At 37.6% G+C, this 56,408-nt stretch carries 64 protein-coding genes (2 of these 64 running past the window's edge); 28 read left to right on the top strand and 36 right to left on the bottom strand.

Annotated elements, in window-relative coordinates; all coding sequences use genetic code 11:
* Nucleotides 1–367: the 3' portion of a phosphatase PAP2 family protein gene (locus AB3G38_RS22275; RefSeq protein ID WP_367865904.1), read on the top strand. It extends 197 nt beyond the left edge of the window; 367 of the gene's 564 nt are visible here — the last part of the coding sequence; the start codon falls outside the window, past its left edge; the stop codon is at nt 365–367.
* Nucleotides 367–1,092: a ZIP family metal transporter gene (locus AB3G38_RS22270; RefSeq protein ID WP_367865903.1), complete on the top strand. Its 726-nt coding sequence runs from the start codon at nt 367–369 to the stop codon at nt 1,090–1,092. Before AB3G38_RS22275 ends, AB3G38_RS22270 begins: the two co-directional genes overlap by 1 nt.
* Before the next feature lie 22 nt (nt 1,093–1,114).
* Here AB3G38_RS22270 and AB3G38_RS22265 read toward each other — a convergent pair whose 3' ends face one another.
* From AB3G38_RS22265 to AB3G38_RS22225, 9 genes are all read right to left on the bottom strand, one after another.
* A complete protein-coding gene (locus tag AB3G38_RS22265; protein ID WP_367865902.1) occupies nt 1,115–1,570 on the bottom strand; it encodes a MarR family winged helix-turn-helix transcriptional regulator in 456 nt (151 codons plus the stop codon).
* A 4-nt stretch (nt 1,571–1,574) separates the two neighbouring features.
* On the bottom strand, nt 1,575–1,748 hold the full coding sequence (locus tag AB3G38_RS22260; protein ID WP_367865901.1) for a DUF5522 domain-containing protein: 174 nt from the start codon (nt 1,746–1,748) through the stop codon (nt 1,575–1,577).
* Nucleotides 1,748–2,689: an exonuclease gene (locus tag AB3G38_RS22255; RefSeq protein ID WP_367865900.1), complete on the bottom strand. Its 942-nt coding sequence runs from the start codon at nt 2,687–2,689 to the stop codon at nt 1,748–1,750. The genes AB3G38_RS22260 and AB3G38_RS22255 overlap by 1 nt, the downstream gene beginning before the upstream one ends.
* Entirely contained in the window at nt 2,690–3,286 is a 597-nt protein-coding gene (gene coaE, locus AB3G38_RS22250) for a dephospho-CoA kinase (RefSeq protein ID WP_367865899.1), read from the bottom strand.
* Nucleotides 3,286–4,233, bottom strand: a complete 948-nt coding sequence (locus tag AB3G38_RS22245) for a YbbR-like domain-containing protein (RefSeq protein ID WP_367865898.1) — start codon at nt 4,231–4,233, stop codon at nt 3,286–3,288. The genes coaE and AB3G38_RS22245 overlap by 1 nt, the downstream gene beginning before the upstream one ends.
* Nucleotides 4,234–4,322: 89 nt before the next feature.
* Nucleotides 4,323–4,646 (bottom strand): preprotein translocase subunit YajC, encoded by a 324-nt coding sequence (gene yajC / locus AB3G38_RS22240; protein WP_041885747.1) that lies wholly within the window; start codon nt 4,644–4,646, stop codon nt 4,323–4,325.
* Nucleotides 4,647–4,667: 21 nt separating this feature from the next.
* Nucleotides 4,668–5,114: a DUF1573 domain-containing protein gene (locus AB3G38_RS22235; RefSeq protein ID WP_367865897.1), complete on the bottom strand. Its 447-nt coding sequence runs from the start codon at nt 5,112–5,114 to the stop codon at nt 4,668–4,670.
* Between the two features lie 11 nt (nt 5,115–5,125).
* Complete coding sequence (gene nusB / locus AB3G38_RS22230; RefSeq protein WP_367865896.1) at nt 5,126–6,019, bottom strand: transcription antitermination factor NusB; 894 nt, start codon at nt 6,017–6,019, stop codon at nt 5,126–5,128.
* Nucleotides 6,020–6,109: 90 nt separating this feature from the next.
* Nucleotides 6,110–7,198 (bottom strand): Glu/Leu/Phe/Val dehydrogenase, encoded by a 1,089-nt coding sequence (locus AB3G38_RS22225; RefSeq protein WP_183867453.1) that lies wholly within the window; start codon nt 7,196–7,198, stop codon nt 6,110–6,112.
* A 111-nt stretch (nt 7,199–7,309) separates the two neighbouring features.
* Here AB3G38_RS22225 and AB3G38_RS22220 point away from each other — a divergent pair, with 111 nt between their 5' ends.
* From AB3G38_RS22220 to AB3G38_RS22205, 4 genes are all read left to right on the top strand, one after another.
* The gene (locus AB3G38_RS22220; protein WP_367865895.1) at nt 7,310–9,100 is read left to right on the top strand and encodes an ABC transporter ATP-binding protein; all 1,791 of its coding nucleotides are present in this window, start codon (nt 7,310–7,312) and stop codon (nt 9,098–9,100) included.
* Between the two features lie 70 nt (nt 9,101–9,170).
* The gene (locus tag AB3G38_RS22215; protein ID WP_111632195.1) at nt 9,171–9,497 is read left to right on the top strand and encodes a DUF3276 family protein; all 327 of its coding nucleotides are present in this window, start codon (nt 9,171–9,173) and stop codon (nt 9,495–9,497) included.
* A gap of 498 nt (nt 9,498–9,995) precedes the next feature.
* Nucleotides 9,996–10,475, top strand: a complete 480-nt coding sequence (locus AB3G38_RS22210; RefSeq protein WP_367865894.1) for a hypothetical protein — start codon at nt 9,996–9,998, stop codon at nt 10,473–10,475.
* A gap of 11 nt (nt 10,476–10,486) precedes the next feature.
* Nucleotides 10,487–10,969 carry a hypothetical protein gene (locus AB3G38_RS22205; RefSeq protein ID WP_367865893.1) on the top strand — a complete coding sequence of 161 codons (483 nt, stop codon included), beginning with the start codon at nt 10,487–10,489 and terminating at the stop codon, nt 10,967–10,969.
* A 76-nt stretch (nt 10,970–11,045) separates the two neighbouring features.
* On the opposite strand, the gene AB3G38_RS22200 is transcribed toward AB3G38_RS22205, so the two are convergent.
* From AB3G38_RS22200 to AB3G38_RS22170, 7 genes are all read right to left on the bottom strand, one after another.
* Nucleotides 11,046–12,050: a hypothetical protein gene (locus tag AB3G38_RS22200; protein WP_367865892.1), complete on the bottom strand. Its 1,005-nt coding sequence runs from the start codon at nt 12,048–12,050 to the stop codon at nt 11,046–11,048.
* A gap of 36 nt (nt 12,051–12,086) precedes the next feature.
* Entirely contained in the window at nt 12,087–13,196 is a 1,110-nt protein-coding gene (locus AB3G38_RS22195) for a hypothetical protein (RefSeq protein WP_367865891.1), read from the bottom strand.
* Between the two features lie 9 nt (nt 13,197–13,205).
* Complete coding sequence (locus tag AB3G38_RS22190) at nt 13,206–13,910, bottom strand: hypothetical protein (RefSeq protein ID WP_367865890.1); 705 nt, start codon at nt 13,908–13,910, stop codon at nt 13,206–13,208.
* A 155-nt stretch (nt 13,911–14,065) separates the two neighbouring features.
* Complete coding sequence (locus AB3G38_RS22185; protein WP_367865889.1) at nt 14,066–14,482, bottom strand: hypothetical protein; 417 nt, start codon at nt 14,480–14,482, stop codon at nt 14,066–14,068.
* Nucleotides 14,483–14,877: 395 nt separating this feature from the next.
* Nucleotides 14,878–15,288, bottom strand: coding sequence for an OsmC family protein (locus AB3G38_RS22180; protein ID WP_367865888.1), 411 nt, complete (start codon nt 15,286–15,288; stop codon nt 14,878–14,880).
* A 276-nt stretch (nt 15,289–15,564) separates the two neighbouring features.
* Nucleotides 15,565–16,773 (bottom strand): MFS transporter, encoded by a 1,209-nt coding sequence (locus AB3G38_RS22175; RefSeq protein WP_367865887.1) that lies wholly within the window; start codon nt 16,771–16,773, stop codon nt 15,565–15,567.
* Between the two features lie 337 nt (nt 16,774–17,110).
* Nucleotides 17,111–17,374, bottom strand: a complete 264-nt coding sequence (locus AB3G38_RS22170; RefSeq protein ID WP_367865886.1) for a hypothetical protein — start codon at nt 17,372–17,374, stop codon at nt 17,111–17,113.
* A gap of 210 nt (nt 17,375–17,584) precedes the next feature.
* On the opposite strand from AB3G38_RS22170, the gene AB3G38_RS22165 reads away from it, so the two are divergent.
* Both AB3G38_RS22165 and AB3G38_RS22160 read left to right on the top strand, forming a co-directional pair.
* Complete coding sequence (locus tag AB3G38_RS22165) at nt 17,585–18,466, top strand: hypothetical protein (protein ID WP_367865885.1); 882 nt, start codon at nt 17,585–17,587, stop codon at nt 18,464–18,466.
* 245 nt (nt 18,467–18,711) lie between these two features.
* Nucleotides 18,712–19,191 carry a TlpA family protein disulfide reductase gene (locus AB3G38_RS22160; RefSeq protein WP_367865884.1) on the top strand — a complete coding sequence of 160 codons (480 nt, stop codon included), beginning with the start codon at nt 18,712–18,714 and terminating at the stop codon, nt 19,189–19,191.
* 4 nt (nt 19,192–19,195) lie between these two features.
* Here AB3G38_RS22160 and AB3G38_RS22155 read toward each other — a convergent pair whose 3' ends face one another.
* Nucleotides 19,196–19,378, bottom strand: coding sequence for a hypothetical protein (locus AB3G38_RS22155; RefSeq protein ID WP_367865883.1), 183 nt, complete (start codon nt 19,376–19,378; stop codon nt 19,196–19,198).
* A gap of 11 nt (nt 19,379–19,389) precedes the next feature.
* A complete protein-coding gene (locus tag AB3G38_RS22150) occupies nt 19,390–19,785 on the bottom strand; it encodes a (deoxy)nucleoside triphosphate pyrophosphohydrolase (RefSeq protein WP_367865882.1) in 396 nt (131 codons plus the stop codon).
* Between the two features lie 272 nt (nt 19,786–20,057).
* Between AB3G38_RS22150 and AB3G38_RS22145 the strand changes: the two genes are divergently transcribed.
* On the top strand, nt 20,058–20,837 hold the full coding sequence (locus AB3G38_RS22145; RefSeq protein WP_367865881.1) for an SDR family oxidoreductase: 780 nt from the start codon (nt 20,058–20,060) through the stop codon (nt 20,835–20,837).
* 1 nt (nt 20,838) lies between these two features.
* Here AB3G38_RS22145 and AB3G38_RS22140 read toward each other — a convergent pair whose 3' ends face one another.
* A complete protein-coding gene (locus tag AB3G38_RS22140; RefSeq protein ID WP_367865880.1) occupies nt 20,839–21,483 on the bottom strand; it encodes a DUF6266 family protein in 645 nt (214 codons plus the stop codon).
* Between the two features lie 711 nt (nt 21,484–22,194).
* Here AB3G38_RS22140 and AB3G38_RS22135 point away from each other — a divergent pair.
* A complete protein-coding gene (locus AB3G38_RS22135) occupies nt 22,195–22,353 on the top strand; it encodes an SDR family NAD(P)-dependent oxidoreductase (protein WP_367865879.1) in 159 nt (52 codons plus the stop codon).
* A 123-nt stretch (nt 22,354–22,476) separates the two neighbouring features.
* Here AB3G38_RS22135 and AB3G38_RS22130 read toward each other — a convergent pair whose 3' ends face one another.
* Complete coding sequence (locus tag AB3G38_RS22130; RefSeq protein WP_367865878.1) at nt 22,477–22,959, bottom strand: hypothetical protein; 483 nt, start codon at nt 22,957–22,959, stop codon at nt 22,477–22,479.
* 587 nt (nt 22,960–23,546) lie between these two features.
* Between AB3G38_RS22130 and AB3G38_RS22125 the strand changes: the two genes are divergently transcribed.
* Both AB3G38_RS22125 and AB3G38_RS22120 read left to right on the top strand, forming a co-directional pair.
* A complete protein-coding gene (locus AB3G38_RS22125; protein WP_367865877.1) occupies nt 23,547–24,188 on the top strand; it encodes a YceH family protein in 642 nt (213 codons plus the stop codon).
* A gap of 29 nt (nt 24,189–24,217) precedes the next feature.
* The gene (locus AB3G38_RS22120) at nt 24,218–25,153 is read left to right on the top strand and encodes a glycosyltransferase family 2 protein (protein WP_367865876.1); all 936 of its coding nucleotides are present in this window, start codon (nt 24,218–24,220) and stop codon (nt 25,151–25,153) included.
* A gap of 45 nt (nt 25,154–25,198) precedes the next feature.
* Here AB3G38_RS22120 and AB3G38_RS22115 read toward each other — a convergent pair whose 3' ends face one another.
* On the bottom strand, nt 25,199–26,542 hold the full coding sequence (locus AB3G38_RS22115; protein ID WP_367865875.1) for a right-handed parallel beta-helix repeat-containing protein: 1,344 nt from the start codon (nt 26,540–26,542) through the stop codon (nt 25,199–25,201).
* Between the two features lie 233 nt (nt 26,543–26,775).
* On the opposite strand from AB3G38_RS22115, the gene AB3G38_RS22110 reads away from it, so the two are divergent.
* Entirely contained in the window at nt 26,776–27,567 is a 792-nt protein-coding gene (locus AB3G38_RS22110) for a helix-turn-helix transcriptional regulator (RefSeq protein WP_367865874.1), read from the top strand.
* 92 nt (nt 27,568–27,659) lie between these two features.
* On the opposite strand, the gene AB3G38_RS22105 is transcribed toward AB3G38_RS22110, so the two are convergent.
* Nucleotides 27,660–28,037, bottom strand: coding sequence for a DUF4440 domain-containing protein (locus AB3G38_RS22105; protein WP_367865873.1), 378 nt, complete (start codon nt 28,035–28,037; stop codon nt 27,660–27,662).
* A gap of 251 nt (nt 28,038–28,288) precedes the next feature.
* Here AB3G38_RS22105 and AB3G38_RS22100 point away from each other — a divergent pair, with 251 nt between their 5' ends.
* The 9 genes from AB3G38_RS22100 to AB3G38_RS22060 all read left to right on the top strand — a co-directional run bounded on the left by AB3G38_RS22100 (nt 28,289) and on the right by AB3G38_RS22060 (nt 38,277).
* Nucleotides 28,289–29,551 carry an NAD(P)-binding domain-containing protein gene (locus tag AB3G38_RS22100; RefSeq protein ID WP_367865872.1) on the top strand — a complete coding sequence of 421 codons (1,263 nt, stop codon included), beginning with the start codon at nt 28,289–28,291 and terminating at the stop codon, nt 29,549–29,551.
* 10 nt (nt 29,552–29,561) lie between these two features.
* Nucleotides 29,562–30,779 carry a GAF domain-containing sensor histidine kinase gene (locus AB3G38_RS22095; RefSeq protein WP_367865871.1) on the top strand — a complete coding sequence of 406 codons (1,218 nt, stop codon included), beginning with the start codon at nt 29,562–29,564 and terminating at the stop codon, nt 30,777–30,779.
* Nucleotides 30,780–30,879: 100 nt separating this feature from the next.
* On the top strand, nt 30,880–31,680 hold the full coding sequence (locus AB3G38_RS22090; RefSeq protein ID WP_367865870.1) for a methyltransferase, TIGR04325 family: 801 nt from the start codon (nt 30,880–30,882) through the stop codon (nt 31,678–31,680).
* The gene (locus AB3G38_RS22085) at nt 31,673–32,701 is read left to right on the top strand and encodes a glycosyl transferase (RefSeq protein ID WP_367865869.1); all 1,029 of its coding nucleotides are present in this window, start codon (nt 31,673–31,675) and stop codon (nt 32,699–32,701) included. The genes AB3G38_RS22090 and AB3G38_RS22085 overlap by 8 nt, the downstream gene beginning before the upstream one ends.
* A 49-nt stretch (nt 32,702–32,750) precedes the next feature.
* Nucleotides 32,751–33,233 carry a CHRD domain-containing protein gene (locus AB3G38_RS22080; protein WP_367865868.1) on the top strand — a complete coding sequence of 161 codons (483 nt, stop codon included), beginning with the start codon at nt 32,751–32,753 and terminating at the stop codon, nt 33,231–33,233.
* Between the two features lie 7 nt (nt 33,234–33,240).
* Nucleotides 33,241–33,846 carry an RNA polymerase sigma factor gene (locus AB3G38_RS22075; RefSeq protein ID WP_367865867.1) on the top strand — a complete coding sequence of 202 codons (606 nt, stop codon included), beginning with the start codon at nt 33,241–33,243 and terminating at the stop codon, nt 33,844–33,846.
* 19 nt (nt 33,847–33,865) lie between these two features.
* A complete protein-coding gene (locus AB3G38_RS22070) occupies nt 33,866–34,861 on the top strand; it encodes a FecR family protein (protein WP_367865866.1) in 996 nt (331 codons plus the stop codon).
* Nucleotides 34,862–34,901: 40 nt separating this feature from the next.
* A complete protein-coding gene (locus tag AB3G38_RS22065; RefSeq protein WP_367865865.1) occupies nt 34,902–37,442 on the top strand; it encodes a TonB-dependent receptor in 2,541 nt (846 codons plus the stop codon).
* A gap of 1 nt (nt 37,443) precedes the next feature.
* Nucleotides 37,444–38,277 carry a hypothetical protein gene (locus tag AB3G38_RS22060; RefSeq protein ID WP_367865864.1) on the top strand — a complete coding sequence of 278 codons (834 nt, stop codon included), beginning with the start codon at nt 37,444–37,446 and terminating at the stop codon, nt 38,275–38,277.
* A gap of 41 nt (nt 38,278–38,318) precedes the next feature.
* Here AB3G38_RS22060 and trxA read toward each other — a convergent pair whose 3' ends face one another.
* From trxA to AB3G38_RS22045, 3 genes are all read right to left on the bottom strand, one after another.
* Nucleotides 38,319–38,615 carry a thioredoxin gene (trxA, locus tag AB3G38_RS22055; protein ID WP_367865863.1) on the bottom strand — a complete coding sequence of 99 codons (297 nt, stop codon included), beginning with the start codon at nt 38,613–38,615 and terminating at the stop codon, nt 38,319–38,321.
* A gap of 159 nt (nt 38,616–38,774) precedes the next feature.
* Complete coding sequence (locus tag AB3G38_RS22050) at nt 38,775–39,947, bottom strand: MFS transporter (protein WP_367865862.1); 1,173 nt, start codon at nt 39,945–39,947, stop codon at nt 38,775–38,777.
* A 54-nt stretch (nt 39,948–40,001) separates the two neighbouring features.
* Nucleotides 40,002–40,514: a DNA-deoxyinosine glycosylase gene (locus AB3G38_RS22045; protein WP_367865861.1), complete on the bottom strand. Its 513-nt coding sequence runs from the start codon at nt 40,512–40,514 to the stop codon at nt 40,002–40,004.
* Between the two features lie 119 nt (nt 40,515–40,633).
* Between AB3G38_RS22045 and AB3G38_RS22040 the strand changes: the two genes are divergently transcribed.
* The gene (locus AB3G38_RS22040) at nt 40,634–41,467 is read left to right on the top strand and encodes a S1 RNA-binding domain-containing protein (RefSeq protein ID WP_367865860.1); all 834 of its coding nucleotides are present in this window, start codon (nt 40,634–40,636) and stop codon (nt 41,465–41,467) included.
* Between the two features lie 40 nt (nt 41,468–41,507).
* On the opposite strand, the gene AB3G38_RS22035 is transcribed toward AB3G38_RS22040, so the two are convergent.
* The 6 genes from AB3G38_RS22035 to AB3G38_RS22010 form a co-directional block, all read right to left on the bottom strand.
* Nucleotides 41,508–42,356: an IS3 family transposase gene (locus AB3G38_RS22035; RefSeq protein WP_367864487.1), complete on the bottom strand. Its 849-nt coding sequence runs from the start codon at nt 42,354–42,356 to the stop codon at nt 41,508–41,510.
* Nucleotides 42,356–42,835, bottom strand: coding sequence for a helix-turn-helix domain-containing protein (locus AB3G38_RS22030; protein WP_367864486.1), 480 nt, complete (start codon nt 42,833–42,835; stop codon nt 42,356–42,358). Before AB3G38_RS22030 ends, AB3G38_RS22035 begins: the two co-directional genes overlap by 1 nt.
* Nucleotides 42,836–42,953: 118 nt before the next feature.
* Nucleotides 42,954–43,967: a YXWGXW repeat-containing protein gene (locus tag AB3G38_RS22025; protein ID WP_367865859.1), complete on the bottom strand. Its 1,014-nt coding sequence runs from the start codon at nt 43,965–43,967 to the stop codon at nt 42,954–42,956.
* A gap of 341 nt (nt 43,968–44,308) precedes the next feature.
* A complete protein-coding gene (locus tag AB3G38_RS22020) occupies nt 44,309–44,860 on the bottom strand; it encodes a hypothetical protein (protein WP_367865858.1) in 552 nt (183 codons plus the stop codon).
* A gap of 176 nt (nt 44,861–45,036) precedes the next feature.
* A complete protein-coding gene (locus AB3G38_RS22015; RefSeq protein WP_367865857.1) occupies nt 45,037–45,654 on the bottom strand; it encodes an RNA polymerase sigma factor in 618 nt (205 codons plus the stop codon).
* A 274-nt stretch (nt 45,655–45,928) separates the two neighbouring features.
* Nucleotides 45,929–46,420: a GNAT family N-acetyltransferase gene (locus AB3G38_RS22010; RefSeq protein ID WP_367865856.1), complete on the bottom strand. Its 492-nt coding sequence runs from the start codon at nt 46,418–46,420 to the stop codon at nt 45,929–45,931.
* Nucleotides 46,421–46,535: 115 nt separating this feature from the next.
* Between AB3G38_RS22010 and AB3G38_RS22005 the strand changes: the two genes are divergently transcribed.
* The gene (locus AB3G38_RS22005; RefSeq protein ID WP_367865855.1) at nt 46,536–47,126 is read left to right on the top strand and encodes a hypothetical protein; all 591 of its coding nucleotides are present in this window, start codon (nt 46,536–46,538) and stop codon (nt 47,124–47,126) included.
* An 11-nt stretch (nt 47,127–47,137) separates the two neighbouring features.
* Here the strand turns inward: AB3G38_RS22005 and AB3G38_RS22000 are convergent, their stop codons facing one another.
* Together AB3G38_RS22000 and AB3G38_RS21995 are read right to left on the bottom strand one after the other, a co-directional pair.
* On the bottom strand, nt 47,138–48,454 hold the full coding sequence (locus AB3G38_RS22000; RefSeq protein WP_367865854.1) for an HlyD family secretion protein: 1,317 nt from the start codon (nt 48,452–48,454) through the stop codon (nt 47,138–47,140).
* A 40-nt stretch (nt 48,455–48,494) separates the two neighbouring features.
* Entirely contained in the window at nt 48,495–50,723 is a 2,229-nt protein-coding gene (locus AB3G38_RS21995; protein ID WP_367865853.1) for a peptidase domain-containing ABC transporter, read from the bottom strand.
* 118 nt (nt 50,724–50,841) lie between these two features.
* Here AB3G38_RS21995 and AB3G38_RS21990 point away from each other — a divergent pair, with 118 nt between their 5' ends.
* The 4 genes from AB3G38_RS21990 (at nt 50,842) to AB3G38_RS21975 (ending at nt 54,332) form a co-directional block, all read left to right on the top strand.
* Complete coding sequence (locus AB3G38_RS21990) at nt 50,842–51,636, top strand: hypothetical protein (RefSeq protein ID WP_367865852.1); 795 nt, start codon at nt 50,842–50,844, stop codon at nt 51,634–51,636.
* Nucleotides 51,637–51,643: 7 nt separating this feature from the next.
* Nucleotides 51,644–52,273, top strand: a complete 630-nt coding sequence (locus tag AB3G38_RS21985) for a tetratricopeptide repeat protein (RefSeq protein ID WP_367865851.1) — start codon at nt 51,644–51,646, stop codon at nt 52,271–52,273.
* 713 nt (nt 52,274–52,986) lie between these two features.
* Entirely contained in the window at nt 52,987–53,700 is a 714-nt protein-coding gene (locus AB3G38_RS21980) for a hypothetical protein (protein WP_367865850.1), read from the top strand.
* Nucleotides 53,701–53,804: 104 nt separating this feature from the next.
* The gene (locus AB3G38_RS21975) at nt 53,805–54,332 is read left to right on the top strand and encodes a hypothetical protein (protein WP_367865849.1); all 528 of its coding nucleotides are present in this window, start codon (nt 53,805–53,807) and stop codon (nt 54,330–54,332) included.
* Nucleotides 54,333–54,535: 203 nt separating this feature from the next.
* Here the strand turns inward: AB3G38_RS21975 and AB3G38_RS21970 are convergent, their stop codons facing one another.
* From AB3G38_RS21970 to AB3G38_RS21960, 3 genes are all read right to left on the bottom strand, one after another.
* A complete protein-coding gene (locus tag AB3G38_RS21970; RefSeq protein ID WP_367865848.1) occupies nt 54,536–55,312 on the bottom strand; it encodes a DUF3050 domain-containing protein in 777 nt (258 codons plus the stop codon).
* Between the two features lie 122 nt (nt 55,313–55,434).
* A complete protein-coding gene (locus tag AB3G38_RS21965; RefSeq protein ID WP_367865847.1) occupies nt 55,435–56,403 on the bottom strand; it encodes an NAD(P)H-quinone oxidoreductase in 969 nt (322 codons plus the stop codon).
* Nucleotides 56,391–56,408, bottom strand: the 3' end of a protein-coding gene (locus AB3G38_RS21960; RefSeq protein ID WP_367865846.1) for an AcvB/VirJ family lysyl-phosphatidylglycerol hydrolase. Its footprint extends 744 nt past the window's final position; 18 of the gene's 762 nt are visible here — the last part of the coding sequence; its start codon lies beyond the right edge, outside the window — the gene reads right to left on this strand; the stop codon is at nt 56,391–56,393. Before AB3G38_RS21960 ends, AB3G38_RS21965 begins: the two co-directional genes overlap by 13 nt.

The raw sequence follows: 56,408 nt of genomic DNA, 5'->3' as shown, positions 1-56,408 counted from the left end.
TACGTTTGCCCTGGGCGATATGATCTCTTCCAGATTCATCAAACCATTTGTTGCCAGGCTGAGACCCTGTAACGACCCGGCACTGATTCATGATATTATTCACCGTGTGCCCTGCGGCAGCGGTTATAGTTTCCCATCCGCACATGCAACAAACCATTTCGGTATAGCCGTGTTTTTAATTATGGTTTTCTATCCAAGATGGAAGCCGATCCTGCCTGTTGGCCTGGCCTGGGCATTTATTATTTCTTTTGCACAAATATATGTTGGCGTACACTACCCGATTGATACTATAGCAGGTGCTGCTTTAGGCTCAACCATCGGATTTTCAGTGTCCCTGATCTATAAAAAACTACAACCAGCAGTTTAATGGAAGTTTGGAAAATTTTAATCCTGTTCTTTTGCGCCTTCTTTGGAGGGCTGTCTATATTTTTAGTCAAAAGTGATAAGTCACAACTGCTAAAACTTATACTCTCTTTCAGTGGAGCTTATTTATTTGCGATCACCGTATTACACCTGATTCCCGACGCTTACAGCGGGCCGGACCATGCAGAAATAGGTATTTACATCTTAATTGGATTTCTTTTACAAATCTTATTAGAGCAGTTTTCTGAAGGTGTAGAACACGGGCATATCCACAAACATAACGACACCCGGATCTTTCCCTATGGAATCATGATCAGTTTATGTTTACATGCCTTTTTAGAAGGAATGCCGCTGGCTGCAGATCAGCATAATGCCTTAATTTTCGGTATTTCCCTTCACCATATCCCTGCCGCTTTCGCATTGGCCAGTATATTAATGCAAAACAAATTCAAACCTGCCGGAATCATCTTCTACCTCGCTGTTTTTGCCATCATGGCACCTTTAGGATTCTGGGTGAGCAATGGGATCAGCACTGGCAGTATTGGAGGGATAGAAGTTTATTTCCACAAAATGATGGGAATTGTGATTGGTATATTTTTACATATCTCTACCACTATCTTATTTGAATCCAGCGTAGATCATAAAGTATCCAAAAGAAAAATGGTTGCTGTTTTATTGGGTATTGCAATTGCCCTGATCGGATTTTATACCTCAGGGCATAGTCACTAAATAGAAATTGACAGGCAGCGTATTAAGCGCTGCCTCTTGCTTTTTCCAGTAAAGAGGTCAGTTGCTCCGCCTCCTGGTGGGTTAAATTAGCAGAAAGAATAGTAGATAAATTCATTTCCTTATCCATTTTCTTTAACAATGCCAACCCCTTTTCACTGATCAGTATATCCACCGCGCGCTTATCATAAGTATTGGTCTTTTTACAAATCAAGTCCTTCTGTACCAGGCGGTCAACAATCCGGGAAGCATCACACATTTTATCAAGCATTCTGGATTTCAGCAAATTGATAGTCGAAGGATCAGGATGCTGGCCACGCAGTATCCTGAGCACATTAAACTGCTGATTTGTAATATCGTAGGATGAAACCGCCTGTTTTACCTGATCATTACACCAATTCTGCGTAAATGCCACGTTGACCATTGCCTCGTGGAATACGCTTTCATAGCGGGGAGTTTTTATTTCTTTCTGCAACTGCATCACGTTATCTTTTTTCTGAGGTTAGTTCATTATCATTACCATTGTTCTTCTTCCTGCCGTACTTCCATGGACAATGCTTGCAACCATTTTTACAGCAATAACCACGTTTAAGGTGGTACGCTTCCGTAAAAACCATCAAGCCCTCCTCATTGAAATAATAATCGGCAATCTGTTCCATTAGTTAAGCAATTTAACAGTAATAATGTTTGAATAATAACTTTTTAGTTGAATTCCACTCCCATGTGTAGTCCAGATCTCTTTTGGCTTAACTTTTTCTATCGTATAAATGATATCATCCCAGTCCACATGGTCAGAAATGAACAATTGAAGCTCATTATTGTGCTGTAAATGTTTCCATCCCGTTGCAAACACCCTGATTACATTCACCGCTTTGATATAACTTCTGTAAACCAGTGGCGGTACCAGGTAAATCATATCCGTTTTGGTGTTTTTCATCACTTTCCGATCATAGACTTCATATTTCCCCATATCAATTCCCATCTGTTCATAAATTTTCACAAAAGGAAGAATACTATGGTGTACCAGGATTCTCCGCTGCGGACAAAGGTCACTGATCAATTTAATCAACCGCTGACTTTTACCTAAAGCATAAGCACCCAGCATAATATTGCTCGTTGTTGCATTTAATTTTTTGATCTCCAGTTCCACATCCGGATGCTTAGTATCAGGATTCGCAAAAGTTGTTTCTGTAATCAGTACATCAGCCTCCGCAAATTCGATAGGCTCACAAGTTGTATCCGGCTGAAGCTTGTAATCTCCCGTATACAGATACTTAACGCCATTATACTCCATCATCACCAGGGCCGAACCTAAAATATGGCCCGCAGGAATAAAACTGATCTTCACCCCATTCAATACAAACCCGGCATGAAAATCATACAGATGAAATTCACCCGCCGCAAATTTCTTATACCGCTGTATCATGAACAATGAGGTTGCCTTTGTACAATACACATTAAAATTACCACTAATCGCATGGTCCCCATGTGCATGTGAAATTACTGCATCCTTTACCATTTCTTTTGGGTCCAGGTAAAAATTGCCATAGGCGCAATACAGTCCAATTTTAGTTGGCACTAAAAAATCCGCTAATATCATTTATTTTGTAAGGTTTATAAATTGATGGTGCAGCTCCAATACCTGGAGTATTACCGATTGGCTTTCATCATTTGTAATCAAAAAATCAGCCATTTTTTTCTTTTCTTCATCACTCAGCTGCTTATCCATGCGCGCCTCCACCTGTTCGCTGGTTACGCTGTCCCGCTCCATCACCCGCTTTATTTTGACCGCTTTAGATGCAGTGACCAGAATACTATGGTCACACATCTGATAAGAACCACTCTCAAATAACAGGGCAGCTTCTTTCAAATTATAAGGTACATCTGCCGGTATCGTTTGCTGCCAGCTTTCAAATGCCCGGAATACAGCCGGATGAACCAATGCATTCAGTTTCTCCAGTTCTGTTTTATTATTAAATACAATTTGAGCGATATGTTTATTATTCAGCTTCCCGGACAGTTCATAACTTTCAATGCCGAAGGTATTCATCATCCCTTCCCTTAATACCGGATCAGTCACCATAATTTCCTTAGCTACGGTATCTGCATAAAATACAGGGATCCCCAGCTGCTCGAATATGTGACAAACCGTGGTTTTCCCACTTCCTATACCACCAGTAATCCCAATCTTAATCATTATTTTTCTATAATAAAATCAACTTTCTCCGGGTCTACCCTGACCTTTCTGCAATAATCAGGAAAGCGGGTCAACTTTACAGTCAGCTGGCCATGATGCTTTAACTTCCACTCATTCAAATCTACTACTGCCTCAATGAAATCCTCATTTACCTGCTGATAACTGGATAAGGCAACCATAAAAGTTATCTTCACCTTTTTCGGATAAAGCTTAACATTATAATATTCACCATTATTGATAATTTTCAGTGGCACCTCCAGTGTTTTCTCCGTAAACTCATCTACCGGTAATTTAACCTCGACACTCGCTGGAAATATGTTCACATTTTTAAACAGGTTCTGCTTCATCCCCACTCTGGTCACTGCCTGGTTCTGAATATTATGCAATACTAAAGTATCAGTTTTCCATTCACTAATCTTTTCCAGCTCTTCCTGCGGGCCTGAAACTGTTACGTAATTGGGTGTACACTGAATCACATCAGAAATACCAAACTGCTTGGCAAAAGATAAATTGGAGACTAACCTGACCGGAACCCTTTTCACCGTCCTTTTAGAAAAATCAAAGTATAGTGTATCCGGGCGTACAGATATAATTTTCTGTGAAGTTTCCAGCTGGTTGTTCACACTATATAGCTGTTCTGAAAAAAGGATAAAATTCCTGTTATTCAACTTTTCAAGGTTGATGCTGATAAACTGCGGGTTCACCCTTAAACGTGCAAATAACAATTGCCAGCCCGTTCCTTCTACCTGCAGATCTACCGTATCAGACTGTAAAGGATGAAAAGCCTTTTTCTGCGGAAAATTCTTATAAATCAGGACAGTCTTGGCCGTATAAACATATTTATTGTTCAACGCCAGAAATAACCATCCTGCAATAGCCAGAAGCACGCAAGTGATCAATACTAAAAAGCGCTTTCGCTCTATTTTTGTAAGTTTAATGAATGGCATACGGCTGTAATTAATCAAATTTAAGGTTTTATCACTAAACAAAAAAGCCGCGCCAATAATGGAGCGGCTTTTTAATGTCTATCAGCGAATTAAGCCTTAGGCAATTCCGTAGATGCTTTAGTTGCATCCAGAGAAATCGCTGACTTGTCAAAACGGATTTTAGTACCGCCTTCAACTTCGATTAGAAAAGTAAGTTCATTCATATCAACGATTCTGCCATGAATACCAGCAGTAGTAACTATTTTGTCACCTTTTTTCAGGTCTGCAACTAATTTCTTGTGGTCTTTAGCTTTTTTAACTTGTGGTCTGATCATGAAGAAATAGAAAACTACCATGATTAATACCATTGGAACCAGGGTACTTAACATACTGCTTCCGCCGGCAGCAGCATCTAAAATTACTGTTAATGTCATATTGATTGTATTATTATAAAATTATGTTCTTTCTTTAACCTCACCAATCAGATGTACTTCTGTGGTAGAAGGATTACCGTTTGAAGTGATCGTAACAACTTTATCCTGCATTCCTATTTTGCCAGCACTATTAAAAACTACTTTAATAACGCCGTCAGCTCCTGGTTTAATAGGCTCTTTCGGAATTTCAGGAATAGTACAGCCACAAGTTGCAGTCGCATTGGTAATAATCAACGGGCTTTTTCCTGTGTTTGTAAATTTGAATTCATAATGTACCGACTCCCCCTGTACGATTTTACCGAAATTGTACATTCCCTGTTTGAAACTGATTACAGGTGCGTCAGGTGAAGCTACTGTTTTAGTTTCAGTAGTTTTAACTACACTGTCAGTAGCAACTGCTGCAGGTTTTGTTTGTTGGCAGGCAGCTAATGCTGCTGCTGCAAATGCAAGTAAAAAGATCTTCTTCATTAATATATTTTTTATTCTTCTATTAATCCGCGGCCAATTTTCTTGATACTGTTTGTACGTTTTAAATCGCCTAAAATTTTGTCCAATATACCGTTAATAAATGAATTACTTTTCGGAGTACTGTAATCTTTTGATAAGTCAAGATACTCGTTAATGGTAACTTTTACCGGAATTGAAGGGAAATTCATCAGCTCACAAATAGCCATTTTCATTAAGATAGTATCCATTAATGCAATACGTTCCGATTCCCAGTTTTTAGTACGCTCAGCGATTAAATTCTGATATTCTGTATTATTTTTCAGTGTATAAGTGAAAAGATCTTCCACAAATTTGCTGTCCTCTTTCCAATCCACACTGATTGGGGTAAGTTTATTTTTAAACGGATCTTCTGACGTAAAATTCTTCAGGGTTTTTGCAACCATCCCCTGCATTACTTCTTTATCTACCGGCCAGTTGATAAACTTATCTTCAAAAGCCTGGATGATATTCTGGCTTTTCAGAATGATTTTTCTAAAGATAAATTTGATAATCTCTTTTGATCCTTCCAGGCTATCATCAGTATCTGCCAGATAAGCAATATACTCAGGAGTAGCCTTCAGCTTATTGTAGATTGTTCTGATGAATTCAGGATCCGCATGCCAGTTAATCTGGTATTTGTTTACAGCCGATTTAAATTCAGGATTTTCCTGCAGCAAAACAATGAAGTTGTTGCGCAGTAACTTTTTGTTAGGATTCAGATCTTCCGCAGTAGGAAAATGCTTGTTAGCTCTTTCAATCGCGTCAACTGCAGTGTATTCCGTAATCTCAGAAAGTAATGCCAGCATTCTGACATACATTTCATAAACCTGGTCAATACTGTGCATCAATTCTTTCTTTGCAGAAAGTAGATCCTTTTTGTCTGTCATTTGCCACGCAAAAATGTTTTGCAGGACTTTAATTCGTAGGTGCCTTCTATTTAACATGAATGTAAGAACGAGTTGGTAATATACCGGTTATTAAAATGATGATTTTATTTTTTTGATATCTATTATTCTTTGTTCCGCAATCCTGTTTGCTGCCAGGATTGTTGGGATATTTTCTGCCTTGGACAGCTTAATTACATTACGCGTTGCCTGGTAGATATTTTCTGTCAGCTGCATCGTGCGTTTTCTTCCGAAACCTGTTAATTCCGAATAACAATTAATCAGTCCGCCGGCATTAATCAGGTAATCTGGTGCAAAAAGTATATTCTTTTCCAAAAGTAATTTACCATGTACCTGCTCATCCGCCAGCTGATTGTTCGCTGAACCTGCGATAATCGCAAACTTCATTCTTGGAATAGTCACATCATTGACCGTCGCCCCCAGCGCACACGGCGCATAGATATCAACGTCAAGACCGAATACTTTATTGGCCTCTACAGGTTTTGCTTTATATTTTCTTGCAATATGGTGTAAACGTTCCTCATTGATATCACTGATAAAAACTTCAACGTTTTCATTTCTCAGTAATTCTACCAGCTGTTCCCCTACATTTCCGATTCCCTGGACCACAACAGAACGGCCTGCCAGCATATCGGTACCAAAAACTTCTTTCACACAAGCTTTTATTCCCAGGAAAACCCCTTTAGCAGTAGTAGGTGAAGGATCACCCATTCCGCCAATAGACTCAGGAACTCCCGTCACATATTTGGTTTCCATGCTGATATACTCCATGTCTTTAGTCGTTGTACCCACATCCTCAGCAGTAATAAACTCACCATTCAGATTTTGGATAAAACGGCCGAAACTACGCATCATCGCTTCAGATTTTCCTTTGCGGGAATCGCCAATGATGACCGCTTTACCACCACCCAGGTTTAAACCTGTAATTGCAGCTTTATAAGTCATACTTCTTGATAACCGCAGCACATCTTCCAGTGCTTCAGTTTCGGTAGCATAGCTTAACATCCTTGTACCACCTAAAGCAGGCCCCAGTGTTGTATCATGAATAGCAATAATGGCTTTTAAACCGGTATCGGGATCATTACAAAAAACAACTTTTTTGTGTCCTAAAGCACTTAGTTGATCTAAAATTGAGGTTACCGCAGAACTATTACCAGACATAAGATTTCGTTTATCAGACAGCCCGCAAAACTAAGGATAAAAAACATTATTTACATTGTTTTAACCAAACAGTTTTCAAAAATCATGTGCAATTGGCTAACTTTACGCCACATGAAGCACCTTCGTTTTTTAAATAAATATTTCTATAAATATAAATGGTGGATTGTACCCGGGGTGTTTTTCGTTATTATCTCTAATATTTTCGGTGTAATTCCAGCTCAGGTTATTGGCCATGCCTTTAACCTTATTACCGAGAACATCCAGATTTACGGCCTTTTCAGCGGCTTCGAAAGACAGCAGATCATTTATGATATCTTCAGTTACAGTTTGCTGTATTTTGGCTTGCTCGTGTTGATCCTCTATCTGATCAGGGGCTTATTTCTATTCTTTATGCGCCAGACCCTCATTCTGATGTCCAGACATATTGAATTTGATATGAAGAACGAGATTTACGCACACTATCAAAAACTGAGTCTGGGCTTTTATCGCCGCAATAATACCGGCGATTTAATGAACAGGGCTACAGAAGATGTAAACCGGGTAAGAATGTATGTTGGCCCTGCAATTATGTATACCATCAATACCCTTGTTTTATTTCTGCTGATTATTACTTCCATGTATGCCGTGAACGCTAAGCTCGCTACTTTTTCTTTACTGCCGCTGCCGGTACTGGTTGTTATTATCTATTTTGTCAACACACAAATCAATAACAAAAGCGAGCAGATCCAGGAACAGCTTTCCCGTTTATCAAGTTTCGTACAGGAAAGATTTTCAGGTATCCGGGTGATCAAATCCTATGTCAGAGAAGATTATACCAGGGAAATTTTCGCCAATGAAAGCAGCGACTATAAAAACAGTGCTATGGGACTGGTACGGGTACAAGCACTCTTTTACCCGACCATGCTTCTTTTAGTTGGCCTGAGTACTATTCTTACCATATATATAGGCGGAGAGCAAGTACTCGACGGCTCTATTACAGCAGGGAACATTGCAGAATTCATTGTATATGTCAACCAGCTTACTTTCCCGGTAACGATGCTGGGCTGGGTAACCACATTAATTCAGCGCGCTTCAGCTTCTCAGAAAAGGATCAATGAATTCCTTGAATTACAATCAGATATCCAAAGCGGAGACGCACCTGCCAGAGAAGTTAGCGGAAATATCAAATTCGACCACGTTAACTTTACTTATCAGGATACAGGTATCAAAGCATTACAAGATGTAAGTTTTGATATTAAGGCAGGACAGTTTGTAGCGATCATCGGGCGTACCGGATCAGGAAAGTCCACGCTGGCCAATCTGATGATGAGGATGTACGATACCGATTCAGGTCAGATCTCGGTTGATGGTACTCCACTGAAGAAAATCAACCTCAATTCCTTCAGAGATCAGGTCGGTTTCGTTCCGCAAGAAGTTTTTCTCTTTTCTGATAACATCAAGAATAATATTGCCTTTGGACTGGATCAGGTAACTGATCTGGAAATCGAAAATGCAGCACGTAATGCCGCCGTATATCATAATATAATGGACTTTGAGCTGAAGTTTGACACCATGCTCGGGGAGCGTGGAATCACGCTTTCCGGCGGACAAAAACAACGGGTATCCATTGCCAGGGCATTGATAAAAGAGCCTAAAATATTGATTTTTGACGATTGTCTTTCCGCAGTAGATACGAAAACTGAGGAAGAAATCTTAAATAATCTGGGTAATGTCATGAAAGGAAAGACCAGCATATTAATTGCGCACAGGATTTCTACTATTAAAAAAGCAGACAGGATTCTGGTACTCGAAGAAGGGCGTATTGCAGAACAAGGTACTCATGATGAACTCATTAACCTTCATGGCATCTACGAAGAGATGTATCAGAACCAGTTATTGGAAGAAGAAAATAAATCTCTTTAATTTCTATTTTGATCTTATCTAATTAATACTTTATATTTACCCGAACCAAAAACCAACAGCGATACCAAACATGGGAGAATTTGACAACAAAGAGAGAGAAGAGGTTTTTTCTAAAAAAGTAAGGGCCGGTAAAAGAACTTATTTTTTCGACGTTAAAGCAACACGTTCAGGAGATTATTATTTAACCCTTACTGAAAGCAAGAAAAGACTGGAAGACGGTGTATTTGTAAAACATAAGATCTTTTTATACAAAGAAGATTTTGAGAAATTCGCTGAAGGATTAAATGAGACGGTTGATTATATCAAGAATCACCAGGAAGTTGTTGAAAAACGCTATGAATATTCAGAAAACCATGAAGGTGCTGCAAAAGGCCAGAATGATGATTTTTCTTTCTAGGATAGGATTAAAGAACTTTTAGAAGGCTCCGTACAGGGGCTTTTTTTATGCCCTGACTATTTAAATTCCGGATTTATAAGCAATAAAACCCCGGGTGCATCGGAGCAACCCGGGTCTGATCAGCTATTAACCATGGTGATTCTTCCAAACAGCCATATTTTAATTATGGCGAATTTGCCATAATAGCGGGATTAAAAATCGGTTTAAATGATTACTATCCTTTCATAATCTTTCCTGGTTCAAAATCAATACAATTTCCTCTACAAATAATAGCCGGAAATTCTTTTTCAGAATGCCAGCTCACCTGTATTCAACAAAAAGTCAATTGGTTACTACAAATCCCAGCATTTAACGGTAAATACCAACACACATGGCATTAATTTTGTCGCCAAATTTTGTTTGTCTGATAAAATAAATATATTTTAACAACAGCATAAATGAACCACAATAAATATACTATTGTTTAAACAACCCAATTAATCTTGAAACAGAAACAACATGGAAAACTACAAGTACTTTGAACAGGAAGGTGACAAATATCATTTGAAAGCACAATTCGTATTTATTGCCTTTATTGGTGGCTTATGTATTATAGCAGGCCTTGCCACTGCTTTTACCATAGGCGCAACTGATAAAGCCAACAGGTGGATCGGTTATGGCATTGCATTACTCGGTGCAATGGCCTTACTCCGCCTTACCGCTAAAACTACCATTGATATGGAATCCCGACAGATTCTTTTAAAAAAGAACCTGTTCTCTGCCGAGGTAGCCTATAGTCTGGATAATTTCGAAACCTTCCTCGTTGCCAGAACAGTTTCCATATTCGGGATTACAATGAATGCTACTGCCAGCATGATCTTAAACATCAGCGGTAAAGAGAAACTTTTAATGCTAAACCAGTCTGTATTTTCTACAGCACCACTCAATAATATGATTAATGAAGCCATGTACATTATGAAAATTGAAAACCACGTATAAGACTAAGAATTATGGCGCTTCATAACTTACAAATCTCAGATGGCCGGTTCAGTATTCAGCCTAATCTGAGTTATTATACCAAAATAAAAACCTTTTTAGTCGTAATTTTTTTATGCTACGGTGTCGTTCCATTGCTGACTATCGCACATGATATCAAAGTAGTACTCTATATTATTGCAGCAGGACTTTGCTGTTATGTAGTCTATGAATTTCTTTTTTTAGTAAATGTAACCATCATTTTTGATCAGGGTACCCGCAAAGTATATAAAAAGATACCTGGTATTTATACAAAAACGCTGATGGACTTTGAAGAAATCAGGCTGGTAAATGAGACGAGTTATGGTGAACTAACGTATACTATTGGTGCGAAAAGTACGCGTTTTATAAAAAGCTACCCGATCAGCGAGCCCTTTTCAAATACGAAGAAAGGACATAGAGAACAATTAGCCTACGAAACGACAATTCTCGAACCATTAATGGAGTTCGTGAAGTAAACATAATCATCCTTTTTAAACAAAGAAAGCAGCCTCGTCATTGACAAGGCTGCTTTCTTTTTGAAATGTAAAGCGTTTATTTCACTGACAATAAGAATCCTATGGTAAAGTTAGCATCCCAGTCAAAAACGAAAGTATCACAATGCGTCGCATCCTTGATCGCTTTGTAAATATTTACACCACTTTTGATTTTTACCTTATCAGTATTATACTTTTCAGGATTATTTAATACTGTAAATCTTTCCTCACCGTTACGGGTCTGTTTAGCCAGTTCAAACGGAACACCACCAATGATAAAGCAAACTTCGCGTTTAGTTGAAGGAATTTTATCTGCAATGGCTTTAACCTGATCATAAACAGCAGCATCTTTTAAATCTTTCTCATAATACTTCGCTCCCGGCGCCTCAGCAGATTTAACTATACCATCCATCCATGATATCTTAGTATTACCCGAACCAATATCAACCACAAAAGAGTTATCATAATAAGAAGCAGGCAATACACATTTTAAGGCCAGTTTACCTTCCTGCTCAGCAGTAACCAGGTTCACTACATAACCCATTTTCTTCAGCTCAGAAGTAATGGCAGCAGTTTTAGGTTCTTTTTGTGCACCAGAGCTAATTACAAAATGTATGTTTTTAGATTTTACTCCCTTATCAAACATAGCACCTATATAATCTTTTAATCCTGTACGGATATCAGCAGTCGTAGCCATACCTTCATAGACAAAAGATTTTCCAAAGTCCTTGGAAATAATTTCCCAGCGTTTTTCTTTATCAATATTAACTACAAAAGAGTTAAAACCAGAAGCACCAACCTCAACCACACCTTTGTACTCGCCATTTACAGGTTTTTCAGGAGTATAGTTAAAAGAACGTTTTTCATCACTGGTTGCTGCCGAAGCAGAACCTGAAGCACTTGCACTACGACTAATACCTGTACTATCCTGCGCTGCTTTTGTTGCTGAACCATTCAGTTTACCACTTTCAGATGCCCAGTAACCTAATGCTATAATTGGAATAGCAATAATTATTGCCTTTATCGGCCAGCGCAATCTGCCCCATGTTGATTTCTCTTCCATATTCTTTTTTTTATATTTCTATTGTTAATAATTTAATTAATCCAGCAGCGTAAAACCCTTATCCACCTTTTCTTCCGCTTTCAATTCATAAGAGGCATCCGACATCTGGCTAACATTAAGCATTTTAAGATTACGCTGATCCACTTTTTGGATAAATTCTTCCAATTCACCCTGTGTTGGTGCACCGCCCACAGTGATATTGTTATTCTGATCCAGAAAATCAAGATTAGAACGGATAGAAGCAATATTCTGACTGATTGCTCCGGTGGCTGCATTCATTGCCTCCTGAAATACCCAGCTATCTTTAATATTAAATACTTCCGCCAAACCATCAGTCGCATTTTTCATTTTCTGCGTCGCTTCCAATTTTTTGGAAATGATAGAAATACTGCTATCAAGTGTACTTACATAAATACGGGCAGCACTTTCATTGTCCTTTAAAACTTCCAGCACCTTGGCAAACTGGTTCGCATACTGCACATAACTTCTTGCATTCTGTTCTTCAGATTCCCCTTCTTTCCCTAGTAAAAATGCTTTAGTACGGGTTTCTTTTGCATCTCTGCCATAACCATTCGCTTTCTCCGTATTGTTATTAGCCGCTTCCTGTTTTCCTTTTTCATCCAGATTAGCTGCTTCAACCGTAAAACGCTTCGCATAAGTATATTTTTCTTCTGCCGTTTTCTGCGCAGTTTCTCCACTCTGGATCATATCAATGCGTACGCCGTCTACATTAGTTATCTTTTCTTTTACCCGCTTCAAAGTATCTTTAGCATCTCTTGATAACAACTGCAATGTTTCAATCGGATTGTTACGGATAATAGCCTTCTCTCCTTTAAATATAAGAATTGTTCCCAAACGGTGAAGTAAAGCAATAATTTTTGGTGCCAGTAATAATAAAACAATCAGGATAATACTAAAAATCACCAGCAGGATACTTTTAGCTGCATATTCCAGCATGATGGGCAGGAATTTAAAAAAAGCAAAAGCGCCGCCTAAAACAATTGTCCAGAAAAAGATATTAGCCATTGTTTTTTTGGCTTCTGGCGTTTGCATCTGGCTCGGTAAATGATCACCCAGTACCTGGAATATAGGTAACTGGCTTTTCAGTTCGGCCGGTATGTTTACAAATTGGGACTTATTTTCCATCTTAATTTTTTAGTTTATATTGGTTTGGATTATGTTAAGCGCATTTTTAATATCAGTGATCACTTCTGCAACCGCTGTTTTACCAACAGCAATTTTCGCATCTATATCTTTCAACTGAGGTTCATATTTATTATTGATTTCTTTAAGTTCCTTTTGTCTGGAGCTCAGCCTTTCACGCAACTCTTCCATATTTTGTTCAAGACGCTGAATCTCTGCAGTCAGGCTGGCTTTTTCTGCTACCTGATTCTGTTCAATATTTTCCTTTTGCAACTGTTTCTGACTGGTTTCCTTATCAATAACCTTTTGCAATTCAGCCGCATAATTCTCACCAGTCCTGACCAGTTTATCTTTATCCAGCGTTTTATCCACGTACTTTAAAGAAGTAAAAGCTGCTTTAATAGAGCCTGCATCCACACTGCCCATTTCGGCCGCTGCATTCCAGACTTCAAAAAAGTCCAAACCAGGTGCATTAATCCTTTCTAGTATTTCCAGCACTTTAAGCTTCATCTGCTTAACATCTGCCGGTGGCAAATCAGAAGTATTTTGTGTTAGATTGGTTTGAGGGTTGTTAGTTACAACTTCACCTGTTTTAATTGGTGCTGGCGTTACTGCCTGTTTTGATTCAGGTACAAATGGTTCAGGACTGTCCTCAAAGATTAATTTCTTTAAGCTTTTTAAAATCCCAAAGGAGTTATTAGCTGGTTCCTCACTCATAATTAATTTTATCTGTCACGAAAATAACAAAAAACAATACAATAAAAGGAATTTTAAATCCATCAGCGGGGATGACGATTAACTAAAAACAGCTTCTATAACCACTTTCAAGCCGAATGCCGGAAATGATTATAGAAGCTGGTTAGAGAAACAATTTATTTTTCTTTAACTGCGCACTCTTTAACCAATGCATGAGTTAAACTAATCCAGCTCTCCTGTTCAGATACATTAGTACCCAGCAGAATCTTCCGGTTCTTTTGCAATTGATTTTCAAGCCGCAGCAGCAAATCATCTGGTATTGCTTTATTCAGAATCCTGACTGGTTCATCCAGCGCATCTGTTTTAAGCTCCACATCATAAATCCCTGAAGCCAGTGTTTTGCAAATCACCAGCTCTACCGCCTTATCATGCGTTATATTTTTCAAAGCCGTAAAGGCATTAACCACCTGTTCCGCATGATCAGCCTTAAAGCCTAGCATCAGTATCGTACCCAATTCAGCACTTTCACTATCATTTGATACATATATTTTTTCAGTCTCCGAGAGGATTGATTCAATTACTAACCTGTCCATAATTTAATTTTTTAGAAATCTATACCCTAAAAAGGAATGAAAAGCCGTATTGTTTGGTTAAAGATTAAATATAAAAGCCCGTTTACTATAATATTCAATACATTGAAATCCACACGCATCCAATAAACGTAAACAGGAAGGTAAATCACCATCCATAAACCAAATTACAAGATGAATACCATATTATATATATTCAATAATATCAAAATTGGATTGTCAGAAATTATGATCATTCTGCTGGCATTAATTGTTATTTTTTTAGTGATGCGCAACCTTATCGCCCCGCCTAAATACTAACCGCAGCAAATTCTCACCTAAAAAAAATGCCTTCTTTACAGAAAGCATTTCTTTGAAACCGTTTCAACAGCTTCTTAAAAATTATACTAATTATGCTCTTAAACTAAACTAGCTTCCAGAGAAATAGCCACATTATAAGCTTTACTTACCGGACAGTTTTCTTTTGCACCAGCAGCAATTTCCTGAAATTGCTCTTCAGTGATACCAGGGATAATGGCTTTCAGCACCAGGTTAGAACTTGTGATCACTCCATTCTCTAAAGATACTGTTCCTTTAGTTTCCAGTGATGTTGGGTTAAAACCAGCTTCAGTTAAGTCAAGACTTAATTTCATGGTAAAACATCCTGCGTGTGCAGCTGCCATCAACTCTTCTGGATTAGTTCCTGCGCCATCTTCAAAACGGCTGCTAAATGAATATTGAGTTTGGTTCAGTACAGTGCTGTCAGTTGTTAAATGACCTTTACCTTCTTTGATTGTGCCATTCCAAACGGCTGTTGCATTACGTTTCATCTATATAGTTTTAAATTGTTTTTTTTGTTAGATGGAGCCTTTGATGAGTAAAATAATGATTGCATTGCATGCTTAATCATTATTTTACTCATGTCGGGTTCATCTATATAGTTTTAAATTGTTTTTTTTGTTAGATGGAGCCTTTGATGAATAAAATAATGATTGCATTGCATGCTTAATCATTATTTTACTCATGTCGGGTTCATCTATATAGTTTTAAATTGTTTATTTTTTGTTAGATAATATTACAAAATTGCATTCACTATTAATGACAGTTTAATCCATTTTATGTTTCAGTAATTTAAAACCTGACGCACAAACGACTAACAATAAGATCAGCATAATCCACAACCAGTTATATCCATATTTTTCAGCCAGATAAAAACCTGCTGAAGGGCCGATCACTTGTGAAACCGACCAGCTTAAAGTATATCCGGCAGCATATTGTCCGCGGTTAAACTCATTCGTTCTGCTCATCACAAAAGTATTGATAAAAGGAAGCGCAAACATTTCTCCGATTGTAAACAGCAGCACAGATAAAAGAGCGACCATAACCGGTGTGATTCCGGGTAATAATAACATGAGATATGCACCGCCAATAAACAATACACCTTTGACGATATAATGAACCGGAGAACGTTTATTCTCAATCCTGCTGATCATGATCATTTCAAAAAGTGCGATAATCAAGCCATTCATCCCCAATATCAAACCAATTTTCAGTTCATTGATATGCCATACCTCTTTATAAAACAATGGGACTACTCTGAACATCAGGTAAAAACAAGTAGTTAACATCGTAGTCAGCAATAAGAACTTAATGAACAGCATATCTTCCCAGGGCTTACGCACCTGCATTCCTTTAATTTTTTCAGCAACTGCTTTTCGTGTTCCCTTTACAGTTGCGGGCAAAAGCAATAAAATAGAAAGACCAGAAAGGGCACTTACAGAACCATCCACCACAAAGAGTAAAGGGTAGCTAAAAGAGGCAACAATCCCTCCTACCGCACTTCCTACAGCAAAGCCCATATTCGTTGCCAGCCTGTTCAACGAATAGGAACGGGTTTGAGTCCCTTCTTTCGCATAAGTTGCAATCGCAGCAAAATTTGCCGGTCTGAAAGCTTCAGAAAAGAAACTGATCACAACAGTCAGCATACATAAGGCATTAAAATGTGTAATCGTAGAATACAGGATAAAAAACAACCCGCCGACAATAGAAGAGATAATTTGTACAGCCCGGAAGCCAATCACGTCAGTCAGTTTGCCACCTGCGGTTGCCCCCAGAATAGACCCCACTCCAAAAAGAGTAATAATCAGTCCCGCATCAGACGGTGGTCTGTGCAGGTATTGGGTCATATATAAACTCATAAAAGGTACAGCCATACTACTGCTCCTGTTGATGAGCATCACTATACTTAATAACCAGGTTTCGGAGCTTAATCCAGAAAAAGAATCTTTATAGGTGGTATATACTTTTTTAATCATTATAGTTTGTATCGTTCAAAAAATTCTATGGTTCTTAACAGCTGGTCAGCACGCTGCCTGTTGCTTCCAGACCTGGTGAGCTCATGGGTGCCATTTTCCATCGGGGGAAAATTTCACATGAGCAGCTGTTTTTATCTGATACAAATCGCTCAATAAACCCCTTGGTTTGTTTTGTGCGGAAGCATCCAGGATAAATAATCATAAAACAATGAAAATGAGAGGTTTCATAGGCTCGAAAATCAGGTGAGATTCAGAAACCTAAATTAAAGACAAAACCTTAAATTCCAACTACAATTAAAATCTAAAAGCGTTTAGCAAAGTAATCATAAAGTCAATTTTAGCCCAGATGTATCTGCTCAGAAAACGTCTGGTCACGGGCGTCTAAAATCAAATCTCTGATTTCTTGAGGCAAGTCACTTTCCGGATAAAAAGATATTCCGAAAGATTGATGATCGAGTATAAAATGATCATAGATGCGCTCTGTCTGGCTTAATCTCTTTTGAATAGATTTAAGACCAAAGTATAAGTGATAATCTTTCTCCACCTGATCTATAATACTATAGAATAATTTCTGTCTCTTTTGGAGGTCAACAGCTGTCATGTTTATATTTAGTATTTAGCCAAGATACACTGAACCCATAAATTACACAATAGGCAAAAGTCCCATAAGTCTATTATGAATAAAAGGAACAACACGATACGCACTTTTGTTACGATTTTAATGCGTTAAAAAGTGTTAATTTATTTAGAATACGCAGCTGATCAGATAGCTTTGTTAAGCGAGGTTGTTTATCCCCCTTGTTTCAAAAAAATGGATTTGAAAACCATCCTGAGTTTAGTTCTCTTTAGCAGTATCACCTGCGTTTCATCCACATCTCTTTATGCGCAAAAAACAGATCCGGACGCGGACGTAAATTTATGGGTACAGCAACCCGTTAAAGTTGACGGAATCCCTGACGAATGGCATGAGCCACTCAATAATTACAACACGGACACCAGACTTGCATTTGCACTGGCTAATGACCAGCAAAACCTTTATATAATCATTGAATCACTGGATGAAGCGACGACGAGGAAATTGATGTATGCAGGGCTCACCCTGGATATCAATACCGCAGGAAAAAAGAAAGATGGTATTAAACTCAATTTTCTGGGTATGAACCAGCCTCCCGCTCCTCACGAACAAAATGACACTTTATCACATCAGGTTGCCGCAACTAATGAATTTGAACATGGTGGAGTACATAGCATACAAGTTTCAGGCTTTAAAAATATTCCTGACGGAAGTTTACCTATGCCAAATAAAGATGGTATAGCGGTCGCAGCAGCTTTCAATAAACAGAGAGATTATATCTGCGAACTGGCAATCCCATTAAATCAGCTTGGTTTAAAAGGAGATGAAACGAAGGCGGTGGCCTATAATATCAAAATAAACAGTGGTACAGAACATCATCCTAAAGAAATGCCAGCGGGCGAAGGTTCAACTGGTGGTGGCCGCGGCATGCAGGGAGGCAAAGGTGGTGGAATGGGCGGCGGCATGCGCGGTGGCGGAGGTGGAAGACATGGCGGCGGCATGTGTGGTGGTAAAGGAGCCCGTAGTGCAGCAGGTTTAAATGATCAGCGTACAGCAGCTTCCGATTTCTGGATTAAATATGAACTGGCCAGACCTGTCGCTTCCTACCGGGCAAATTAAATTTCTCAATTTTTTTTAACCGTACACAATAAATTGAAGATTTGGTCGTCTTATATACGAGAGCGTTAATTAGATAACGGGGACCGTCCGCCTGGATGGTCCCCGTTTCTTTTTCCATTAAAAATTAATTTTCTTATCATTTCCGGCAATCCTGATTATTATTATATTTGATTACCTTAATCGTATGAATGAAGCCTGCACAAATACGCCCGGCATCATGCGTATTGAAAAAAACATATGATCTTATGAAACCATATTTATTCGGCTTTTTGATAGCCTTAATTTCTTTTACGGCTTCGGCTCAAATGCCTGCTACAGCTATTCCGGATTTCCAGTTCTACAAAGCTGATGGAAAAGCATTCACGAAAGCCCAGATAGTTCCAGCTCACCAATCACTTTTTGTTTTCTTTGATGCAACCTGCGTCCACTGTCAGAAGACCATGATTGAACTGTCTAAGAAATATGAAGATTTAAAAAAATTGAATATCTACCTTGTTTCCCTTGATCAGCATATTACAATGAATGATTTCATGGGTAAATATGGTAAAAACCTGGTTGGAAAAAAGAATGTATTACTGCTGGAAGATCGTGATCACGTATTTATCCCTTTATTTCAGCCTGCAAAATACCCGTCTCTATTTTTATACTCTTCTAAAAATGCGCTTACTTTCAAAACCAGTGGTGACAAGGAGTTACCCAAGCTTTTTGCAGCTATCGCAAAATAAAGAATTACTGCCTGTTTTCTGTAGCAGGTACAGTTTTGTGCAATGCGGCCGTACGTTGAGGCGTTCTGCTGCATTGACCTAAAGCAACATAGATAAGAACAAAAATAACGATAGTAGACAGGCAGCCTCCGCCAAGTTTTTTAGCGCCCCAGCCTGCGATGATTGTTTTGAAAAATGAGTTCATCATATAGATTTTCTTTACAACATCATTTCATCCATAAAGTTTTGTACGATTGGAATATCGGCTTCTGCCCAGTCCAGTTTATTTAATCCGGCAGGCAGCAGCCATTGAAAAGCAGCATGCTCAGTAAGCCTGATCTCTCCCGCAATCAGTTTACATTGAAAAGGAAGCAGACGGATTACCTGTTTTCCCTGGTCATAAACCGAAGGTTGCATTTTTTTTGTCACCCGGATTTCCACACCAAGTTCTTCCCGGATTTCCCGGATCAGGCATTCTTCAGCAGTTTCACCAGGCTCAACTTTCCCCCCGGGAAACTCCCATTTAAGCGGCAAATGCATACTCAAACTCCTTTGAGCTACTAAAACTTGTCCGTTCTGACTAATAATCAGTGCACAGGATACATCTATCATCATGCTAAAATATTAAAAAAATCAGCTATGGGCGATAAGTATTTCCTGTTCATCGGCAAATAACCTTCGCTCATAGGTAAAGACCCTGATATACTGAATGATGATAACTAATTTGGAATATCCCTGACAGATAACCAGCCACAAAGAGGTGACAGACAAAGATAACAAGCACACCTAATTAAAATTGCCGGCCTTACACAAGGGCCGGTTTTTTTTGATATTTTTACCTGTAACTTTATAATTGCAGCCCTATTTTAATTTAAAGACCGATGACGATGAATGTATCCCTTTCAAATAAAACCGCAGTAATTTGTGGAAGCACACAAGGTATTGGATTGGCTACAGCCATTATTCTTGCCCGTTCAGGTGCAAACTGTATTTTGATCGCAAGAAATGAGGAATCATTAATCAATGCTTTAAATGAGCTGCCATTAACCGAAGGACAGCAACATTCCTATGCCGTTGCAGATTTCTCTGACCCGGCGACTGTCAGTACTGCAATCCAGAAAATCGTTGCATTGGACCAGGTAGAAATTTTGGTCAATAACAGTGGAGGCCCAAAACCAGGTCCGGTTACAACTGCATTAACCAATGAATTTGAACAAGCTTTCAGTCAGCACCTGGTTTGTAATCATCTATTGGTTCAGGCGGTTCTGCCCGGAATGAAAGCGGCAGGCTATGGGCGGATCATCAACATTATCTCCACGTCAGTAAAAACACCACTTCCAAATCTTGGTGTATCCAATACAATCAGAGCTGCTGTAGCCGGGTGGGCAAAAACCTTATCAAATGAAGTGGGAGAATATAATATTACAGTGAACAACGTATTGCCAGGTTTAACGCAGACCACGCGGTATACAAAACTACTGGATAGTCTTTCTGAGGAAGGCAACAGAAATGATGTGGAAAAACAGCTAACCAATTCCATTCCTATGAAAAGAATTGGCCAGCCAGAGGAAATCGGAAATGTAATTGCTTTCCTGGCTTCACCGGCAGCTTCCTACGTTACAGGAGTTAGTATTCCAGTAGACGGGGGAAGAACTCCAGCTATTTAGCCTATTTATCCCAGGAAACCTCTCCAAGATAAACACTGTCAGAAATACTTTTATAATCATCTGAGACAAAGGATAGATACAAATGTGCGTTGCGCATTCTAGCACTCCTGTTCAGGTTGAACTTATAAGTACCCGCTGATCTTCTGACCGAGGTGGTAAAAATACGGGTCTTCCCGTTCTCCCCCGGAAAATAGGCCAATAGCAATACCTGGTCATCCTGATGTGTTTTCCCGTTAATGACCTGAGTATCCCAGCTCACTTTAAGTCTGTCGGTCAGGAGACTGGCCTTTGCCTTCTCTACAATGGGCATCTTTCCTTTGGTGACCAGTATTTTTGCATAATCAATTGCGATGTCCGGGAATGTACCTGTAACGTGTTTTCGGTTATATTTAAGCGCGTGATTGAATGCATTAGCTGTCGTGCCTTTAGCTTCTAATTCAAAACCGACTTTGAGAAACCCCTTGATGTCCTGTAAAAAAACATTCATCTTTTTAAGCGCCATCCTTGAATTCAGCTGATTATTTGTGGGTTTTTTATAGGATTTACCTATAGTTCTGGCAACGATCTGTCCTGCAAGAGGATAAATAACCATATTTCCTATTCTTCCGGTGAATGTTCCTAAATAACTGTTTGTAACAATAGCCATAACTTTTTATTAAGGTGAAAAATGCTGTGAATATTAATCAAAGGGGTTTTACCGTATATTTTAACAATTAATAAACTATTAAATAAATACAGAACAAAAACAAGTTACATAAAAAATTCAATTAATACATATTTATTTATGTTAACTGATTAGAAAAGTAAAATAATGATGCTTATACCTGTTTAAGAACCGTTTCAGTTATAGTTAAACAGTAGTCTGCTTATCCATTCTAAAGACCTTAAAATGTCGTTGGAATGAGGTTGGAATGACTGTGGTCATTGCAAGGTCATTCCAACCTCATCCCAACCTCATCCCAAGGTCATTTCAAGGCACTATTTAACACCTTTTAAACACCTGTTATATACGACGAGGCCACGTTAATGTCTTATCCGGATTTCAATGACACATTAAGTTTAAAATTCAACCTATTTTCTGGAATTCAACTTCAATTTCACCAGATCCCAAATGTTTATACACATAAAAACAGATCTGAATATCAATTACTTAACACACTTATCAACAATTATTGTGAATAAGTACCATTCTGACAAGCAAAAAGATATTTTTCAGCTGCAAAAACTGATTTTAAATCTTATCCCCAAAACCTATCCACAATAAACATGACGTAACTAACAGCTTATCAACAGTTAATGTGGATAAACTGTCAATTGCAAAAAAAATCTTATTTACGCCCGATTACAGATTTCATTTATGAATAAATACGCTTTAATAACTGGTGCCAGTAAAGGAATAGGAAAAGCTATAGCAAATTCATTGGCCGGTTCAGGCTACTATTTACTGCTGGTTGCGCGCAATGAAACTGAGCTTCAGTTGCTTTCCCAAAGCATCGAACAAGCCTATCAGTTATAGGATACCTGATACGCTCAGGAAAACTGCCCGCCTTACAGAGATTGAAATTAAAATCTTTTACACAAAAAAGAGCCGGATAAAATCCGGCTCCCATTATGATATTAAAACGTATTGTAATATTATTTATTGAACAACTACACCATCTTTGTTAATTTTGATGAAGGCTTTTTCAGTACCTTTAGTTACATCAATCTGGTAGAATTGTGATTTATCTGCCGCTGTTACTAAAAACGCTGTTGTTGGTTTCCAGTCTTTGTAAGCATCTGCTTTTAAAGTCGTAGTTACAGGTGCCGGAAGCTCTTCTAGTTTCACAGGTACTTTTTGTGAACTATCTTGTTTTACTTTCATAGCACTATCAGTTTTCATAGTAGCTAAACTGTCCATTTTTAGAGTAGCTGCACTGTCCGTTTTCATGGTAGCTGCACTATCTGTTTTCATAGCAGCCACACTATCCATTCTCATAGTAGCTGCGCTGTCCATTTTTAGAGTAGCTGCACTGTCCATTCTCAAGGTAATTGCTAATGGAGCTTTAGTTTCTGATGCTTTTAATGTAGATATACCTGTTACTGCTAATAATGCTGCTGCTGTTAAAATGATATTTTTCATAATTTTAAGATTTGTGTTAAAGTATTCGAAATTTTCAATTCTGGTAAAATTTATATTTCGCTACTGTTTGTTAATGTATAATTCAGTTATTTAATCTGAATAGTATAGTTACATAATAATGCCAAAAACTGGCACACAAATTAAAATATTGAAAATCAATATATTAAATATTAAACTTCAGAAAACCACTGTGGAATAACGCTACAATTTGATGAAACAGGTAACAAAGAAAAATGCTGACATCCATCAGCATTTTTTTTATTAACTACCTATTTATAAGCCGAAGCCTATTTCTTTCGCAGTTATTGAACTGCATATTTTTAAAATTTATCTATTGCTGACCGAATAGAGTTCAAATGAAAAACATGAGGAATAATTCAAACATTTGAGAGCGAATTAAAACCATAGCGCGTTTTAAACCTGATTGAAAATAAAGATATAACTTTTTTATAAAAATGATAAATAATCTAAATATTTTTTGATATAAAAATGATTTAGCAATATAATCGGAGACTTATGTCTTTTTGAAATGATATATTTCGAAAGTTTTTGTGTCAAATATTAACAGCTTCATCTATATTTATTACATGGAAAATAATCAGCCTTTAATTGTATTAAATGCCGCAGAACAGCGTGTCTTAGGTGTATTACTGGAAAAAAGCAGAACTACACCAGACTATTATCCTATGACTATTTCTGCATTAACCACTGCCTGTAATCAGAAAACATCAAGGAACCCTATTGTAAATTATGAGGAAGAAACCGTTACCCTCACCTTAAATACTTTAAAAATCAAAGGTTTAAGCAGCACAGCTATGGGTGGTAGCAGCAGAAGCACAAAATACAAACATAATCTTGCTATTGTATATCCGCTGATTCCTGCAGAACTGGCAGTAATTTGTTTATTGCTCTTACGCGGGCCATTAACTCCTGGTGAGATCAATACGAATGCAGCAAGACTATATGAATTTGAAACTATTGAAGAAGTTCAGGAGATCCTGCATAAATTAGCACAGGAAGAACCTGTTTATGTAAAACAACTCCCTAAAAAACCAGGGCAAAAAGAAGCGAGATATAAACATTTGTTTGGAGGAGAAGCAGAGGAAGAAGAAATTCCTGAGCCGGAAATCAGTCAGCAATCTTCTCCTGATCTGGAAAACAGAGTCATTAAGCTGGAACAGGAACTGGAAGAAGTTAAGGAAATGCTGAACTTATTAATGAGTCAATAGTAATTTTTCTACATTCGTAAAAAAATACAATGACCACTACAGCCCCCATCATCCTTTTTGTCTACAACCGCTTATCACATACACAGCAGGTTATAGCAGCCTTAAAGGAAAATCTATTGTCAGCAGAAAGTGAATTGTATATCTATGCAGATGCTGCAAAAAATGTGGATGCTTTGCAAGCAGTCAATGAGCTCAGAAGCTTTCTGACCACCATAACCGGTTTTAAAAGTGTTCATATTTGTTTACGTGAAACTAATCTGGGAGTTGATGACAATATTATCCTGGGAGTTACTGAGGTGATCAGTATACATGGTAAAGCTATAGTACTCGAGGATGACCTGGTTACCTCGCCCTGGTTTTTAAAGTTTATGAATGAGGCACTGGATTTTTATGAAAATCAAGATGAAGTTGCTTCTATACATGGATATGTCTATCCTGTTCAGCAAAAACTAAAAGAAGTTTTCTTTATCAAAGGTGCCGATTGCTGGGGATGGGCAACCTGGAAAAGGGCTTGGGATTTATTTGAACATGACGGGGCTGAATTATTAGAAAAAATCAGCACACAGGGACTACAGAAAGAATTCGATTTCGAGGATACCTACCCTTATTTCAAAGCATTGGAACAACAGGCAATTGGCCATACTAAACATTGGGATATCAGGTGGTATGCTTCTGCTTTTCTTTCAGAGAAATTAACACTTTATCCGGGCCGGTCTTTGGTAAAAAACATTGGCCATGATGCCAGTGGAACGCATTGCGGGCACAGTAATAGTTATGATGTAACCCTATCTTTGACTCCATTATCCGTAGAAACTGAAGTTATTGCTGATCAGGAGGCTTATCATATATTTGCAGATTTCATGAGAAACTTATCGGTTAATAGTCCTGTACGTCCTAAAGGTATAGCATCAAGACTTTTTAAACAACTGAAAACATCGGTCAACCGTCGCTTTCAAAGGACATAAATAGGATCATGATTTAATAAGATCCTATTCATATCTTTTTTAAAGTTATTTGATAAAAATATTATTATTTACAACATTATGAGGGCCTTCATGGTATAAGTCAGTTACTTCAACCGCTCTGAAGATATTATTAGAAATTATATTGTTGTCCCCTTGATTTTCTGACACCCCAACTTTCATCATACTTCCATAGCCCTCTTCCAGTCCGGTTAAATTACCAATTTGATTACCAGTAATTGAAAACAGGCTTGAGCGCAGCAAAAACACCCCTGTATCTTTACTCATTTCTATTTGGTTATTTGTAATTGAACCAATTTCACAATCTGTAATTTGCAGTCCCATGTACCCACTTGTATAGATATCATTACCAGATATATCAATGCGTTTGCAATCATTTAATAAGACAGAGCTCACTCCATCAGTTCTGCCCGCTGAAAACCAATTTCCCTTAATTTTCACTGAAAAATAACTTTTTATTGCAACAGCCTGTCCGCCAATGTTGTCAATATCATTAGAATCGATAACGAGGTAGGTATAATGATAAAAGGGTTGTCCTTCTTTATAATTTGGATCTGCCGGAAGTAAAGTTTCGGCATAAATTCCCTGAGCCCCTGGCCTATCGGTATCTCCACCACCAATATAATTATGTTTTATAGTAACAGAAGCAGCGTTTATTAATTTGATAAATGAAGTGCCCCTGCATTTTTCCATTTTATTATTCTCAATGATATTATGCGTTCCATAACTAATAAATATTTGCGGCCCCACCATTCCACTGATGAAATTATTACTGATATTAACATTACTTGAGTCAGAGCAATTAATTGCATTGGTAAAGCCACCAACAATCCTCAATTTTTCGCAGGTTACATTATATCCTTCATTTAAGACCTTAATTGCACAAAAATTTATATCTGAAACATAATAGGAAGAATATAAAGTGAGTTGGCTTGCTCCACCAAAACGAGTGATTGTTAACAGCGGTTTATCAGTCTCAACAGCGTGAAGTTCAGACAAAGTACTTTGCCCATAAATAACCTGATTCCAGTTTAAAACCAGCCCGGATACACAATAAATGCCTTCTGGAACATATATATTTTTCCCTGTACTAATTGCATTCTTAAAATGTACTGAATCATTGCTCCCGTTACCTCTGGCTCCAAACCATTTTACATTGGTTTCATCACTGATTACTCTTTTCCATCTCCCTGATGTCGTAAAAACAGAACCCAGTATAGTTCCATTATTTACAACTTCTGTACAGGAACTATCCCAGCAGAAATCACCACCTCCGTTATCTCCGGGAGAATAATAGCCCAAAACATTGTTAAACTTATTTAAGGCCGGGTCGATAGTGTTGATCAAATCTGTAATTGAATTTACTTGCATATTTTTAAACCAGTTGTTTAGCCTGGCACGCAGGAAACCCCGCTTATTTCTAAGCAGGACAACCTTACAATATATTATCGCTAATTATCTCTATTATATTTCTATTCTGTAAAATCAATCATTACATTTGCAGCGCAACACTGAACACAACAGTAGCCTTTCGCCTTACAAATGTAGTGATAAACTACACATTTTAATAAAAATGTAGCGTCAAACCTTACAAAATTTAATATATGTCTGATTATCAGGGAGAAAAATTCAGGGAATTTTTAGTTTCTCATAAAATAGCCAAAACTAAGGCTGCAACATTACTAGGTATTTCCAGATCTGCTATCTATGATTATTTCGATAGCGAGAATATGTCCAGGGAAACTGTAAATAAAATAATATTAACCTTTAACACAACTGAAGCCGAAGTATTCGGTATATACAATACCCAGATTCTTAATAATTTACAGCATAATAAGCTTAATGAATCATCAGATAATCATCTGGTAAACGCTAAAATTATTGACAATTTGCCTTATCCTATCGAGCAAGGAGAAACACCATTTATAAACTTATCTGATGGACAGTATTTAATGATCATGCCATTAGTAAGTGAATATGCTTATGCTGGGTATCTTTCTGGTTTCGCCGACCCCATTTATATTGAAGAGCTACCCAAACATTCAATCATTGTTCAGAAACAGCATAAGGGAAATTACAGAGCTTTTGAAATAGTTGGTGACAGCATGGATGATAATACAAAAGAAAGCATTCCTGATGGAAGTATTGCCACCGGCCGTGAAATCGTACAGGACTATTGGCGATCAAAATTCCATACACACCGCTATAAGGATTATGTAATTGTAACTAAAAATGATGGAATAGTAATTAAAAGAATTATTGATCATGATGTGGAGAAAGGTATAATAACATGCCACTCTCTAAATCCTGATAAGGCAATCTACGCAGATTTCAAGATAGAGCTTAAAGACGTTCAACAAATATTTAATATAGTAAACGTTTCCATATCCAGATAATTCCCAATCGTAATAACAGTAAAACCATGAATTGATGGAATTAGTAAAAGCGTATTATAAACTACTAATTAAAAAAAATCACATTACTTCCTCTAATCCAGCGAAACAAAAAGTTCGGACTGCGTGAGCCACTTTCCTTTAATTTTCCGCCACATGGCCGAGTAATTACCTCTGAACTTTTCTGTTTTATAATTCCACTCTCCTGTTTCCCATGCCAGCACACCACTATCCCCGATTGTAATCAACGAAGGTATCCGTTCAAAAACAGGCCGGTCTTCCTGGAACATTTCTGTAAAAACTTTCAACAGCAGTTTTTTTCCTGCATACTGACCACCTTCACCAGAAATAACAATAATATCATCCATCCAATACTGGGCAACACCTGCTGCATCTCCTATAAGAATAGCCGCATTTGAATTTTCACGGGAAGCTTTGATGCTGTTAATTTCGTTTTGTTTTTGATCTGTCATGAATATATTCTAATCAATGTTGTCACCCCCGGCAGCAGATGCGGTGCATGGTTCCCTTTACGAATAATCCTGTCAAAGGATACTATAAAGAAATACACGCACGATTATTTTTTAAATAAAGTACAAATATAAATGATTACCTAAATAAACTACTTTACAAATAATTATTACCGTGATCGTTAGGATAAAAATGGTAATAATCACGCTATTTCCAATAGAATTTCGCTTATTTGCCATATTATAATATAGAAATGGACATAGGAATTATTGGCCTGGGAGACATGGGCAAACTTTATGCAAAACATTTTGCTAAAGCAGGGCATCAGGTTTGCGGTGCAGACCTCCCGGTTTTCAGAGAAAAGCTGGAGGAGGAATTATCTCCTTTAGGCATAGAAATATTAATCGACGGAAATGCAGTATCCCGCAAATGCGACGTGATATTTTATGCGGTGGAAGCCGAGAAAATAGCAGAAGTAGTTGCACTTTATGGCGCTTCTACCAAATATGGTGCTATTGTTGCCGGCCAGACTTCTGTAAAACATCCGGAGATCGCCGCTTTTGAGAAATATTTACCGAAGGACGTCAATATCATTACCTGCCATTCGTTACACGGTCCTGGCTTTGATCCCAAAGGACAAACTTTAATTGTGATTCCGCACCGTTGTGATGCGGATGCTTATACCCGAATGATGGATCTGCTTGCGGTTTTAGGTTCTGATATCGTAGAGATGAAAGATTACCATGAACACGATAAAATTGTAGCCGATACACAAGCAGTTACACACATGGGTTTTGAAAGTATGGGAACAGCCTGGAAAGAAGCGGGATTTTTTCCATGGGAGAATCCATCCTACCTGGGTGGAATAGATAATGTAAAGATTTTAACGATGTTGCGGATTTTCAGCTACAAATCTCACATCTATGCAGGTTTGGCGATCATGAACCCGTATGCACGTCACCAGATCAAACGTTATGCACAATCCGAATCAGAGCTTTTCAAGCTCATGATTATGGAGAAAGAGAGCGAATTCCGCCAACGGATTAAAGAAGTTAAGAATTTTCTGTTTCCTGATGACAAACAATTCCTTTTACTGGATAACCAGATCATGAAGGAATTTTCGCTGTCAGGAACCGGAGCACCACATACACCAAATTCACATTTAAGTTTACTGAGTATGGCCGATGCCTGGTACCACCTGAAAATCAATCCATATGATAATTTGATTTGTCAGACTCCCCCCTTTCGCCTGCGCCTGGGAATTGTAGAGTATCTGTTCAGAAACGAAGAGTTATTGGAAGAATCTATTGTTGCTGCCATTTATGACAAACAAATCCGGGCCGATGATCTTGAATTTCATTCTTCAGTAAGAGAATGGTCCTCAATTATTGGTTATGGAGATATCAATGGCTATAAACAACACTTCGATCAGACTAAAAACTTTTTTAATGACAGATTGGAACAAGGGAGATTACAAAGTGCAGAATTAATCGGCAGGTTAAACAGAAATTCATAAACAATATTATATGAAGGTTTTTCAGAATCCTATACCTGAAAATGAACAGGAACGTATAATAAGTCTGGCAGAATTTGACATTGATTACTCTAATATGGAGAACAATTTCAAAGACCTGGCGCACTTAGCAGCAAAGATTGCCGGAACAGAAATATCCCTGGTCAATTTAATTGATACTTTTACACAGTGGACCTATTCCAGTTATGGGCTTGATGACATCGTTCAAAATCCAAGAGATGAGACTGTCTGTCAATATACCATATCTATATCCTCCAAAGAGGAATATTTTGAAGTTCCTGATATGTCGGCTGACGATCGTTTTAAGGAATTTCCTGCGGTGAGCGGGCCACCTAATCTGCGTTATTATTTTGGTGTTCCTTTAACGACTTCTGATGGATCTCATATTGGCTCACTCTGTGTAATGGATCAAAGACTGCACGCACAAAGCCCTGAAAAGATTGAGCTTTTAAAAATTGTAGCCGATGAAGTGGTCAACAGATTAAAAGCCTTAAAAACTATCGATAGTCTTAAATCTAAATTAAATGAGGTCAAAGAGACCCAGAAAAAAGTAGCACACGATATCAGGGGGCCTATTGCCGGTATTGTCGGTCTGGCAGCAATTATTGCCGAACAGGGCAACAAAAATAAGCTGAACGAGGTGTTAGAGTTTATCAGCATGATCCATAAAAGTGGCAGATCTGTCCTTGAACTTGCCGATGAGATTCTGACTGAAGGAAAAACGTCCGCTTTAAAGAATGACGAGTTTAACCTGCTGGTATTTAAAGATAAGCTGGAACGTCTGTATTTGCCGCAGTCGAAAAATAAAAACATCAATTTTCAGATTCATATCAACGAGAAAAACGAACTTATACCTTTCATCAAAAATAAGCTGCTCCAGATTACAGGAAACCTTATTTCCAACGCGATGAAGTTTACCCGGCAAGATGGCACCGTAACGGTAAATCTTGATCTTGAAGTAGATGCTGGTCAGTATAAATTAAAGATTAAAGTTGAAGATTCGGGTGTGGGCATGGATGAAAATACAATCAACTGTATTATGGAAGGAAAAACCGCGACAACAAATGGTACTGTCGGAGAAAAAGGCTATGGCTTCGGGCTCTCACTGGTTAAACACCTGGTGAATAGCTTACATGGAAATTTCAATATCCATTCGGGGATAGGAAGCGGAACTACCTTTGAAATTACTTTGGTACAACCCCATCATTAGCACCTCCTTAAAATAAAAAAAAATAATTTTGAATTCCTTATAGGACTTTTTACATAACCGGTTGTCATGCCTATGAAAAATCGTTTATGCAAAACTTATAATGTTCAAATTATTCTCCTCTAATTCTAAAAAATCATCTTACGGCTGGTTCGGAAATTACTCCAACTGGAAAGATTTGACCGATTCTGTCGGTGGCTACAGCGAAGTAAGCATACTGGAAAAAACCAAGGATGCCTTATTACAAGTTAAAAATGGTACAGCTGTTTACGAACGCGATTCAGTTGTCTTTGATAAAGTGGAGCATCCTTTCCCTTTGTTGACCTGCATCATGCGAAGTGCCGCCATACTGCAAAGACCTCTTCATATTATTGATTTTGGAGGATCATTAGGCAGTACCTACTTTCAAACTAAAAACCTGATCGGAACAGACATCTGCGCGAGCTGGAATGTAGTGGAGCAGGAACATTATGTAACTGCTGGCAGAGCACATTTTGAAGATGAGCGTTTAAAATTCTATCCCTCTATTGATGCCTGTCTGCGCGTACAGCAGGCAGACTTGATTTTACTGTCAAGTTCTGTTCAATATCTGCCTGAACCACATCTTTTTCTTAAAGAACTGGTCGCTTATGATTTTGATTTTGTGATTTTTGACCGCACTTCTTTTCATCATGGCAGGCATGACCGGTTAACCCTGCAAATCGTACCCCCGGAAATTTACAAAGCGGCTTATCCTTCCTGGTTTTTTCAGGAAGAGCGGTTTTTGCACCATTTCAAGGCTGATTATGAGACTGTCTGTGAATTCCCTTCTTATGTAGAGGGAGAAGCAGTAATTACTATTGATCATCAACCACTAGGCTATAACAAAGGATTTTACTTCGTAAATAAATCACAGTATGCTTAAGTTCTGCACTTTATTTAATACAACTTATCTTTCCCGCGGAATTGCAATGTACAATTCACTGGAACAGCAAACGGAGGATTTCCATTTGTATATTTTCGCTTTTGATGACTATTGTTTTGATGTGCTTACAAAAATGGCACTCAAGAATGCAAGTATTATCAGCTTATTTACCTTTGAAAATGATCGGCTGTTAGCTATAAAAGCGGACCGTACCGCAGGGGAATATTGCTGGACCTGCGCATCCTCGACCATTAAGTATTGTATTGAAAAATATGCATTGGATCATTGTACTTATATTGATGCAGATCTGTTATTTTTCAGTAATCCTGCTTGTTTAATCAATGAAATGGGTGAAAAATCTGTGCTGATTACCGAACACAGATATACACCACGTTATGATCAATCCTCAACAAGCGGCATCTATTGTGTACAATTCATGACTTTTAAAAATACACAGGCAGGTATGGAAGTATTGAACTGGTGGGTAGATGCTTGTATAGATTGGTGTTTTAATCGTTTTGAAGACAACAAATTCGGTGATCAGAAATACCTTGATGACTGGACTACCCGTTTTGATACCATCCATGTATTAAAAAATACCGGAGGCGGAGTTGCTCCATGGAATGTGCAGCAATATGAATTTACGACTAAAGAGAAACAGATTAAGGGGAAAGAACTGGACACACAGGCTTCTTTTGATCTTGTCTTTTATCATTTTCACGATTTCCAGTATATTAAGGGCAACGCCTATAGTTTATCTTCATCCGCTTATTATCTGGACCGTAAGGTGGCAAAGCATATTTATAAACCTTATACCAAAGCACTTTCAGCTGCTGAAGCAGAAATTTACAAGGTTAACGCCGAAAAAACCGCACATGAGCTGTCTGAAGACAATATCTGGATTAAACTAAATACCAGAAAATATGTCTTATTTACACTACTGGGTTATTATAAGAATTTTCATAGTAAACGTTCTTTGGAATATGGATTCCTGAGCAGGAGAACATTTAGATTTAATTAACAATTCATTTAAGCTATAATTAGTAATTTAGCCTCCTGTATTAAATGCAATGAAGGTTAGAAAATCAAGATTATACAATGTTTTAGGGGTGATTTTAATTTTGGCGGTTGCATTCACGGTTTCCTGCAAGAAAGAATTATCAACTGGGGAGACTAAAATTAATCCGCCAGTAAAAAGTTATATAATCATAGCCAGAATTAATAAAAAAGGGACGAATACCAATTCCGAAGGCACTGGTATTCTAAAAGGGACATACGATGAAGGTACTAAGCAATTGACCTATACACTTAATTTTGAAAAAATTGCGCCTACAATAATTACGCTGAGAAGCGGTACCAAAGGATCAGTTGGAGAACTGGTCAGGGAAATATACAAGAGCAACGGACAAATTTCCGCATTGGAAATTACCGGCAGGGTTAATTTAAATCCGCTGCAAGAACGGAACCTGTTAAAAGGGTTATGGTTTGTGGCTATGAATACGGTGTCTGATTCACCTGACATTTCCGGATATCTGACCTTGAAGCAAAAATAATGATCGGATGAGCGAGGAACACAACTACTCTCTTCCGGACGAAGAACAGGCATTGATCGCAGCACTGAAAATGCATGATCGGAAGGCCTTTGAAAAACTGTATAAAGAACATTACAGACGACTGTTTGCATTGGCCTACCGTTACGTTGGACAAGCGCCGGTTGCAGAGGAAATTGTACATGATGTGTTTTTGACGATCTGGAAACTGGCCGGAGCGCTTAAAGTTCAGTATTCTATTAAAAGTTATTTGTCCAGAGCAGTGATTAACTCTTCTCTGAACTTTATTAAAAAAGAAAAGATTAACAATGGAAAGCAAAATGCTTACCTGATCGTGGAAAGTGATCCGGACATTGAAAGTGAACAACGTGCCAAAAAGGAATCTTTACTCAATAGCCTGGAGGATGCAATGGCTATTTTACCTCCAAAATGCAGAGAAGTAATGTATTTGAGCCGTTTTGGAAAATTAAAACAACAGGAAATCGCAACACAAATGAATATATCTGTTAAAACAGTTAAAAATCATTTGACTTACGGTTTTCAAAAATTGAGAGAACTATTGGAAAAACAACAGCAAAATTTATTATTGCTGCTGCTGATACTTTATAAATATTAGAGTCAGTATAAATTATACCATGAAAGCATTTGAAAGTAACGAACAGTTTATTTATTCACTGATTCTTGATGATCTCGAAGAGACGATCAGTCCGGCGCACAAAATCCTGCTGGAAAATTGGAGGGCTGCGAGTGACCAGAATGAAAAAACATATCAGGGATTTGTTCAGGTGGAGCAAAATATTAATGAACTATACAGTACCGAACCTTATACGATCGAATCTTCCTGGGAAAGTCTGGACTATAAAATTGATAACCTGGAATACTCCTGGAAGCAAAAAGAAAGGAATGCACATACTAAAATCTGGTATGGTATTGCAGCATCTGTTCTGCTGGTTGTTTCTTTAGGCTATTATTTCATCAACAAGAATACCTACACGGTGGTTAGCAATGAGCAGAGCGCTACTGCAAAAATGATCACGCTGCCTGATGGCACATCTGTACAGCTTAATGCTGGCGCAACCATAAAATATGCTGCCGGAAGCTTCAAAACAAACAGGAGAGTACAGCTATTAAATGGAGAAATCTTTGTTAAAGTTATCCATCAGACTAAATATCCATTCCTGGTAGACCTGGGTGATGTACATGCGTTAGATCTGGGTACAAGCTTCAACATTTCAAAACGTAACCGGGATATTGTGCTGACTGTAGAGGAAGGACAAGTTGCTTTACAACAGCCTTTAGCTTCAAAATCCATTTTGCTCACAGTCGGAAAAACAGGTCGTTACTCTTCTGCTACCGGAAAACTGACAGCCGAAAAAAATACGGACATCAATTATAAATCGTGGTTAAATAAAGAGTTTATATTCACAGAAACACCCCTTAATGAAGTTGTTAAACAACTGAGCAGAGTTTACAAGAACTCGATTACCATTGATGGAAATAAACTGGAAAACCGTAAGTTAACTGCGCATCTGCACTACCAAACACCAGATAGTGCTTTAAAAGTTATTGCTGCAACTTTACAATGTCAGGTTATTAATGAAGAAGGAAGTTATATTTTAGCGGAAAAATAACTAAATTTCCAGACGACTCCTGTTCCCTGGTAAAAGATGTATGTTAAATAAGGTTTTTGGATTGCTCCTTTTTGTATGTTTATTGCAAACGGGCAGACTTTGTGCTCAAAATAAAACAATCCTTGAACGTCCTGTAAATATTGATTTAAAGGCTGGCTCTCTGGTTAGTGTACTTGCTAAATTGCAGACAGATTATGCAGTAACTTTTTCTTATGAGTCTGATTTACTGGGGGCTTACCAGATCGCTGAAATGCATTTTGTCAATGCCAAAATGTCTTCAGTCTTAAAAAAGGTTTTTAAGGGAACACAGCTCACATTTAACCTGATCGGGAACAATATTGTAATCACCAGGTCAAAGGCCAGTATTTATACCATTCATGGACATATACGTGACGGGGAGGACGGGGAAGAATTAATCGGCGCCAGTTTATATATCCCCAAGCTTAAGGTGGGCGTAGTCACCAATCAGTATGGATTTTATTCGCTAAGTATTCCAAAGGGAACTTATGAGGTTTTGATTGCTAACCTGGGTTACGAAACAGAGCGCAAAAATATTCATCTGACTGAAAATACAGAGCTGGAAGCTGAGTTATCCGCACAAACCAGGTCACTGCCTGAAGTAGAGATTAAACAAACACTTACACCAAACCCGATTTTACAGAACCAACAGAATTACAGTCCTGCTGCCTTAGAGATGAAAACTTATTATGCTGGTGAAACTGATGTAATCAAGGCTTTACAGATGCAGAACGGTATCAAATCGATTTCTGAAGGAAGCTCAGGCTTGTTTATCCGGGGCGGCAATTCAGATCAGAACCTGATCTTACTGGATGAAGCGGTAGTTTATAACCCTTCACATTTATATGGCCTGGTTTCTGTTTTTAATCCTGATGCCATCAATAATATACAGGTATATAAAGATTACATTCCAGCCAATTTTGGTGGGAGGCTTTCCTCTGTGATCGTTAACCGCATGGCTGAGGGTAATAACAAGGAATTTCATATCAATGGAGGAATCAACCTGTTATCTGCCCGCATTTCCGCAGAGGGCCCTATCGTTAAAGATAAGGGATCATTCATTTTAGCGTTCAGGAGAAGTTTACTCGATGTTTTTAGAAATAAGTTTAAATTATTCAATCCGAATTCTATTTATTATGATCTCAATGCCAAGGCAAATTACAGGATCAATAAGAACAATAGTGTGTTCTATTCGGTTTATGCCGGTCAGGACAGGTTGCTTTCAGAAAATTCGTTCCGTAATGACTGGGGCAATATAACCTCTACTTTAAGATGGAATCATATTTTTAATTCCAGGTTGTTTATGAATGCTTCTGCAATTTACAGCAATTACAGCAATCTGCTCGATCTGAATTCAGATACCTTGTCGCAGAAAAGTCAATGGAGTACCGGAGTAAGAGATCTTACTATTAAAGCAGATTATACTTTTTACAGCAGCCCGGTCAACCTGATCAAATTCGGTGCTTCAAGTACTTACCATCAATTTACCCCCGGTCAGACCAAGAATAAAGAAAGCAATGAGTTCAATATTGCAAAAGACAAGTCTGTGGAATCTGCTTTTTATTACAATCAGGAAATTTCCTTTGCTCATTCATTTACGTTGAGTTATGGCCTGCGCCTGGGAATATTTCAAAATGCTGAAGAACGTCTTGATGTTTTTGATCCGCAGGGAAACAGGGTCAAACAAAATGATTATAAAACATTTATCAATCCGGAACCGAGAGTTAACCTGAGTTACTTATTAAATGATAAAAAGCGACTTTTCATTACTTATAACCGTAGTTTCCAATATCTGCAACTCGTACAAAACAGTACTTTGGCATTCTCTTCTCTGGAACCCTGGGTACCTGCATCTGCGACTATAGCCCCGCAACGTTCAGATCTCTTTTCAGCCGGATATAATTATTCACTGGATGGCTTCTTTTTTTCCCTGAGTGGATACTATAAAAAATTACTTAATCAGCTGGATTTAACTGGTCACGCACAGATCATTCAGAATCCTGATATCAGGAATCAGCTTAAAGCAGGTAAATCCAATGTTTACGGCGTTGAAGTGGAGCTCAATAAAACAACTGGTCAGTTTACGGGCAGCCTGGCTTATACCTATTCCAGGGCTTTCAGAACAATCGGGGGTATCAATGATGGAAATCGGTTTGTTGCGAATTATGACATCCCACATGAGGTTAAACTGAGCGCATCTTATCTTTTCAATGACCGGTTTTCTATCCAGACATTTTTTACTTATGCTACGGGCAGGCCATTAACACTACCCGTTGGTTATTATCAGCATGACGGAATCAATGTCCCTATTTATGAGGGCAGAAATACTTCCAGGTTCGCTGATTTCAGTAGAATGGATATTTCGGGACAGTATCATTTCCAGACGAAATTATCCCGTAAAAGCGCATTATCCAGTACACTTTCTGTGGGGATATATAATTTATACAATAGAAAAAATCCATTGTATTATCATTTGACTACGGACTCTTCAATTGATCAGAAAAGTTCGCTGGAATATGCATTTGGAATTTCTCCATGGGTCTCCTACAGTTTTAAATTATAAGATGGAAAAGCGGTATTATTTCTTTGTTTTGTTTTTTTGTACAGCGCTGCTCAGCGCTTGTAAAAAAGAGGATAAGATTTCATTTGATCAGCCTAAGCGTGAATATGATCTGGCTGTGGAAGGAGGAATCAATACCTTAACGAGATCCCAGTTTATTAAACTAAGCAAGCCTTCTTTAAATCCTGGTGTAATGCCGGCAGCAATTTCAACGGCAGTCGTCATCGTAAATGATAGTAAATCGGATATCATATTTAAAGAAACAGCAACGCCTGGTTTATACATGGCAACGAATAACCATAGTCCCAACTACGATAAGGCCTATACGCTGACCATCACTTATAATGAAAAGACTTATACTGCAGTCGATACCTTAAGACAAGTGATTAATATTGTAGATGACTTTTTACCATTGAAGGTGAAGATAAATAGCAGGGGTTCTTATGATGGAACTATACCTAAACATACTTTTGGCTACCTTAATCCTAATAAATGGTGGATAAATTATACAGGAATACCGGTATGGAGCCCTTCGAAGTTTGATGGGATACAGCATTACAATTATACCCATTTTCTTGGTTCCCCTAATTCTTTATATCCGCTGAACAATCTTAAACGCGATTTTAATTTACTGAGCCAGGATGTGATTACCATTTATAAATTCTCTCTGTCCAAAGGATATGCGAGATACCTTTATGATGTTTTCCTGGAAACAGACTGGAACGGTCTTTTTTCCAGTGTCCCGGTAAATGCGCAAGGTAATGTATCTGGAAATGCACAGGGCTATTTCTATGTTACAGACATCGATTTAAGAAAATACAAGGCTAAAGAATTGTAAGTGTTGTGTGTGTCTTCTTATAGTCCCATAAACTTATAGTTCTATAAATGTCTTTCTATAATTCCCTGTAATTGAGTTGCAGGAATTACCCCCGACTGACGCCATTTGATCTCTCCATTTTTAAAAAGGATTAAAGTGGGCACACCCTGGATTTGATATTTACTGGAGACGGCCTGATTTTTATCTACGTCAACTTTTAAAATAGTTGCCCGGTCGCCGAGCATGCCTTTAAGTTGTTGCAGGATTGGCGCCATCATTTTACACGGGCCACACCATTCGGCAGAAAAATCTACCAGTACTGGTTTATCTGATTTAATAATTTCTGCGAAGTTTGCCATAAGGATTTTTGTTTAAAAAAGAAGCGGGGATCCCACTCTCGCAGTATCCCCGCCATCTAAATTAACGCTCTCAAATATATAGACGCTTATAATTTGATATTATTATATATGATCTTAAATATTTTTTAAGATTAATCTTTTTTTAATTTCCGCCAGGTTTTATTCTATATGCTCAGGCATAGTTTTCATCTTCTTTTGATATTTGAAGAATAACTGTGAAATCGGTATCAGCATTAATCCGCAGAAACCAAAAATAATAAATGCGATCCTCAGCCCGAAAGCATGTGCAAGATACCCTATAATCGGAGGCCCAAGCAACATCCCTGTAATCGCATAAGTGGCAATAATGGAAATAGCCATTCCCGGTGAATATTTACTGGAAGCCCCTGCCAGTGCATAACTCATCGGAACTACTGCTGCTGTACCAAAACCAACCATTGAAAAGCCGACCATGGCCGGCCAGAACTGCGGCACAATAATAGCGAGTGAAATTCCGGAAACAACAAGCATTGCACACATCAAAAAGGTAGCTGGCATTCCAATCCTTGCAATAATCAAATCAGATAAGAATCTTGATGCAGCCATAAAAGTCATGAAGATTAAATAGCCGTAAGTAAAGATTTCTACATGCAGTACTTCCTGAAAGTAAATTCCGCTCCAGTCAAACATCCCTCCTTCGCATATCGCAGCAAAAAAGATAATAAATCCAAGGTATAGAATATAAGGGTCAGGCTTGCCTACAATAATTTTGTTGCCCTTTTCAGACCGGTCTCCTTTGAGTAGAAACTGATAAGAATAACAGGTGATCAGCAAGCATATGACCGATACGAGCAGTAAGTGCATGTGCAGTGAAACATTGTATGTCAGTAATAGTGTAGAAAAAGCAACTCCGGCAATTCCACCAGTACTCCAGAAGCCGTGGAAAGAGCCTATAATTTTCTGACTGAATTGTTTTTGCAGGGTAATGGCCTGCGTATTTACTGAAATATTGAAAATCCGGGTGGTAAAAGCAAACAGTACAACAGCTACAACCAGGCTAAAGGTATTTGGAGAAAATCCAATGATCGCCAGTGCGACTGCGTTTAAACCATAACCAACGGCAAGTGGAACACGGCTGTTATATTTAGAAACCAGCCAGCCCGAAATTGGCAAACCGATCAGAGAGCCAACAGGCATAGCCAGTAAAATTGTCCCGAGTTCAGCTTCATTAAAGCCAAAGGCCATTTTGATAGTCGGAATCCTTGATGCCCAGGTCGCAAAACTGAAGCCGGACATAAAGAAAAAGAGGCTTAGAAATATCCGGTGTTTGTTTTTGGTGATGGTCTGCTTCATTTATTGTGCAAATATAAGAAGGAGTTTATATTTAAATCGTTAAATTATTTCTTCTTATAATTTAACATGAGGCAAAAGCTCTTTCCATAATTCCAGCTTTTGTTCAAATGTTTTTGAGGCATTTGCACGGCTTGGAGAGGGTAACAAATGATAGTTTTTATCTGTACTCTTTTTCACATGTTTAAGGTAAAATTGCTCTGCTTTTTTACTATCAAAAAAGATCTCCTTAATAGCTGGATATTGTTTGTAGAAGGCAGCAAAGTCATTGACTACTTCATTTTTAATATTACTGTCCAGGCTACCCTCGCAGGTACAGGATTCCAGTACATCCCACAGGGCAATTCCATGCGCAAGCATAAATTTTTTCCTGGCTTCATAATCCGGCTCAACTGGTTTCTCAAAAAGTGTATAGATCAGTTTCCAGAAATGATTGCCTGCATGTCCGTAATATTGCTGAAGACTTAAAGACCGGTCTCCGGGCATAGTACCGAGTAACAGGACCTTACAGTTTTGATCAACGATTGGTGGAAAGGCAGTTTTCAGTGGAGGATTAATTGGGTCGTTCATTCTTTATCTACAATTGTGGTTAGCGTTTAATGATATATTTATAACACACAGGGCGGAAAGATGTTCTCATATTCTTGCTGATATTGCTACCTTTGCAGATTGAATATTAAGAAATACCAATGATACAGATAGGACAATACAACGAGTTAAGAATTATAAACAAGACAGAATCAGGACTAATACTGTCTGATGGCGATAAGGAAGCGCTATTGCCCTACAACCACGTTCCTAAGGATGCGGAAATTGGAGATAATATCAATGTTTTTATTTACATGCATAAGGATGGAAAACTTCATGCAACTACACAGAGACCTCTGGCTTGTGTAGGCGATTTTGCTTACCTGACTGTAGTTGAAGATGGTGAGAATGGTGTTTTCATGGATATCGGTATCGATAAAGATGTATATGTACCTGAAAAGGAACAAAAACGCCCGATGTTTAAGGGTGATAAACATGTAGTTTATGTTTTTCTTGATGATAGCAATGACCGTATGGTAGCTTCATCCAGATTAACGAATTATGTGGAAGAAGAAGAAATCAATTTTGAAGAAGGTGATGAAGTAAGCTTATTAATAGCAGACCGCAGTGATTTAGGTTACAATGCTATTGTGGATAATAAGTATATAGGTTTATTATATCAGAATGAATTATTTGATCAGCTTAATCCTGGAGAAGTAAGAAAAGGATGGATTAAAAAGGTTAGAGTAGAAGGAAAGATTGACCTGAGTTTACAGCCTATGGGTTATGGCCATATTCTGGATACTAAAGAAGTCCTGATCAAAATGCTGGAAGAAAACCAGGGCCTGATCGCTTTAGGTGATAAAAGTTCACCTGAAGAGGTTTATGACCTATTGAAGATCAGCAAGAAAGCTTTCAAGAAAACAACTGGTGCGCTTTACAAAGAGCGTTTGATTACCATCGGTGATCATGAAATCAGGTTATTATCTGAATAACATTAAAAAGGCCTCTTATGTTTGGACTGCCCCCAAAAGTTTAGACAAATTTAGTATTAGATTTGTTATAATGAGCCCGATATTCCATCGGGCTCATTCCGTTTAAGTTCAATTTTATTCGTTCCTTGTTGTAGTACCAGATATAGTCATTTATATCTTTTTTGAGCTGATCTGTCGATTCATATTCATTTAAGTAGAAGAGTTCCGATTTTAAGGTTCCGAAAAAGTTTTCAATTATAGCATTATCTAAGCAATTACCTTTTCTGGACATACTTTGGATAATCCCATTTGCTTTTAGCAGTTGCTGATACTTTGGCATCTGGTATTGCCATCCCTGGTCAGAATGCAAGACTAACTGAGAAGTATTCCTAGCTTGTGGTAATACTTTTTTGAGCATGTCCAATACTCCCTTGAAAACCGGCCTGTCAGTGAGTTCATAGCTGATAATCTCCTGATTGAACAGGTCTATTATTGGAGAGAGGTACAATTTCTTTCCCTTGACTTTGAATTCTGTAACATCTGTGGCCCATTTTTGCATAGGTTGGTTAGCCTTGAAATTCCTATTAAGGATATTTGGAGCTATTTTCCCTAGCTTGCCCCTATAAGACCTGTATTTTTTTATCCTGATCAGGCTCTTCAACCTCATTTCTCCCATCAATCTAAATACAGTCTTATGGTTAATAGCCATTCCGACCCGTTTCAGTTGCAAGGTAATGCGCCGATAGCCGAAGCGACCTTTATGGGCATGATAGACCTTGTTGATCTGGATCTTGACCTGTTCGTATTTATCAGGCAAACTGGCCTTCTTAGAATAATAATAAAATGTACTTCTTGCCATGCTAATACAATTCAACAGGGTATCCAGGTCGAACTGATGCCTTAGTTCCATTATGGCTTGCGCTTGTTTTCGGCTTGAACTAAGGCCTGGAGCTTTTTTAGCAGGGCATTCTCTGCACGTAAATATTCATTTTCCCGTAAAAGCTCTTCCTCACGGGTAAGTGGCCTATCCGATTTTCTCGGTTTTCGCTTGTTTGCTGGATTCTCCTTATATGCCATCGGTAGTCTTCCTTTAGGTCGCGGTTCTAGTCCAGATGATCCAAACTTCTCAAATCGTTTCTGCCATTCGATAATTCCCGCATCACTTGAAAGCCCAAAACGTAGCACCGCCGCTCTCAAAGATAACTTTTCTTCACGAATTGACTTCAGGACTGCTAGCTTAAAGGATGGACTAAAAACTCTTTTCCCCTTTCTGGGAAGTAATCCAGGAGCTCCCAGATGCTCGTATATCCTAAACCAATCTTCGAAAAGAGAATAAGTAATCCCGTATTCCTCACCCAGAGATTTTGCAGAACGATAATGTTCCGACATCTGCTTCACACAGTATAACTTCAATTCAAAACTGTGTCTGTTTTTCTTTTTCATAATAATGCCCCCAGAAAGTGTCTAACTTTTTGGGGGCATTGCAGTTTAAGAGGCCTTTTTAATGTTATCTGCGTCCCCTTTCTTCCCGGTGCGGATGAGCTTCATGTTGCGGATGCGGTTGTTGCATACGGTGTTGTTGATTAGGATGCGGCGGCTGAATACGATTTGGTTGTTGCATAGCGTTTGGATGCCTGTTAATTCCAGGATGCCACTGCTGAGGTGATTTATTCCCGCCAGCGCCAGCCAGCCTTTCACCTTTCATCCTATTATCTCCATTAACCTGCCTGTCATTTTTCATTGGATTGTCTCCATTTGCCTGGTATCTGTTCACATCTTCGTGATGGTTATTTCCATTTGCCTGATGGTTATTCTCAGCCCCATTTCCATGTATTCTCTCCATCGCCGGATTTCCTGGCTTACCATGGTTTACATTGGCAAATTGATTGTGATCCCTGCCTGCTGATTGCTGATGAGCTAATTGAGAAGCAGTTGGCTGTATATGGCTTTCGTTCATTGCCCGGCGTTCTTCTTCACGTGGCTGCACATTTACACCTCCCCGGCCATTAAAACTTGTACGGTTATTGTTTACTGTATTGTTATTCACTACGGTATTATTGATATAAGTGTTATGAACAACCGTAGTATTTACATTGGTGATGGCTGTATTATACCTGTAGGACCCTCCGTCCCATCTTCCGCCATAAAAACCTGAGCCACCATAGCCAAAACCATAATTTATACCACCATAAAATCCAATATGAGGACCCCAGTAGCCTGAGTGAAAACTATAGACTCCACCGTCAAAGCCCCAATATGCAGGCGTCCATAATACACCTGTGCGTGGTGGATGCACCCATACGCCCGGAACCCAGTAATAGCCATCAGCATCGTCATAGGCCCAGTAACCGGGAGTCCATAAATAACCATCCGCCGGACAAGGAGGTTGTGAGTAAACCGGAAGTGCTGGCGGAGCAATTCTTGCAGATATATTAATGCCTACACTAATCTGCGCGAATGCAGCTGTCCTGGCAAAAGTCATTGCTAAAAGCAAAAGACTAATTTTTGCGATCTTTTTCATAAGTATCAGTTTTAAATTTCATAGCTATAGGAGTTAAAGAATATGGGATAGTTTAAATTAGAATTTCATTAAAATTTGATTAAAAAATTTTAATGAGCGCCAGAATTGACCAATTAGGTATATATGATTATTGACGTAAACTCTAAAAATAAATAAAGCCCCTTAATGGACTGCCCCCAAAAAGTTAGACACTTTTTGGGGGCAGTCCATTAAGGGGCTTCAATGTTGCGAGGCTGTCCAGAATTTTGTCCTGCTTTTTACAGCTACCCAGAGTATTATCCTGCCTCAAATACCAACACAAATGTAACTATTTTTATTATAACAATAATAGTTTACTTTATTTATTTTAAATATTGATCCGCCATCTTAATATTGTGTCTTTCCATTTTGAATAAGGAAGAAGTACCATCTATATGAATTTCAATTTGATACTCACCATCACTAAAATGAAAATCATCTTTTCTTAGCGCAGCTATAACAGTTACCTCGTATCTATTCAAATTTAGATAATGATATTCAGCTACTATATTCAATTTTGTCTCTTCTTTAAGATTCTGTGTAATTGTAATTCTCGTTTTTCTTATCGCCAGCTCAAAATTCACAAATGAAAACCCCTTTACTTTTATTGAATAGAATAACAAATGCTTTGCAGCATCAATGATGAGTTGCTGAACTAAATCATGACTTATCCCCTCTCTTTTACCATTATCATCGCCATATCTCTCCCGATGATAATAATGCTTGTCAAACCATATATCAAATTCAATCCCTTCGGCCTTAGTCAATACCATTCTTGCATTATCTGAGCATCGATTCTTAGTAAAGGCTAACGGATCATCTTTAACTATTTCACCTATCAATTCATTTGTTCTTCTTGGTCTATTACCGCCCATTTATAAATATCTATTACTCATTTAAGAATATCTTAAACATATAACAAACACAAATAAATGAAATTAAATAAACATAAAACACATACTATTATTGTTTAATTCAAATAAAACAAACATAATAACAAAAAAGTAATTATTAAATACTGAGCAACAGAATAAACGTTGTTAAGAATTCATCAGTATAAATCAAACACCAGCGGTATAGTGAAATATTTTCTCAAGGTCAAGATCGAAATCCTTATCCTGGTTTTAACTGTACCAATTGGAATATTAAGAATCTTAGCTGTTTCAGCATGTGAATAGCCTTGAAAATAAACCAGATCCAATACTTCTTTCTGAAAAGGATTTAATGTGGTAGTCAATTGTCCGATCCCAATGGTATCGGGATTGTAATAACAAACATTATTCATTTCTACCAGATCCATAATTTCCTCTATTTTTATGTTTCTGGCACTATTAGCCGATCCGCGTGCTTTGATCTGGTCAAGTGCTTTATTTCTGGCAATTCTTGCCATCCAGGTAAATAATCTTCCTTTAGTTTCATCATACTGATTAATTCTGGATGCTACTTTCGTAAAGGTTTCCTGTAAAACATCTTCTGCTGTTTCTTTGGATTTCACAATCTTCAGGATAATGGATAACAGTGCGGATGAATATTGCTGATATAAGAAAGAGAATGCTCTCATATCCATTAATTTCAACTCCTTGATCAATTCCTTTTCCTCATTATTGGCAATACTAATTACAGACAGGGAATTTGTCTTTACAGGGAAGACTACAATGAGTAAAAGCATAGCTTATGATTAAGTAGTTATTTAAATAATCGCGTATTTTATTACACTATTAATTAAATAACCCACAAGTGTGCCATTTACTAAAGTTATTTATGTTCCATAAAATGAACAGGACTGTTTAAGCTATGCCGGTATGACTTAAACAGGCTTTTAAATCTACTTAGATGTATAAATTCATCTCCCAGACCAAAACCTTGTTCAATTCATTCATTGACCTTATATAAAAATACTTAAAAATAGTTTTATGTAATTGACTAAAATAAGGTCAATAGATTTAGCAGGAACCTATCGTATATAACATCCAAATGGAACAGGAATAATGACCTGTGTTACCAATTGGCTTATCTAATAGTTTGAAGCCTAGTTTCTCATAAGCAGAAACCGCAGCAGAGAGCTCTGGCATGGATTCGAGGTAAATATATTTATACCCTAGTTCTTCTGCCAGCGCAATACATTTCTGCATCAATATTTTGCCCAATCCCCTGCCTCTGTGTGGTGAGGCCAGGTACATCTTCACCAGTTCAACAGTATCTTCAGGAAGCCCACTTGAAGGATACAATCCTACTCCACCTAAAATTTCATTTCCTTGTTCAGCAACATAATATTTACTGCCTCCCACACGAAATGCCTCATACAGATGATTCGTACTCTCATCAAAATAAGCAGTACCTGGAATATTAAGGCCAAACTCTTCCAGACTTGTTTTTAGAATTAAGGCCATTGCAGCATTATCTTCTGGCTGAATTTCTCTTATCGTTATATTCATAATGCCCAATCTAGCTAAACTGTTCAGAAAATAAAAGCCATTCTTCAAAACATATAGTCAGCAGTGCTTGTTATAGTTGATCAGCATAAAAAGTTAAATTATATATTAATAATTAATGAAATATATCTTTATTGTCGTCCTTTTATTCTCCGCGCAAAAAATGTTCTCTCAGTCAGCTACTTATAAATTAATAAATAAGGAGAAAGGTACTTCGAGCAATATATCAGTCAGGAGAACAGACGATCAGGTAGAAGTAAACGTGCTTGCTAACTGGAATAATAAGGCCGGGACTTATGGTCAGTTTACAGGCACAGGAACATTAACAGATAATAAAACCACGATAAAGGCAGAGAAAAAGTCGTTGCTATGCAAAGTATCCCTTACATTTTTGAAAGATTCATTAGAAGCGAGTTTTCAGGATTGCAATAATTATCAGCTTACAGACCGTTTCAATGGTATTTACACCAAGATTGCTGATAATGTAACTGGCGAATATATCGTTTCTGCTGATCTCTGTTATTTCTACAGCAAACCGGATGATAAATCAAGAAAGAAAGGTTTCGCCAACACGCCCGAAGTGATTAATATTGAGGAAATTTTTGAGGGAGACTGGGGTTTTGCAACCCTGATGTCTAACGGGAAACAACTTTTTGGATACGTTAAACTGTCAGATTTAAAGTTCAAGAGGACTTATTTGTATGATTAAGGGATTAGGGACTATTTATTTAAGACATACTTCAAGTTATCAAAAAATCTTTGCACCAGGCGCCTGTCATTTGTAATGATTTCAGCTGTTCCCTTAGCTTCAGCCCTGAAATCCAATTGTTTCCCATAATTTGTTCTTAACTGATCGGGAAAATCTACCAGCACCATATAAGTATCAATATTACTATTCTCAGTTTTAGTGATATTAGTTGTCAATGAAATGGAATTTACCTGTCCCTTGATAGATCCATATTCCATATATGGAAAATTGTCCAATTTCACAATTACCTCTTGTCCGATTTTAATCTTACCTGAACCAAGAGCAGGCAATGAAACCTGTCCAAGTGCCTTTTCTTCTTTAGCAACAATTGTAAATACAGGTTCTCCACTTGTAATAAACTGATCATCAGTATAAAATTTCAAGAACTGAACTTTCCCTGAAAAAGGAGATCTAAAGATATATTTCTGTTCCCAACTTTTAATATTATCCTGAAGATCATTAAATGCCGAAATAACTGCCATGCGCAATTCAATCTGTTTTTCAGGTTTCTGAACTGAAAGTTCTTGTCTTTTACCACCGGTCTGCTGTTCCGATTGCTTCGCATTAATCATATTATTTAAAGAAAACTGATAACCATCTTTGGCCGCAATGTAGCTCAGGTTGGTTTTGTCAAACTCAGATTCACTAATGACTCTTTTGATAAAAAGTAAAGAATCACGCCGATAAGATTTGTAAACATATTCTAAATTATTGATACTCATCTCCACACGTTTCTCTGCAGATGTAATCGCATTTTTCTGTTCTGATTGCAGGATCCTTAAATTAGAATCTTGTTTATCCATCAGTTTATTTTCCCTATAGTTAATGTAGTTTTGCAGGCTATTGACAAAAGAATAGTACTTTATATTCAGGTCACCCATGGAAAAATTGTGCGGTAGTTTTGCAAAAACATTCGTAATCGTATCCGCATTGGGATTATAGTCTTTGAGGATTTGCTCGATCAAAAGAACATTTTCTAACCGCGTAGGATTTTCAATATAAGCAATTACCTGCCCCTCTTTGATCTGATCCATAGACCTAACGTTATTGAGCTTAATTTTGCCACTGCTGTTCGCGATGAGCTTTAAAGGCGCATTGTTTGCATTGATAACAATTTGTCCTGTTACTACGTCCGGATAGCGTACCAACCAGCCAAAAAGAAGCAGCATAATAAATATAAAAAGGACTATTAGGCTTACCCAGAATCCAAATCTTGTGGGCATACGTTCTATAATATCCTGTACTTGCTCTGTACGCTGATTGGAGTGATATATCTCTTCTTCGTTCATTTGTGTTTGATCAATTATTGGGAAAACCGGATACGCCTGCTTAGTTGTTTTCCGTAATTAATGGGACAAGTGGGGTATCTATAACAGTTAATTCCATTTGTGATTGTACTAGTTGAAAATACCTGCCCTTATTTTGCATCAATAGCTCATGATTGCCAATTTCAACCACCATACCAGCTTGCATGACAACAATCTGATCTGCTTTGCGTATCGTACTTAACCTGTGAGCGACAACGATAACCGTTTTTTCTTTAAAGACATCATCAAGTGCATTGACTATTTTCTGTTCATTTAAGGTATCCAGTGAATTAGTTGCCTCATCGAAAAACAAATAATCCGGATTTTTATAGAGTGCCCTGGCAATTAAAACACGCTGTTTCTGACCTCCGCTAAGTCCTCTTCCCTGCTCTCCCATCACGGTCTGATATCCCAGTGGCAATTGCTCTATCTCGGAGGCTATGTTTGCTGTCTCCAAGGCTTTTTTTAGTTTGGAGTAGTCTATTTTCTCATCATCCAGGACAATATTATTCAATATAGTATCATTAAATATTTTCCCATCCTGCATAACTGCACCGCATTTGTCCCGCCATTGTTTTAAGCTAATATTGTTCACATTCATATTGCCTATCTGTATATCACCGTATGATGGCTTGTAGAGCCTCAGCAATAATTTAAGTAAAGTAGATTTTCCACAACCGCTATCACCCACAATAGCTGTTACTTTTCCTTCGGGAATCAATAAACGTATCCCTTTGAGTATCACCGGGCCAGTAGGTGTATATTGAAAAGAAACGTTGTTAAGAATCAGGCTTTTGTTCTCTGGTAAGTCAATAGCATTTGAACCTACATTTTCATGTTCATCTTCCAATTGATGAATTTCATTCAGACGGAGAAAACTTATCTGTGCAAATTGAAATGAAATGATAAATTGTATAAACTGTACGACAGGCCCGTTGAGCATCCCAATAATAAACTGGGTTGAAATCATCACCCCAAATGTCATTTCACCTTTGATGACAGCCTTAGCACAGAAAAAAGTAATAAAAAGATTTTTCAGACTGTCTATAAACTGTGCGCCAAGGTTTTGGGTATTGGTCACATTTAGCACTCTGAGGTTTACTTTATATAATCTGGCTTGTATATCTTCCCATTTCCACCTTTTGGATTTCTCATAGTTATTGATCTTGATATCTTGTATTGCTCCGATAGTTTCTACCCAGTAACTTTGATTCTTACTCACCAGTTCGAAATATTCCCAATCCAGCTTCTTTCTTACTTTTAAAAAGGCAACAACCCACAACACATATAATACACTTCCTGCTAAGAAAATTCCAAAAATCAGGGTATTGTATATGAATAAAATAACACCAAAAACAAAAAAGGTTAAAATGGAAAAAACCATGTTAAGCGAATTATTCATGATGAAGCTTCGGATACGTTCGTGATCCTGTGCTCTTTGTAAGATATCACCGGTCTGCTTATTTTCGAAGAAGGTAATTGGCAGCAGCATAAGCTTAATCAGGTAATCAGAAATTAAGGCAATATCAATTCTGGAAGTAACATGTAACATAATCCAATCCCGCACGATGTTGGAAAGAAGGATACTGATATAAATAGCCACGTTTGCAAGAAGAACTATATTGATAAAGTCCAGGTCATGTGTCTGAATACCAACATCAATAACTGATTTGGCTATAAAAGGTAAAAATCCCTGAAGAATCGTAACGAGCAACATCACGACAAACAGATTTATAAAACTCTTTTTATAAGGTGCGAAATAGCTTAAAAAATGACTTAATGTTTTTCTCCGGTCTCTTTTCTCATTGGGTTGCCGTTGATAGAAATCAGCCTGCGGCTCAATCGCCATTAGAACTCCCTTTGCCTTTCCCTGTTCAAGCCATTTATCAGCAAATTCCTTTACTGTGTATTTCAGATGTCCCCTCCCGGGATCTGAAACATAAATATGTTTAGGAGTTACCTTATATACAATAATAAAATGGCTATTGTCCCAGTGAACGATTACTGGAAGAGGAATTTTATGCTGCAAGTCTTCGATACTGCATTTTAGAGATAAGGTGCGTAAACCTATGCTTTCAGCAGCATGACTCAAATCCAGAAAAGAAATGCCCTCTTTAGTAATCCCGCATTTATCCCGCAAGTATTGAAGGGAGTAAAACTTACCATGGAACTTGGCGATCATTTTCAAGCAGGCAGGTCCACAGTCCATCATATCCAGTTGCCTGTCTGATGGAAATTTTCTTAATGTCATAGGTAATTACTAGAGGGCACTAAAGTATAATTATTTATTTAAAAAATATCAAATGATAATAAATATTACAATACCTTTATCCATCTGATTAACCTACGTAACCCAAAAAATAAAAAGCATGAAAAACAAAATAACAAATTTGTCGTTCGATGAGTTAGAAAACGAGATGGAAGTACTTGATCGCACTTCGATAAAAAGCATATTGGGAGGTAAATTTCCGCCAAAGGCAGAGCCAATTGATCCAGATTCAGTTTATACGGGTCCATTGGGTGGTGGAGGTGGCTATGTAAGTGATGGTAGAAACAGTGGTTTCAATAGTGGATATACTTTAGGTGGATTTACTGGTGCAGGAAATACCCCTTCTATGGATCACAGTTCATCCTCTAATCCTAACAGGAATAATGGTCCAGGTCCTGTACCATCAATTGATTTTGGTCCCTTAACAGTTTCTGCAATTTCGCAAGAAATGAGTCTAAAATTTGGCGCTGTCTCCGCAGTCTCCAGCTATGTGCAAGAAAATATGGGATTCACGATTAGCTCAATGACAACTACAGGAGGAATAGAGTTAGCTAAAGATACCAGTGGAAATTGGTTTGCCGCTGCTGGATTTAATACAAATTCTCCTACAGGAGGTCAGAATATTGAAGTACACGGTAATGTTGATATATACATAAATGGAAATTATTATAATTCGTTTAGTTTAACGGATTCCAGGTATCCTATTACTGGATTAGCACTTTCCGATCCTAAAAGTATTCCCACTAACGGCGCAATGTTACTACCAAGTACATTTGATGGATCCCAAACTGTTAAATTTAGTGTTCAGGTTGGCGCAATAAGTAGAGATGACGCCGGATTATTACTAAGTAATACTAATCAGAAGGGAGAAGCTAGTTTAACATTAAATAAATAACCCATAAATGAAGTTTTTATTAACAATAATATTGCTTTTTTCTATAAATACAGTTTCGTTTAGCCAAAATATCAAGGATAAAAAAGCTGAAGCTCAGAGATTAATTAATGAGGCAGGCGATCTACTTTATAAACCTGGCAAGATTCCAGAAAGAAACAACAACGTTAAACAGAGTATTTCTTTAGCAAAAAAAGCCATTCAATTAGATACTAGCAGATTTGTAGCTTATGAACTTCTATTTGGTGCATATATGATGCTAAAGGATGCTAAAGGAAGTATAAACACTTGCTCGGAATGGTTAATTAATCATCCCAACGATTTAAATGTACGGTTAAGAAGAGGTGTTATTTATCACCGTATCCAAAAACAAAAACTTGCAGATAAGGATTTCAAATTTGTTAAAAATGGATTAGTTAAAACACATGTAAAAATTACGAATAGGCTATCAGAGAAAGAAATAGCTGGTATTGTGTCAAATGCATATACCTATCTTTTAATTGGAGATAGAAAAACCTCTTTAAATTCAATGGATAGCCTTTCTAAAGCATTTCCAGCTAATAAAAAAATTGCTCAAGCCAATAAAGAAATTCAAAATTTGGATATAGAGAAAAGCATGTACGAAACCACAGGTTTTTAATAAACTGCAGTAAGAATCTATAGAAACAAATTAGGTTCTTACTCTTATAAATTGAATTAATTCAACATTAGTCAAAAAATCAGAATCTTATTAACAGTTGCACTATTTCTCTCTATCGCAGGCATTTCGTATGGTCAAAATAGAACCCCTCAAAAAGCTGAAGCTCAAAAGTTGATTAATCAGGCCGGTGATTTGATGTATGATGTTGGGGATGGAAGCCTGGCTCAAAAAAATGGTAATCTCAGAAAAAGTATTCCTTAGCAAAGAAAGCCATTCAGTTAGATAGCAGCAGATTCGTGGCTTATCAAGTTTTAATGAGGTCTTATCAAATGTTACGTGAGCCACAGGGAATAATCAATACCTGCTCCGAATGGCTTAAAAGTCATCCCAACGATATGAATGTACGATTAAGAAGAGGTATTATCTATCCCGTACTCAAAAACAGAACCTCGCAGACAAAGATTTCAAGGTCGTTAAAGACGGGTTAGTCAAAGCACATATAAAAATTAGTAATAAGCTATCAGAAAAGAAAATAGCTGCAATAGTATCTAACGCATATACATACCTGCTAATTGGAGAGAGAAAAACATCTTTAAATACAATGGAAAGTCTTTGTAAAGCATTTCCAAATGATAAAAAATTTGCAGAAACCTACAAAAAAATTCAAACTATTGATATAGAAAAAGAATCAATTTAGTTTTATTAACTTCCTTATGCAGCTCTATCCAATTAAAAAAAATCTATTCATCTCTGTCCTGACATTTGTAATTTTCGGTTTCAGTATTTCCTTTGCCTGCGCACAGAACAAATTTAATTATAATTATAAGACATCAAATAGTGAAGTAAAGAAGATAAATAACGATGCATCTAAGATGCTTTTCCAAATAAATATTGGTAAAGTTGAGGAATCTGCACTTATCTCTGTAAAGAAGGATTTAAAACGAGCTATTCATCTTGATCCTGATTATAAAAGATCGTATTTGAATCTACTGGATTGTATAAAATCACTGAACGAAAAACCTTATTCAGCTAAAATAGGTTTTCAAAAAGAGCAAATTGATATTTGTAGTACATGGTTAGCAAGACATCCTGATGATCAGGATATGAGAATTAAAAGAGGTATCCTGTATGAAAAAAACAAGGAAATAATTTTATCAATTAAAGATTATGAAATTGTAAAAAACTATCTGGGTAAATTAAATATCAAATGTATTTCTGGCATGTCTGAGCAGGCCATACAAGACAATTCCAGTTACTCATTATTATTTTTTGTTGTTCGGGAAAGAGAAAAGGGATTAAAATTAATCAGCGATTTTAAAAAAATGTATCCTGATAATGCTGAAGTAAATTTTATGTACAAAGTCATTGCAGATAATAATAGAGAAGAATATATATTCGAATCAACAACAAGAACAATCAGTTATTAACTTTCCTGTTTACAATCATTTGACAAATCAAATTCACTATTTATTTTACCCTAAATGCTATTAATTTAACTTATTCTGCTTATCAATATGGCACCAACTAAAACATGCTTTTTTTCAATATAACCCCCGATTGCTTATTTTTTCTTGAAAATTCCGTAACAAAAATCAAGAAAAGTTTATTTGTTTTTGTACCAATAATTTTTGGTCTGCTAGGAATTGTCGTATTTATAAATTCTCTATCTACTCCGCCAGGGGGAAAAGGTTATTTAGTTGGTGCGTTTGTAGGTGTAGTGCTTATTGTGAAAATGTTTATTATTAGAGGAATAGAACTTTTGTCTATATTAAGATATACCATTACAGAAATTAAATTAACAAACGACAAAGTGATCTTTGTTTGTACTAAAGGATTAAAAGGGCAAGAGTATAATTTTGAGACTACTAAAGACAAGATTCTTATTAATGAAGAATTGAACCCTAAGAAGGCATTTAAGGATGATAAAATTTTTACTTTTAAATTCGATGGTAACAAAAGACTGTATTTTGTTCCGTCATTTTGGAACAATCAAGAAGAAATAATACAATTATTAAAACCTAAAATTCAAATGATAAAGCAGAACTATTCAAGCGTTTAGAAAGAACTGCCAATCACAAACTTAATGGTGCTGAAGCCACTCAATTGATGAGCTTTAGCCAAGGTGACAACACAGGACCAATGTTTAGAAGCATGATTGAAATTTATACCAGAGACGGCTATACTGGCGTAAATCAATCGATAGTTGCCTATAGAAATGGTTATGTCTTTACGATGACCTGTTTTTTTTATGAGTTATGTTGACTATTTAGTCCCTGTAATCTCGTTATAAACACCGTTCCACAGATTGATCCGCTGTTGCAATGAAGCTATTGTAACCTCTTCTGCAGCTCTCCAGGCTGCTTCATCATCTCCGCAAAGCTCAGCAGTCATTTCCAGCGCAAGGTGACTATGGTGATCCCCATCCACTTCAATATGTCTGTCCAGATAATATTTGATCAGGGACAACTGATCTGGGAATTTCTTATTCAAATCGCCAACAATAGAAATAAACATATGCGGAATCAGATCTTCTCTGCCAAAGGTAAAAGCAGCAGATTGCAAATGAGATTTTCCGCTATCAATAACCTGGAAAGTAAAGTCCACAAACTGACGTGCTTCTTCCGGTACTCCTGCTGCTTGATAAGCAGTGGTCAATGATCCGGTTTCTTTTAAATTCTCTGCAAATTTATGGATCGCTGTAATATCAGCACCACATTGTGCCATCGCCTCCAGATACATCTCATAATGACTTTTACGGATACCAGCTCCATCTACATCTGATTCTTCACCAGCAACGATTTCATTGATCAGATACCTTGTATTTGCATTCCCTACAGGAAACCAGGGCGTAGTTGTACAGGTTAAACCAATTTGTAAGGATTTAAGCAATGACATAAAGTCCCATACCGCATAAACATGGTATTGCATAAAAACTTTGAGATCATCCAGATTATTGATTACTGAATAAACTTTATGGTTGATAATCTCTTGTCTTAAGGGTTCGATTACCTGCTGTATTCTTGCGATATGATGATTCATTGCTGTTTTTTATAATGATCCAGTCACAAATGTAATTAGTAATTGATATGTTTTTACACCTACCAATTGTTTTTTTCAGGCCCTGCCTCATTAAATTACTTTTCTAAGAGGATAGCTACCGGTTATGCTACTTTTAATACAATTTTGCCGATATGTGTACTGCTTTCCATTAATTGCTGTGCTTCCCCGGCTTCTGTCAGTGGAAATACTTTAAAGATAACTGGTTTTATTTTTCCTGCGGTGATCAACGGCCAGATGGTTTGCTCAATTTCTGCAGCCAGCATCGCTTTATAGTCGTCTGTTCTGGGTTTTAGCATACTGCCGGTAAGCTTTAGCCGCTTACTCATCAGCTGCAAAATATCAATCTCCGATTTAGAGCCATTCATTGCATTAATGAAAGTAATCCGGCCATCAGGATTCAGAATATCCATATTTTTCAACGTATTCTCCCCTCCTGTCATATCCAGGATCACATCAATCCCGACAGGTTTAAGCAGGGTTACAAAGTCTTCCGTTTTATAATTCACAGCTATAGTTGCGCCCAGGTCTTCACAAAACTGACACTTCTCTACTGTACCAGCAGTTGCATAAGCTTTTCCACCCATAGCTACAATCATTTGTATAGCAGTTACCCCGATTCCACTGGTTCCTCCATGGATCAGAAAGTTTTCACCGGTTTTAAAAGCAGCATCTTTAAATACATTAGACCAGATGGTAAAAATGGTTTCAGGCAAAGTTGCAGCTTCTTCAAAAGATAAGCCCTCAGGTACAGGAAGACATAACCTTTCATCTACAGCTCTATATTGCGCATACCCACCGCCAGCAATTAACGCACAAACACGGTCACCTACTTTCCAGCGTTTCACTTCGGGGCCGGTAGCTTCCACCACACCAGAAATTTCCAGTCCGGGAATTTCCCTGACAGTAGCTGTTCCGTAGGGATTGCTCTTCCTGGAAATGATATCACTCCGGTTTAATCCCGCAGCATGTATTTTAATCAAAACCTCATTTCCATTGGGTTCAGGTTTAGCTATTTGTTCTAATTTAAGAACTTCAGGCCCACCTTTTTCTGTAATTACTATAGCATCCATAATCC

Origin of the sequence: Pedobacter sp. WC2423 (assembly GCF_040822065.1) — a bacterium.
Lineage (GTDB): Bacteria > Bacteroidota > Bacteroidia > Sphingobacteriales > Sphingobacteriaceae > Pedobacter.
The sequence above is the reverse complement of the archived record's forward strand: the minus strand, read 5'-3'. Positions and strand labels throughout refer to the sequence as shown.

Excerpts from the sequence above, each read along its gene's own strand:
- AB3G38_RS22270 (WP_367865903.1), top strand. The coding sequence starts at position 367 with ATGGAAGTTTGGAAAATTTTAATCCTGTTCTTTTGCGCCTTCTTTGGA.
- AB3G38_RS22265 (WP_367865902.1), bottom strand. The coding sequence starts at position 1,570 with ATGCAGTTGCAGAAAGAAATAAAAACTCCCCGCTATGAAAGCGTATTC.
- AB3G38_RS22260 (WP_367865901.1), bottom strand. The coding sequence starts at position 1,748 with ATGGAACAGATTGCCGATTATTATTTCAATGAGGAGGGCTTGATGGTT.
- AB3G38_RS22255 (WP_367865900.1), bottom strand. The coding sequence starts at position 2,689 with ATGATATTAGCGGATTTTTTAGTGCCAACTAAAATTGGACTGTATTGC.
- coaE (WP_367865899.1), bottom strand. The coding sequence starts at position 3,286 with ATGATTAAGATTGGGATTACTGGTGGTATAGGAAGTGGGAAAACCACG.
- AB3G38_RS22245 (WP_367865898.1), bottom strand. The coding sequence starts at position 4,233 with ATGCCATTCATTAAACTTACAAAAATAGAGCGAAAGCGCTTTTTAGTA.
- yajC (WP_041885747.1), bottom strand. The coding sequence starts at position 4,646 with ATGACATTAACAGTAATTTTAGATGCTGCTGCCGGCGGAAGCAGTATG.
- AB3G38_RS22235 (WP_367865897.1), bottom strand. The coding sequence starts at position 5,114 with ATGAAGAAGATCTTTTTACTTGCATTTGCAGCAGCAGCATTAGCTGCC.
- nusB (WP_367865896.1), bottom strand. The coding sequence starts at position 6,019 with ATGACAGACAAAAAGGATCTACTTTCTGCAAAGAAAGAATTGATGCAC.
- AB3G38_RS22225 (WP_183867453.1), bottom strand. The coding sequence starts at position 7,198 with ATGTCTGGTAATAGTTCTGCGGTAACCTCAATTTTAGATCAACTAAGT.
- AB3G38_RS22220 (WP_367865895.1), top strand. The coding sequence starts at position 7,310 with ATGAAGCACCTTCGTTTTTTAAATAAATATTTCTATAAATATAAATGG.
- AB3G38_RS22215 (WP_111632195.1), top strand. The coding sequence starts at position 9,171 with ATGGGAGAATTTGACAACAAAGAGAGAGAAGAGGTTTTTTCTAAAAAA.
- AB3G38_RS22210 (WP_367865894.1), top strand. The coding sequence starts at position 9,996 with ATGGAAAACTACAAGTACTTTGAACAGGAAGGTGACAAATATCATTTG.
- AB3G38_RS22205 (WP_367865893.1), top strand. The coding sequence starts at position 10,487 with ATGGCGCTTCATAACTTACAAATCTCAGATGGCCGGTTCAGTATTCAG.
- AB3G38_RS22200 (WP_367865892.1), bottom strand. The coding sequence starts at position 12,050 with ATGGAAGAGAAATCAACATGGGGCAGATTGCGCTGGCCGATAAAGGCA.
- AB3G38_RS22195 (WP_367865891.1), bottom strand. The coding sequence starts at position 13,196 with ATGGAAAATAAGTCCCAATTTGTAAACATACCGGCCGAACTGAAAAGC.
- AB3G38_RS22190 (WP_367865890.1), bottom strand. The coding sequence starts at position 13,910 with ATGAGTGAGGAACCAGCTAATAACTCCTTTGGGATTTTAAAAAGCTTA.
- AB3G38_RS22185 (WP_367865889.1), bottom strand. The coding sequence starts at position 14,482 with ATGGACAGGTTAGTAATTGAATCAATCCTCTCGGAGACTGAAAAAATA.
- AB3G38_RS22180 (WP_367865888.1), bottom strand. The coding sequence starts at position 15,288 with ATGAAACGTAATGCAACAGCCGTTTGGAATGGCACAATCAAAGAAGGT.
- AB3G38_RS22175 (WP_367865887.1), bottom strand. The coding sequence starts at position 16,773 with ATGATTAAAAAAGTATATACCACCTATAAAGATTCTTTTTCTGGATTA.
- AB3G38_RS22170 (WP_367865886.1), bottom strand. The coding sequence starts at position 17,374 with ATGACAGCTGTTGACCTCCAAAAGAGACAGAAATTATTCTATAGTATT.
- AB3G38_RS22165 (WP_367865885.1), top strand. The coding sequence starts at position 17,585 with ATGGATTTGAAAACCATCCTGAGTTTAGTTCTCTTTAGCAGTATCACC.
- AB3G38_RS22160 (WP_367865884.1), top strand. The coding sequence starts at position 18,712 with ATGAAACCATATTTATTCGGCTTTTTGATAGCCTTAATTTCTTTTACG.
- AB3G38_RS22155 (WP_367865883.1), bottom strand. The coding sequence starts at position 19,378 with ATGATGAACTCATTTTTCAAAACAATCATCGCAGGCTGGGGCGCTAAA.
- AB3G38_RS22150 (WP_367865882.1), bottom strand. The coding sequence starts at position 19,785 with ATGATGATAGATGTATCCTGTGCACTGATTATTAGTCAGAACGGACAA.
- AB3G38_RS22145 (WP_367865881.1), top strand. The coding sequence starts at position 20,058 with ATGAATGTATCCCTTTCAAATAAAACCGCAGTAATTTGTGGAAGCACA.
- AB3G38_RS22140 (WP_367865880.1), bottom strand. The coding sequence starts at position 21,483 with ATGGCTATTGTTACAAACAGTTATTTAGGAACATTCACCGGAAGAATA.
- AB3G38_RS22135 (WP_367865879.1), top strand. The coding sequence starts at position 22,195 with ATGAATAAATACGCTTTAATAACTGGTGCCAGTAAAGGAATAGGAAAA.
- AB3G38_RS22130 (WP_367865878.1), bottom strand. The coding sequence starts at position 22,959 with ATGAAAAATATCATTTTAACAGCAGCAGCATTATTAGCAGTAACAGGT.
- AB3G38_RS22125 (WP_367865877.1), top strand. The coding sequence starts at position 23,547 with ATGGAAAATAATCAGCCTTTAATTGTATTAAATGCCGCAGAACAGCGT.
- AB3G38_RS22120 (WP_367865876.1), top strand. The coding sequence starts at position 24,218 with ATGACCACTACAGCCCCCATCATCCTTTTTGTCTACAACCGCTTATCA.
- AB3G38_RS22115 (WP_367865875.1), bottom strand. The coding sequence starts at position 26,542 with ATGCAAGTAAATTCAATTACAGATTTGATCAACACTATCGACCCGGCC.
- AB3G38_RS22110 (WP_367865874.1), top strand. The coding sequence starts at position 26,776 with ATGTCTGATTATCAGGGAGAAAAATTCAGGGAATTTTTAGTTTCTCAT.
- AB3G38_RS22105 (WP_367865873.1), bottom strand. The coding sequence starts at position 28,037 with ATGACAGATCAAAAACAAAACGAAATTAACAGCATCAAAGCTTCCCGT.
- AB3G38_RS22100 (WP_367865872.1), top strand. The coding sequence starts at position 28,289 with ATGGACATAGGAATTATTGGCCTGGGAGACATGGGCAAACTTTATGCA.
- AB3G38_RS22095 (WP_367865871.1), top strand. The coding sequence starts at position 29,562 with ATGAAGGTTTTTCAGAATCCTATACCTGAAAATGAACAGGAACGTATA.
- AB3G38_RS22090 (WP_367865870.1), top strand. The coding sequence starts at position 30,880 with ATGTTCAAATTATTCTCCTCTAATTCTAAAAAATCATCTTACGGCTGG.
- AB3G38_RS22085 (WP_367865869.1), top strand. The coding sequence starts at position 31,673 with ATGCTTAAGTTCTGCACTTTATTTAATACAACTTATCTTTCCCGCGGA.
- AB3G38_RS22080 (WP_367865868.1), top strand. The coding sequence starts at position 32,751 with ATGAAGGTTAGAAAATCAAGATTATACAATGTTTTAGGGGTGATTTTA.
- AB3G38_RS22075 (WP_367865867.1), top strand. The coding sequence starts at position 33,241 with ATGAGCGAGGAACACAACTACTCTCTTCCGGACGAAGAACAGGCATTG.
- AB3G38_RS22070 (WP_367865866.1), top strand. The coding sequence starts at position 33,866 with ATGAAAGCATTTGAAAGTAACGAACAGTTTATTTATTCACTGATTCTT.
- AB3G38_RS22065 (WP_367865865.1), top strand. The coding sequence starts at position 34,902 with ATGTTAAATAAGGTTTTTGGATTGCTCCTTTTTGTATGTTTATTGCAA.
- AB3G38_RS22060 (WP_367865864.1), top strand. The coding sequence starts at position 37,444 with ATGGAAAAGCGGTATTATTTCTTTGTTTTGTTTTTTTGTACAGCGCTG.
- trxA (WP_367865863.1), bottom strand. The coding sequence starts at position 38,615 with ATGGCAAACTTCGCAGAAATTATTAAATCAGATAAACCAGTACTGGTA.
- AB3G38_RS22050 (WP_367865862.1), bottom strand. The coding sequence starts at position 39,947 with ATGAAGCAGACCATCACCAAAAACAAACACCGGATATTTCTAAGCCTC.
- AB3G38_RS22045 (WP_367865861.1), bottom strand. The coding sequence starts at position 40,514 with ATGAACGACCCAATTAATCCTCCACTGAAAACTGCCTTTCCACCAATC.
- AB3G38_RS22040 (WP_367865860.1), top strand. The coding sequence starts at position 40,634 with ATGATACAGATAGGACAATACAACGAGTTAAGAATTATAAACAAGACA.
- AB3G38_RS22035 (WP_367864487.1), bottom strand. The coding sequence starts at position 42,356 with ATGGAACTAAGGCATCAGTTCGACCTGGATACCCTGTTGAATTGTATT.
- AB3G38_RS22030 (WP_367864486.1), bottom strand. The coding sequence starts at position 42,835 with ATGTCGGAACATTATCGTTCTGCAAAATCTCTGGGTGAGGAATACGGG.
- AB3G38_RS22025 (WP_367865859.1), bottom strand. The coding sequence starts at position 43,967 with ATGAAAAAGATCGCAAAAATTAGTCTTTTGCTTTTAGCAATGACTTTT.
- AB3G38_RS22020 (WP_367865858.1), bottom strand. The coding sequence starts at position 44,860 with ATGGGCGGTAATAGACCAAGAAGAACAAATGAATTGATAGGTGAAATA.
- AB3G38_RS22015 (WP_367865857.1), bottom strand. The coding sequence starts at position 45,654 with ATGCTTTTACTCATTGTAGTCTTCCCTGTAAAGACAAATTCCCTGTCT.
- AB3G38_RS22010 (WP_367865856.1), bottom strand. The coding sequence starts at position 46,420 with ATGAATATAACGATAAGAGAAATTCAGCCAGAAGATAATGCTGCAATG.
- AB3G38_RS22005 (WP_367865855.1), top strand. The coding sequence starts at position 46,536 with ATGAAATATATCTTTATTGTCGTCCTTTTATTCTCCGCGCAAAAAATG.
- AB3G38_RS22000 (WP_367865854.1), bottom strand. The coding sequence starts at position 48,454 with ATGAACGAAGAAGAGATATATCACTCCAATCAGCGTACAGAGCAAGTA.
- AB3G38_RS21995 (WP_367865853.1), bottom strand. The coding sequence starts at position 50,723 with ATGACATTAAGAAAATTTCCATCAGACAGGCAACTGGATATGATGGAC.
- AB3G38_RS21990 (WP_367865852.1), top strand. The coding sequence starts at position 50,842 with ATGAAAAACAAAATAACAAATTTGTCGTTCGATGAGTTAGAAAACGAG.
- AB3G38_RS21985 (WP_367865851.1), top strand. The coding sequence starts at position 51,644 with ATGAAGTTTTTATTAACAATAATATTGCTTTTTTCTATAAATACAGTT.
- AB3G38_RS21980 (WP_367865850.1), top strand. The coding sequence starts at position 52,987 with ATGCAGCTCTATCCAATTAAAAAAAATCTATTCATCTCTGTCCTGACA.
- AB3G38_RS21975 (WP_367865849.1), top strand. The coding sequence starts at position 53,805 with ATGCTTTTTTTCAATATAACCCCCGATTGCTTATTTTTTCTTGAAAAT.
- AB3G38_RS21970 (WP_367865848.1), bottom strand. The coding sequence starts at position 55,312 with ATGAATCATCATATCGCAAGAATACAGCAGGTAATCGAACCCTTAAGA.
- AB3G38_RS21965 (WP_367865847.1), bottom strand. The coding sequence starts at position 56,403 with ATGGATGCTATAGTAATTACAGAAAAAGGTGGGCCTGAAGTTCTTAAA.